This window comes from Pseudarthrobacter sp. CCNWLW207 (genome assembly GCF_037203945.1).
In the GTDB taxonomy this organism is placed as follows: domain Bacteria; phylum Actinomycetota; class Actinomycetes; order Actinomycetales; family Micrococcaceae; genus Arthrobacter.
In genome coordinates this window covers 1-55,714 of the sequence record NZ_JBBCBS010000016.1, presented here as the reverse complement: position 1 = coordinate 55,714, position 55,714 = coordinate 1, and the positions used below count along the sequence as shown (strand labels likewise).

The following is a 55,714-nucleotide window of genomic DNA, read 5'->3' as shown; positions in this document are numbered from 1 at the left end:
GCCCCTACCTGTTCTCCAACTCCCTGGCCCCCGCGATCGTGGCAGCGACCATCAAGGCCCTGGACCTGGTGGAGAATTCCGGCGAACTGCGGACCCGGCTGTTCGAGAACGCCCGGCTTTTCCGGTCCCGGATGACCGAGGAAGGCTTCGAACTCCTGGATGGCGAACACGCGATTGTCCCCGTCATGTTCGGGGACGCCGTGATGGCCGCCAAGGTGGCTGACCAGATGCTCAAGCACGGCGTCTTCGTCACTGCGTTCAGTTTCCCGGTGGTCCCGCGCGGTGCGGCCCGGATCCGGGTGCAGCTCTCAGCCTCACATTCGGCGGACGACGTCGAAGCGTGCGTGGGTGCCTTCGTCGCCAGCCGTGCCGCCGTAGCGGGCTAGGCCCCCGGGGCTGGACTGGCGCCAGGCTCGGCGCGGCCGCACGGCAACTCTGCAAGGATGGAGCCATGGCAGCACATTACGATGTCCTCATTGTCGGCGGCGGTATCGCGGGCCTGTCCCTGGCGTCGGCACTCGCCGCCAGCTGCAGCGTTGCGTTGGTGGAGGCGGAACAGGAGCTGGCGTACCACACGTCCTCCCGCTCAGCCCGGCAGCTGATCCCCAGCTACGGTCCGGCCGTAGTGCAGCAGTTGACGGCCCGCACGCTGGAGCTGATGGCGGCAAGGGATGCGGAACTGCCCCGGCCGGTCCTGTCGCCGCGCAGCTTTATGCTCATCGGCACTGAGGAGGCTGTCCGTGCCGAGGCCAGCGGCCACATGAGCCCCATTTCAGTGGCCGAAGCACTGGAGCTGTGTCCGGCGCTGGTGCCGGACACGTTTTCCGCCGCGGGCCTGGATACCGGATCCTTCGGCTGCGACGCCCCCCTGCTGCTGGCCGACCACCGGGAGCGGGCGGAAGCCGCCGGCGCGGACATTATTACCGGCGCCCGAGTGCATTCCGCCCAACGGTTGGGCTCAGGCTGGGAGATCGGTGCCGGGCAGGAGGCTTTCCAGTCCGGTGTGATGGTCAACGCCGCAGGCGCCTGGGCCGACGAACTCGCCGTCATCAGCGGAGTGGAGAAGCTCGGGTTGCAGCCGTACCGGCGCACCGCGGCGATCGTCGGCGTCGAACGTCCCCTGCCTGAGCACAGCCCCATGGTGGCGGCAGCGGACAACACGTTCTACTTCCGGCGAGAGGGGACTGACGTGCTGGTTTCGCCCTCGGAAACTGTCCCCAGCGGGCCGGAGGACGCCCGGCCCCGGCCCGGCGACGTGGAGCGGCTGATCGCCAAGCTCAACCAGGTCACCACCCTCGGGATCGGCCAAATCCGCAGTGCCTGGACCGGGCTCCGGACCGAAGCGGCCGACGGCGTGCCCGTGGCCGGCTTCGACGCGGAGGCACGCGGGTTCTACTGGCTCGCCGGCCAGGGCGGTTACGGGTTCCAGACCTCGGCGGCCATGGCCGAGCTCGCGGCCGCCCAGATCCTCGCCGGGCAGGGCTCCGGGACCGGCGTCGACTACAGTCCGGCATTCCGGACAGCGGAGGCGCTGGCCGCCACGCGCTGGTCCATTCGGCGTTGAAGAATAGACTCATGAGCACCCTGATCACCAATATCGCCGAGCTGATGACCCAGGACCTGGAACACCGGGTCCTGAAAAACGCCGCCATAGTGGTCGAAGGGGAACGGATTGCGTGGCTGGGTGCCGCCGCCTCAGCCCCGGCCGCCGATGACACCGTCGATGCCGGCGGCCGCGCGGTGCTGCCCGGCTGGGTTGACTCGCATACGCACCTGGTCTTCGCCGGCGACCGCACCGCGGAGTTCGAAGCCCGGATGGCGGGAGAGTCCTATTCGGCCGGTGGGATCGCTGTTACCGTCGACGCCACCCGGCAGACGTCCGATTTCGACCTCACGAGGCTGGCGATGGCACGGGTTTCCGAGGCCGTCTCCCTGGGCACCACGTATCTCGAAACGAAGACGGGGTACGGGCTGGACACCGAAAACGAGGCACGGAGCGCCCGCATCGCCTCCACCGTGGTCGACGAAGTCACCTACCTGGGAGCACACCTGGTACCCGCCGGCTCGGATGCCGATGCCTACACAGAGCTCGTCTGCGGGCCCATGCTTGACGCCGTCCGCCCCTATGTCCGCTGGGCGGACGTCTTCTGTGAGGAGGGGGCCTTCACTGCGGAGCAGTCCCGCCGCGTACTTGAGGCGTGCCGGGATGCCGGGCTGGGGATCCGGGTACACGGCAACCAGCTGGGCCAGGGCCCCGGGGTGCAGCTGGCGGTGGATCTGGGCGCGGCGAGCGTGGACCACGTCAACTACCTGTCGGCTGAAGACGTAGCCGCGCTGGCTGAGAGTTGGGCTGGCTGGGACCCCGCAACGGGCACCGGCGTGCGCGGGACCGTCGCCACGTGCCTTCCCGCCTGCGACCTTTCTACCCGGCAGGCGCTGCCCCCGGCACGGGCAATGCTGGACGCCGGGGTGCAGCTGGCGCTGGCGTCCAACTGCAACCCCGGCACCTCCTACACCAGTTCCATGGCCTTCTGTGTGGCAACGGCCGTGCTGCAGATGCGGCTCAGCGTCCATGAGGCGGTCCGGGCCGCGACGTACGGCGGCGCGCTGGCGTTGCACCGGGACTCCGGGCACGACGCCGACGGCGAACGGGCGGTGGGATCCCTCGCCGTCGGACACCGGGCGGATCTGCACATGCTCAACGCACCCTCCGCCACCCATCTCGCCTACCGCCCGGGCATGCCGCTCACGTACGCTGTGTGGCGGGCGGGTGTACGGGTGCGCTGAGCCTCAGGCAGTTTTTGACGCTTTATGATCGTTGCGGGTCTGATACAATCAGAAAATGTCATAATCGAGTGACTGTTTGACGCTGAGAGGCCCCCATGACCCGTACCGACCGCCTGACGGCCATCCTGGATATCCTCGCGAAGACCGGCCAGGTCGAGGTTGAGGAGATCGTCTCACAGCTTGCTGTTTCGCCCGCCACGGCCCGCCGCGACCTGGACAGCCTGGCCAAGAGGCGGCTGCTGACCCGCACCCGGGGCGGCGCCACCACCGGAGCGCTCGCCTACGACCTTCCCGGGCGATACAACCGAGACGACCACGCCGAAGCCAAGGAACAAATCGCCCAGGCGGCCTCGGCACTGATCAGGCCCGGAGCCGTGATCGGCCTGTGCGGCGGCACCACCAGCACCGCCCTGGCGCAGATCCTGGCAACCCGCGAGGACCTCAACGCCCCCGCCAACCAGCCAACGCTGACCGTCGTCACCAATGCGATCAACATCGCCTCGCAGCTGGCCGTCCGGCCCAACATCAAGGTCATGGTGACCGGCGGCATCCTGAATCCCCGCTCCTACGAGCTCGTGGGACCGTACACGGACATCATCATGCAGAAGGTGGTCCTGGATATCGCCTTCATCGGAGTCAACGGCATCGACCCGGTAGTTGGCCCCACGAACACCGGGGAAGGGGAGGCATCGGTGAACGCACTCCTCGCCAGCCGGGCGCGCGTGTCCTACGTGCTGGCCGATTCCTCCAAGGTGGGTGTACGTGCCTTCGCCACTATGGACGGCTATGACTTCACCCGCCTCATCACCGATGCCGGGATTTCTGCCGAGGACAAGGCCGCATTCGAGGCCAACGGAACCGAAGTGATCGTGGCGCCGCATTAGGACGCCACAGCGCTAGAACACCATGGGCGGGGCGTCCAGGACCGTCTCGTCCACCCGGCGTTCCACCCACTGGCTGAACGGAATGTCCAGTTCGTACTTGTCCGCGTCAGTCCGCACCAGGGTCCGCACGTCGGCGTTGTCCGGGTTGTTGAGGGACTCGAAGTACTCCACCGACCAGTGGAACCAACGCATGCAAAACAGCCGCATGGTCAGCCCGTGGGTCACCAGCAGGGTGTTGGGCGCGTAGTCCGGTTTGGACCAGTGGCGGTAGAGGGTTTCCATAAAGGAGGAGATCCGGTCGTAGACATCGGAGCCGGACTCGCCTTCGCGGAAGCGGTAGAAGAAGTGGCCGTAGGCGTTGCGCAGTTCCTTCTGGTCCTCGATGTCTCCGCTGATCTGGAAGTTGGCCCAGTCCTGTTCCCGGAGGCGCGGCTCTTCGATCACCCGTTCCGTGAGGTTGCCGAGGTTGAGTGCTTCCAGGGTTTGATGGGCACGCAGGTACGGCGACACATAGACGCAGACCTGGCGGCCATCAAGTTCCCGGCGGATCCGTTCGCCTGCCTCGGTGGCCTGCTCCAGGCCCAGGGGAGTCAGCGGGATACGGTAGTCCGGCACGCGGTTGTAAATGGACGTATCAGCGTTGGCCATGGACTGGCCATGCCGGATCATGATGATTTTCCCTGGCGCGCTCATAAGCCCCAAGCATAAGTCCTGTGCCCACGCCCTCCCGGGAAGCCCAAATCAGGAAAGAACCAGAAACTGCAGGCAAGATGGGAACATGCTGGTTCCCTCCCGCCGTCGGCTGCGGCTCGAAGTATGGATCGTCCTGGGCCTGTCGCTGGGGCAGTCCGCTGTCTACTCAGTGGTGCAGCTGCTGGATAAGATGACGCGCGCCCCGCTGGCTGAAGGTACCTCCACGCTTAACCGCTCACAGAGCACCCGCGAATACTTTGACCTCACCTACCAGCTGCTGGACATCATCTTCGCGTTGGTTCCGGTCTTGCTGGTCATCTACTTCCTCACTGACCACCGGCAGTCCACCTCCGGGGCCCCGCAGGGCGGCTCGGCGTTCCGGAAGCTCGGCTTCGACTTTGCCCGGCCCGGTCGCGACATGCTCCAGGGGCTGGGCCTCGCAGCGCTGATCGGCGTTCCGTCCCTCGGCCTATATGCTGCGGGCCGGGCCCTGGGCATCACCACCGCCATCATCCCCAGCGCACTGGATGCGTACTGGTGGACGGTGCCTGTGCTGATCCTGTCCGCCCTGCGGCATGCCGTCGTGGAGGAAGTCATTGTGGTGGGGTACCTCCTGAACCGCTTCGGCGCGTTCGGCTGGAGCGTTCCGCTGGCGATCTTCGCCAGTTCCATGCTGCGCGGCAGCTACCACCTCTACCAGGGCTTCGGGCCCTTCATTGGGAACGCTGTGATGGGGGTGGTCTTCGCCTGGCTGTACACCAGGACCCGGCGCGTTATGCCGCTGGTCATTGCCCACGCCCTGCTGGACATCGTGGCGTTTGTCGGCTTCAGCCTCTTTGGGAAGGCCGTCGGCCTCGGTTAGGCAGACTAAGGCCGGGGAAGTTAAACGGGGGAGTTAAAGGGATTCGGCCGCCATCGGTGGGTGGCATCGTTGGCACCCGCTGATGGCGGCCGAAGTATGTTGCCGGGCATGGTTGCCCGGCGGGCCGTGCTGGCCCGGCGGAAGAAAGCAATCAGATGGTGACTGCTCCGGAGGCGGTCTCGAACGTGACGGACAGGATGCCGGGGGTCCCGTGCGGAGCTACCCAGTCCACGGCGACGTCCTCAAGTGGCTTCTCCACCGGTTCGCCCAGCCATTCGGTCACCCGTGCAGCGGAACCGGCGATGGTCAGGCAGGACATCTTGACATTGCTGTCGTAGGCGTTGGACGGGTGGAGGGCGGGATCGCCTTCCCACTTGAGCATGTACGGGACCTGCGGGTCCGCGATCAGGCCCAGGATGCCGATCTGCTTCCAGACCAGTTCGCGGCCGTCGGGAAACTTGCGGTTTCCGTTGACCGCGGAGCGGCCGAGGCGTGCTTCGAAGGGGGCGAGGTCGTCAACTTCGACGCACCACCCCATCCAGCCGCCGCCGGCAGCGGAGCGTGCCCGGACTGCCTGTCCGAACGGTGCCTTGTCCGATGCCGGGTGGTCAAGCACCTCGACTACTTCCAGATATTTGTGCCCCGCGAGAGGGATGATCATGTTCCGGGTTCCGAAACGGGGGTGCACTCCGCCCTTTACGGCTTCAACGCCGAGGGCGGACGAAATACGTTCGGTGGTGGCAGCCAGGCCATCGTGTTCACAGGCGTAAGAGACGTGATCCATGCGCATGCCCTCATCTTGGCACTTTGTGATCGGGCTCTCAGCTAAGGGTATCCTTACCAACTTTGGGGTGCGTCACGAGTGGACATCGGGCTTTCCATCACCCCCGGGAAGAGCGCCGGGTGACCATGTTCGTCACAATGCTGTTGCGCGCCGTCGAACGGTTCCTACACTGAACGCAGGTCATGAGCGCCAGCGCCAAGCCCCGGCTCGCTGGCCGGCAACCCTCCATCCGCGGTGGGGTGCCCCGGGTGAGGACCTGGCTGCCCCGCAACGGCCGGGCGGCAAGCGCGGCCCGTGGTGCTCCCAGCATGCCGGGCCCATGTCAAAGGAGCCTTGAATGTCCGACGGATGGTCTTTTGAAACCCGCCAGATCCACGCCGGCCAGGAGCCGGACAGCGCCACAGGGGCGCGTGCCCTCCCGATCTACCAGACGACGTCGTTCGTCTTCCCGAGTGCCGAAAGCGCCGCCAACCGCTTCGCGCTCGCAGAATTGGCACCGATCTATACGCGGATCGGCAACCCCACCCAGGACGCCGTGGAGCAACGGATCGCCAGCCTGGAAGGCGGGTTGGCTGCCCTCCTGTTGAGCTCGGGGCAGGCGGCCGAAACCTTCGCCATCCTCAATATCGCCGAAGCCGGGGACCATGTGGTGGCAAGCCCCAGCCTTTATGGCGGCACGTACAACCTGCTGGGGTACACGCTGAAGAAGTTCGGCATCTCGGTGACGTTCGTGGAGGACCCGGACAACCTGGACCAGTGGCGCGAGGCCGTCCGCCCGAACACCAAACTGTTCTTTGCTGAGGTCGTGTCCAACCCGCGCCAGGATGTCCTCGATATCGAAGGGGTGTCCCGGACCGCCCACGAGGCCGGCGTTCCGTTGGTGGTGGACAATACGCTCTCCACGCCGTACCTCATACGCCCGCTGGAGTGGGGCGCCGATATTGTGGTCCACTCGGCCACCAAATACCTTGGCGGACACGGATCGGCGATCGCGGGGGTGATCGTGGACTCCGGCAACTTCGACTTCGGTCAAGACCCGGATAGGTTCCCTGGTTTCAACACCCCGGATCCCACCTACAACGGGCTGGTCTATGCCCGTGACCTTGGCGCCGGCGGCGCCTTGGGCGCCAACCTGTCCTACATCCTCAAAGCCCGCGTCCAGCTCCTCCGAGACCTCGGCTCCGCAGTATCGCCCTTCAACGCCTTCCTCATCGCCCAGGGCCTGGAGACGCTGAGCTTGCGGGTGGAGCGGCACGTTGAGAACGCCGTTGCGGTGGCGCAGTGGCTGGAAGCCCGTGACGACGTCGAGTCGGTAGCGTACGCGGGGCTGCCTTCGAGCCCCTGGTACGAGCGCGGACGCAAGTACGGCCCCAAGGGCACAGGAGCCGTGGTGGCCTTCAACCTGGCCGGCGGGGCCGAGGCGGGCAAGCGGTTTGTGGACGCCTTGGAGCTCCACAGCCATGTGGCGAACATCGGCGACGTCAGGTCCCTGGTCATCCACCCTGCGTCCACCACCCATAGCCAGCTCTCCCCGGAGCAGCAGGCAATTGCGGGCGTTACGCCGGGGCTGGTCCGCCTCTCCGTGGGCATCGAACACATCGATGACATCCTGGCGGACCTGGAGGCAGGTTTCCGGGCGGCCAAGGCGGCTCTCTAAGGCGGTTTCAGCGCCGGATTCCCGGCCCCGAGAGTCCGGCGCCCGGCAGGAGAGGCATTGTGGAGTCACAAACCAGTCACACTCTTAGCCAGATCCGGGGCTGGTTTCGTACACTCGGAGAAGGTCATGAGTGCCAGCGACAGCCCCGGCTTGCTGGCCGGCAACCCTCCTTTCGCGGCGGGGTGCCCCGGGTGAAGACCTGGCCTGCCGGTCATTCGACGGCGGGCAAGCGCGTAGAAAAGGTCTCCACATGACGATTACCGTCTCCCGTACCGCAGTACCCGAAAACGGCGTGGTCCGTTACGCCAGCATCGGCGGCCTTGAATTGGAAGCGGGCGGATACCTGCCCGAGGTCACGCTCGCCTATGAAACGTGGGGAACGCTCAATGAGGACGGCTCCAACGCCGTCCTCATTGAGCACGCCCTGACCGGCAGCACGCACGTGACACGCGGTGACAGCGACGAGCCGGGCTGGTGGGAGCAACTTGCCGGTCCAGGCGCGCCGGTGGACACGGACAGGTTCTTTGTGGTGTCCATCAACATTGTGGGCGGCTGCTACGGTTCCACCGGGCCGTCCTCGCCTGCTCCCGACGGCCGGCCCTGGGGTTCCCGCTTTCCGCTGGTGACCCTCCGTGACAGCACCGCCGCCGAGGCCCGGTTGGCGGACCAGCTGGGCATCCGGAGCTGGTACGCGGTGCTGGGCGGTTCCATGGGCGGTGCCCGTGCCTTGGAGTGGGCGCTCATTTGCCCCGAACGGGTGGAGCGTTGCGCCGTGATCTCGATCGGTGCCGCCAGCACCGCCGAGCAGATCGCCTTTGCGCAGGCCCAGACGCTCGCCATCCGCCAGGACGCCAACTTCAACGGTGGCGACTACTATGGAGGGCCTTTCCCGGAGGACGGGCTGGCCCTGGCGCGGCGGATCGCCCACATCACCTATCGATCAGCCCAGGAGTTCGATGGGCGGTTCGGGCGGACGGCCCAGACTCCCGAAACGCCGCTGCGGGCAGCCGCGCTGGGGGACCGTGGGCGCTACCAGGTGGAGAGTTACCTTGACCACCAGGGCAGCAAGCTTGTCCGCCGCTTTGATGCCAACAGCTACATCGCCATCACCGAGGCCCTCATGAGCCACGACGTCTGCCGGGGGAGGGGAACCCTCAGCGAAACCCTGGCGAGGGCGTCCGCAAAGTTCTTTGTTGCCGCGGTGGACTCGGACAGGCTCTACTTCCCGTCGCAGTCACAGGAGCTCGCTGCCGCGCTTCCGGGAGCCGTGGATGTCCACGTTATCGAAGCGCCCATTGGCCATGACGGCTTCCTGACCGAGATCGGCCAGCTGGGCAGCCAACTCCGGAAGAATTTCCTGGTCTGACCGGGCACCTCACGGCGCCACGAACGTTCCGGAAGCCTAGGAAGCCGGCTGGTCAGCCGTCCATGATTTCGGAGCGCCGCTTCATGTATTCGTCCACGGCCATCTCGCCGTTGCTGTACTGCTGGTCCAGTTCCGCGAGTTTGCGGGCCCGGTAGCCTTGGGGGGCCGACGGCGGCGGGGGAGTTGCAGGGGCGGCAGGCTTTTGGGGTGCCTCCGCTGCCTGTCCCGGCACAGGCTGGCCGTAGGGCGGGAACTGCTGGTCTGCGGGCGGCACTGGCATCATGGGCGGCAGCGGCTGGCTGGGCGGCAGGGGCTGCGGGCCGTTGATCTGGCGGAATCCGCCGCTCATGTAATCCTGCTGCGTGTAGCCGTCCCGCGGCTGGCGGCTCTGGGGCCCGGGGAACTGGCCCCCGCCCGGAAACTGGTCGGGGTAACGCCCGGAAAAGCTCTGGTCCTGGTTCCGCTTGTTGACGGATTTCCGGTACATCCGCATCGCCATCGGAATCAGGAACGACAAAATGATGATCCAGAAGAACAAGCTGTTCACGGTGTAACGCCTCTCATGTGTGTCCTTCCAGCTTAGCCCCGGACGGCACCCGGACCGCGGGGATGCCCAGGAAAGCCGCATACCTGTCCACGGCGTCGCCGATGGCAACGTCCAGCGCAGAGCCTGGTGCCGGATCGGTGGAGGCGAACAGCCGGATATCCAGTTCGCAGCGGCCCGAAAGCAGTGTGTGCCGCCAGGAGCCCGCCATCCGACCGTCCAGCAGCACCACGTGCATCAGGGCACCGTCGACAGGAAGCGCCGGGGCGGAGCCGCCCAGGTAGTGCCTTGTTGCGGAGTAGCCCATCACATATTCGTCGTAGCACTGGATGAGGTCGATCCGAGGTCCGCTGGGCTGGCTGCCGGTCTCGTCACCGGAGCCGCCAGGCCCGGCATTGTGATAGAACACCACGCCGTCAATCGCCGTTGTGCCGAGGGCCCCGGGATCCCGGTCCAGGGCAAGAAGCACGCCCTGCCGGACATCGGCCATCGTGAGCCCCGACCAGTCGGCGCAATCTTTGACCGTCGCGGGGCCGCGGCTCGTGAAATACCGCACGGCGAGTTCGGCCAGCGCGTTTTCCCGGGTGGGAACTTTCACAGGTCCCGCCGGGACCCGCTCGTCAAAGTGGGCGTAGGTCTGCTTCAGAGCACCGCCCCGGCTCCGCACCGGCGAACCACTCACCAGCACGCCGCTGATTTCGGCGTGCATGATCAGGTAGGCGAGTTCCAGTCCTTTTCCCGCGTAGCCGGCAGACTGAAGAGTGGCCGCGAGCTGTTCCCGGGTCTTGTGGTTTCCGCCGGCGACGGCCCTGGCCAGCACCTCCCCGCTCCGGGCGGCCACGGCGGCGTCGATGCCGGTGCGGCGGTACATGCCTGCATTGCCTTGGTGGAGCCGGGGCGCGGACAATGCCAGCAGCCACCGCAGATCGTCCCGGTGGACGAAATGCCAGGTGGGCCGGAGGATATGCGTGCGCAGGATCCGGCCGTCTGCTACGGCCTCCTCGACGTCCGCGGCCGTGGCGGCTGGTCCTCCATCGGTGGAACGGTCCAGGTCCCCGAAGGTGTGCTGCGAGGCGCGCTGCGCCAGGCTCCAGCGGGCGTAGGGAAATTCCTGTGCCTGCACGGCCAGCAGCTTGCGCAGGGCAGCCTCGGGAGATTCCGCGGCCGATCCCCGGAGCATCTGGGACCGGAGACGCAGCCGCACCACCGTATCCGGTTCCATGGCCATCCCCCGTTGCACCCTGCCGGCCCCGGGCCGTTCCGCCGCTAGTGCCGGCCCGCGTCGGTGGAACCGAGCGGACCTTCACCGGATCCCAAGGGGACGCCCGGACCGAACACGGGTCCCGGCGTCGGGCGCTTAGCGGTGATCCCATCGCCGGAGGAACGGTGACGGAGCCTCCGCACTACCCACGGCACAAAGTATTCGCGTGCCCACACAAGGTCCCCGGTGCGGGCCTCACGCCAGGTGCGGGGTGGCAGCGGCTTGGGCTGCAGCGGCTCCAGTGTATGGCTGACGTTGAGTGCGTCCAGGACCATGGCCGCGATGGTGTGGTGTCCCAGAGGAGAGAAGTGCAGCCGGTCCTCGTCCCACATCTGCGGGTCGCTGAGCTGCCGCAGGGACCACATGTCGGCGATGATGGCGTCATGCCGGGCCGCGACGGTCCGCAGGTTCTCGTTATAGATGGCCACCTTGCTGCGGACCCGGCCCAGGACTGACGACCCGGTGTCCGGGCCGTTGAAGAGCACCACCGTGGCTCCGCCCATGCCCAATATCTGCACCACAGAATCGAGCTTCTCCGCGAGGGCGTCGGGGTCGCCGCCGGGCCGGATGAGGTCGTTCCCGCCGGCCGACAGCGTCACCAAGTCAGGCTTCAGGGCAAGGCACGGTGCAAGCTGCTGGTCCACGATCTGCTGGAGGAGCCTGCCCCGCACGGCGAGGTTGGCGTAGGCGAAATCCTCCTGGCCCCGGCCCAGCTCCTCTGCTACCCGGTCAGCCCAGCCGCGGTAGCCACCGGGGCGGGACGGTTCGGGGTCGCCGATCCCCTCCGTGAAGGAGTCGCCCATGGCCACATAGCGGGTCCAGGGATGGGATTCCACAGCGGAAGGCGGGTTCTGCATGGCTTTGGCTTCACTCACGGTCCTATCCTGCCTGTTCGTTCTCAAGCTACGCCAACGTAGGTTGTTACCGTCGGGTAACTGTAAGAATGGAAACCATGACTGAAGCCGAAGTATTTCCTGCCCCTGTTGTTTTGTGGTCCCAGCCCGAGGACCAGCGTGACGGAAAGCCGTTGCTGGTGCTGCTGCACGGGTACGGCGCCAACGAGCAGGATCTCCTGAGCCTTGCAGACATGCTGCCGGCGGACTTTGCGGTGGCTTCGGTGCGTGCTCCGATGGCCATGGGGCCGGGCTTTACCTGGTTCCCGCTGACGGCGTCGATCGACTACTCCCTGGACGCCGTGAAGAGGGCCTCCGGCTACCTACTGGAATGGATTGACACCATTAAGGTTGGCCATCCCTCGGTGACGCTGCTCGGCTTCTCCATGGGCATGGCCATGGCTACCACGCTGCTGCGGCAGCGCCCCACTGACTTCGCTGCCGTCGTCGGCCTTTCCGGCTTTGCGATTGACGCGGGCGATGATCCCACGTTCCGCGACTCCGAACTGGATGGCAGCATCCCCATGTTCTGGGGCCGAGACCAGCAGGACCCTGTGATCACCCCGGACAAGATCGACTTCACCATGGGCTGGGTCCGCAAGCACGTGAAGCTCACGAAGGTGCTCTACACGGGCATGTGGCACGGCATCAACCAGCAGGAAATCGGGCACGTGTCCGAGTTCCTGACGCACGAGGTCCTGAAGAAGTAAAGATTACTGAGCCAGAAAAGCGGACGACGGCGGCGCGCGGCCGCAGTGTCCGGCCCGCCGCACGCCGTCGGGAATATCAGGCCTGCGGCGCGACGACCTTCACGGTCTGACCGTTGACGGTGACGGTGTCGCCGTTGCGGAGCTGGCGCCCGCGGCGGTCATCTATATCCCCGTTGACTTTGACGAGACCGTTCTTGATCAGCTCGGCTGCCTCCACGCCGTCCTCCACGAGGCTGGCAAGCTTCAGGAGCTGGCCGAGGCGGATCATGCTGTCGCGGATGGGGATCTCTTCAATATCCGGGTTGCTCATACAAGCAATGATGCCTGACGTAAGGTGAATTCAATGACCCACACCCCCCGGCTGCCGTTGCTGGCAGGCCTTCCGATGGCAGTCGGAGCAGGCCTGGCGATCCCGGTCCAGGGAAGGATCAACGGCGCCCTCGGTGCCAGGCTCAATGACGGGATAGCCGCGTCCGTGGTGAGTTTCAGCACAGGCCTGGTCCTGATGGTGCTGATTTCGCTGGTCCTGCCTAAGGGGCGCGCCGGCCTGGCAAGGATCGTTCCCGCCGTCCGCAGCCGCGCCTTTCCTCCCGTTTATGTCCTGGCCGGCGGAATTGGGGCGCTCTTCGTCTTTGCCCAGTCCTTCACGGTCGGGCTCCTGGGCGTTGCCCTGTTCACCGTGGCCACCGTGACCGGCCAGACCCTGAGCGGCCTGCTGGTGGACCGTCTGGGCATCGGCCCTGCCGGCAAGAAGCCGGTGACCGGCATCCGGATCATCGGTTGCGTCCTGACCATCGCCGCTGTGGCTTGGGCTGTGTCCCCGCGGTTCGCAGCGGGGTCCGGGTCCGGTACAGCGGCCGACGGCGGCCCCGCCGCCTTGCTGCTGCCGCTCCTGCTCCCCGTGGCGGCGGGTTTCCTGATGAGCTTCCAGCAGGCCATGAACGGAACCGCCACTGTCCACTACGGCACGCCCATCGCCGCGACGCTGGTCAACTTCGTGGCAGGCACTGTGGTGCTGTGGACCGCCTGGGGAATCAAGGTTGCGCTGGCAGGGCCGGGAAGCCCGCTGCCGGGGGAGTGGTGGTACTACGTCGGCGGACCCATGGGCTGCGTGTTCATCGGACTCGGTGCTCTTCTGGTCCGCAGCCTCGGGGTCCTGGTCACCGGGCTTGGCATGATCGCCGGGCAACTGCTGGGTTCCCTTGGCCTTGACCTCCTGGTCCCAGCTCCGGGTACCATCGTGGCGCCCGCCACCGTGCTGGGCACCATCCTCACGTTGGCCGCCATCGTCTTGGCCACACTGCCCTGGCCCCGGGGCGCCTTCCGGAGGTAGCGGCCGGTAGGCTAGGACACGCAGCTTTCTGCAATGTTTCCTTCGCCCGCCCCGCCCGGCCACCAGAGGTGTTTCGCCCACGGTGATTCCGGGGGCCAGATAACCCGCGGACCGCACCCAGCGGCCCTGTAGAAATTGGAGTTCCACCATGGCACCAAAATCCGTTCTCGATCAGGTCATTTCCCTCTCCAAACGGAGGGGCTTCGTGTTCCAGGCCGGTGAGATCTACGGTGGTTCACGTTCTGCCTGGGACTACGGGCCCCTTGGTGCCGAGTTGAAGGAAAACATCAAGCGCCAGTGGTGGCAGTCCATGGTCCGCGGCCGTGAGGACGTAGTTGGCCTGGACTCGTCCGTCATCCTTCCCCGCCAGGTCTGGGAGGCCTCCGGCCACGTTGACGTCTTCTCAGATCCGCTGGTGGAGTGCCTGTCCTGCCACAAGCGGTACCGCGCGGACCACCTCGAGGAAGAGTACGAGGAAAAGAAGGGCCGCCCGGCCGAAAACGGCCTGAAGGACATCGCCTGCGCCAACTGCGGCACCCGCGGCGAATGGACCGAACCGCAGGAATTCTCCGGCCTCCTCAAAACCTTCCTGGGCCCCGTCGCCAGCGACGAAGGCCTGCACTACCTGCGCCCGGAAACCGCGCAGGGCATCTTCGTGAATTTCAACAACGTCCTCACCACCTCGCGCAAGAAGCCACCGTTCGGCATCGGCCAGATCGGCAAGTCCTTCCGCAACGAGATCACACCCGGAAACTTCATTTTCCGCACCCGTGAATTCGAGCAGATGGAAATGGAATTCTTCGTAGAGCCCGGCACGGACGAGGAATGGCACCAGTACTGGATGAAGGAGCGTATGTCCTGGTATACCGGCCTGGGCATCCGTGAGGACAACCTGCGGTTCTTCGAGCACCCGCTGGAGAAGCTCAGCCACTATTCCAAGGGCACCACCGACATCGAATACCGCTTCGGCTTCCAGGGCTCGGAATGGGGCGAGCTCGAGGGCATCGCCAACCGTACGGACTTTGACCTCTCCACCCATGCCAAAGCCTCCGGCACGGACTTGAGCTACTTCAACCAGGCCACCAACGAGCGCTACACGCCTTACGTGATCGAGCCCGCCGCCGGCCTCACCCGGTCCTTCATGGCGTTCCTGATCGACGCCTATACCGAGGACGAGGCTCCCAACGCCAAGGGCGGCGTCGATGTCCGCACTGTCCTGAAGCTGGACCCGCGCCTCGCCCCGGTCAAGGCAGCCGTGCTGCCGCTGAGCCGCAACGAGGACCTGTCGCCGAAGGCGAAGGACCTGGGCACGCAGCTGCGCAAGAACTGGAACATCGACTTCGACGACGCCGGCGCGATCGGCCGCCGCTACCGCCGCCAGGATGAGATCGGCACCCCGTTCTGCATCACCGTGGACTTCGACACCCTGGACGACCACGCCGTGACCATCCGCGAGCGGGACACCATGACGCAGGAACGCGTGTCCCTGGACAAGGTGGAAGGCTACCTGGCCGCCCGCCTGATCGGCGCCTGAGCATGGCCATCGAATACCGCGAGTGGCGAGAGGGCGATGACCTCGCGCTCCTGGAAATCTGGGGCGATCCGGAAACCTTCCAGGCCGGCCAGTTCCGCGGGGCCCTGACGGTTTCCTCAGCAGGTACGGATGGGACTCCCTGGCGCCGGACCATCGTGGCCGAGGACGTCATTGACGGCGTCGGCATTCCGGTGGCGGCAGGCGTGGTCTACGAGGCTTCGCTGCACCCTGAACGCCTGTGGGCTTACATCGAAGTGGCGCGGGACCACCGCCGGTCAGGCATCGGTGCCACGCTCCTGACCATGCTCCGCCGCGAAGCCGAACACGCGCCGTCGGGCGTTACCAAGCTCCGCGCGAAGGTCCAGCCCGGCAGCCCCGGGGCCGCGTTCGCCGAAGCCTTCGGGCTGTCGCCCATCCAGCGTTCCCGGCTGGTGGTAGTGGAACCCGGCGCCCTGAAGCTGCCGGTTTTCCCGGCCAAGGACGACGGCGGCCGGCCCGCCAACGACGAAAACGCCGGCTCCGACGTTGTCATGGATCTCGCTACCGGGTCCGTCGAGCTGACCGATGTGGTGGGGCGGTACTACACGTCCATCCACGACTGGGATTCACCGGGCGTGCTGTCCATGGGGCAGGTGCAGAAGCTTTTCCTTGACGACCTCACCGGCGCCCACGGTGCGATCGTGCTGCGGGCCGAGCCGGAGTCCGCCTTTGGCTCGGGGGTCGCGCCCAGTAAGAAAGGCAGGATCCGTGCGTTCGCGGTCAGCTACGCGGAGGCTGCACAGGACCCGCTGGCCCAGGAAGGTTCCGCACCTGGTTCGGCGGCCACGGACGTCTTTGTTGGGCATGATCCGGCCCTTGACGCCGCCGACGCCGCCGAAGCGGTCCGCGACCTGCTCTCGCTCATCGCGTACCAGCACCCGGTCATGCTGGAACTGGACGACTCCATGACGGCCCTGCGTGCCGCCGTCGAGCCTTTGCTGGACAGCGGCAAGGCGCGGCAGGCCGGTGCGGAAACGCTGATCGTCTCGGACTGACCCGCCCTTCCCAACTAGGTAGCAGCAGATGTCGTTATGAGCCCTCAAAACGACACCTGCTGCTACCTACTTGGGGGCGTCACCGTCGCTTTGGTGGCCAGGGGATGAACCCGCTGGTGGACTCGACGTACTCGCGGTAGCCCGGACGGCCGGACATCGCCTTCTCAGTCAGGGGCTTGCCCGTCTTGCCCGCCAGCGTCCACACCATCAGGGCTGGTGAGAGCAGCGTCAGGGCGCCCGGCCAGGACTCGGCAACAATGAGGAACAGGCCAGTCCACACCGCGGCATCACCGAAGTAGTTGGGGTGCCGCGTGTAGCGCCAGAGGCCCGAGTCCAGCACGGTGCCCCGGCGGGACGGATCGTTCTTGAACTGCGCCAACTGCCAGTCGCCCACCGTCTCGAAAACGAAGCCGGTCAGCCAGAACATGACTCCCAGCGCTGCCAGCCACCCCGCAGGGCCTGTGGAGAACATTCCCACCTGGAGGGTGAGGGAGACAAAGAACATGACCACGCCCTGGGGCAGGTAGACACGTCGGAGCGCATAGACGTTGCGCGAATGCGGCGCCGCATCCAGCATCGCCTTGTACCTGGGGTCTTCGTGGCCGTCGCGTGCGCGCCAGCCGATGTGCGTGCCCAGGCGGAGTCCCCAGATGGCCGTCAGGACCAGCAGGAGCAGCCGCCTCAGGTCATCGCCGGAGCTGGCGGAGAGAAACCAGGACACTGCGGCAACCGCAACAAAACCCGGCCCCCAGGCGACGTCCATGACGGAATGCCTGTCCTGCCGGACGGCCACGGCGAACGTAACGGCCAGGACCAGGACAACGGCCAAGGCCGTCCAGGGGAGCGAAGCCACGAATTCCGGCCACGGAAAAGGGCTCACAAGGCGACCTGTACCGATGATGCGGGCAACAGTTCATCCAGTGTCCTCGACGAAATGGGGCCCGCCCCGGTTGCCTCGGCAAAGGCCTTCATGATGAAGCCTGTCGCCAAGGCATGCCATAAGCGGACCCGCCGGAACATAAAGTGCCCCGCGCCCCTGAGGGTCACGTACTGCATGGACGCGGCCTCACCGGTTGCGCGGCGGGCAAACTTAAGCGACTCCGAGGGGCTGGTCCAGCGGTCGGTGGTCCCGTGGACGATCAATACCTTTTTCCCTGCAACCCGGGAGGAGGGCGTCGCGCCGCTGAGCCAGGGTGCGAGGGCAACTACGGCTGCCACCTGGGGATCGTCGGCCGCTGATACGGCGGTCAGCCCTCCCATGGAGTGGCCCAGCAGGAACACCGGGACGCCCGGGTGTTGCTGCCTGATCTGCTCCAACGCCCACCGGGCATCCTGCAGGGGCGTCATGTCCTGGCCGTTCCAGCCCCTTGTGCTGTTTCGCAACGACCACACGGCCAGGCCATGGTCCTTGCCGGCACGGTGCAGGTGCCTGGCAAAGGGAACCATCCGCGCCGGACTCAGGTGACGGGCCTCCACAGGTTCGAAACTGTGCGACTTGCCGCCGTGCAGTACCAGTGCCACGCCCAGGGTGGGCCCGGCAGGCTCCAGGACGCTCAGGACCGCCTGGCGGGAGGGCCTTCCTGTGGCCCCGGTGGAGTGAAGCAAGCCATTTCCCTCAGCCTTGCGCTTGGTCACGCGCTGTCCTCCCGGTTCCTGGTGGTCCATTTATCAACCCTATGGCGCCGGACGTAGAGTTCAAGGTATGAGGTTCAACTGCTGATGGGTTCCGGTCACACCCACGTTTCACAAGGTCATTCGGAGCCGACGGCTCAAGCGATTGCTGCCCGGAGGAAAGCGAACTACATCCTCGCTGCCATCCTGGTGCCGCTCACCCTGCTGACCCTCGCCGCGATGGCCATGCTGTGGCCGTCCGGCAGCAAGGAAGGCATTTCGCTGGCAAACCCGTATTCGGCCGCGCCGGGTGTGACGTTCGACACCGGCAAAATCCAGAGCGTGGTGGTGGAGCCCTGCATGCAGGGCTCCGCGGCGCAAAACCCGGCGGACGCCAGCGGACAGGATGCCGGCCAGCCGAATTCGGGCCAGGCCGGTTCGGGCAGCCAAGGCTCAGACTGTACGTTCGCCTTCACTGAACCGGACCAGGGAGGCAGCCCCGTCAAGGTGGTCATCAACCCCGACGTCGCCGAATCCCACGGCGTGAAGCCGGGGGACCAGATCCGCTACCTCAACCTGTCCAACGCCCAAGGGGCATCCGCGGGGCAGGGTTCGCCCGCCTACATCTTCGTTGACTTCGTTCGGACCCTCCCCATTGTGCTCCTCGCCCTGCTCTATGCGGTGGTGGTGATCGCGGTAGCCAGGTGGCGAGGGCTCCGCGCCTTGATCGGACTGGTGGGTGCCTACTTTGTGCTGGTCAGCTTTATGCTTCCGGGCCTCGTGGAGGGCAAACCGCCGCTGTTGCTGGCATTGGTCGGTTCCACGGTGATCATGATCGGGGTCCTCTATTTCGCCCACGGCTTTTCGGCACGGACGTCGACGGCGTTGCTGGGCACGATCTTCGGCCTCGCCATCACGGCGCTGCTGGCAGCTTGGGCCACCGACGCCGCAAACCTCGCCGGCGTGGGAAACCACGACGCCGCCACGCTGGTCAACACGTCGGCCAACATTTCCATCTCCGGGGTGATTCTGTGCGGCCTCATCATCTCGGGCCTGGGTGTCCTGAACGATGTCACCATCACACAGTCCTCGGCAGTCTGGGAATTGTACGAACTTGCGCCCGCCACCAGCGCACGGAAGCTCTTTACCTCCGCCATGAGGATCGGACGCGACCACATCGCCTCCACCGTCTACACCATTGCCTTCGCCTACGCCGGGGCAGCCCTGCCCATCCTGATCATCGTGATGCTTTACGACCGCCCGCTGGGAGACACCCTCACCAGTGCCGAGCTCTCCGAAGAAGTTATCCGGACCCTGGTCGGCTCCATCGGCCTCGTGCTCGCGATTCCCGTGACCACCCTGATCGCCGTGCTGGTGGTCAAGGCAACGGGCATCCGCAACACCGGTCTTCCGTCCGGCCACGGTGCCGGGGACCACGGTAATGGCCATGACCACGACGGCGGCCCGGTCCACAGTGTCAGCCCGGACGATGTGGACGATACCGGGGCGCTCGCGGCCGCGGCGGCCATAGCTGGAGAAACGCGGATTGCTGAGGCGGGGCCGGCAAGAACGCGCGTGGCAGAGACGGGGACCGCAGAAACTCGGCGGGGCCGCCGGGCAGACCGCCGCTGACTGGAAGGCGCTACGCCCGCGGTGACAGCGGCTGCGCGGAGGTGCCGCCCCGATTTGCCCGGCTTTGCGACAATGGACAGGTGACTGTTACTGCAACGCCTCCCGCCCCCAAGCTGGAACTCCCGCCCCTGAAGCTGGGTCCCATCACAGTGGACACCCCCGTGATCCTGGCTCCCATGGCTGGCATCACCAACTCCGCTTTCCGACGCTTGTGCCGTGAATACGGTGGCGGCATGTACGTGGCGGAGATGGTCACCTCCCGCGCCCTCGTGGAGCGCACCCCCGAGTCACTGCGGATCATCTCCCACGACGACGACGAAAAAGTCCGCTCAGTGCAGTTGTACGGCGTTGACCCGGTGACCGTGGGCGCCGCAGTGCGAATGCTGGTGGAGGAGGACCGGGCGGACCACATCGACCTGAACTTCGGCTGCCCCGTTCCGAAGGTGACCCGGCGCGGCGGCGGCTCGGCCCTGCCCTGGAAGATCGACCTCTTCACCTCGATCGTGCAGACCGCAGTGAAGGAAGCTTCCAAAGGCAACGTCCCGCTGACCATCAAGATGCGCAAGGGCATCGACGAGGACCACCTGACGTACCTCGACGCCGGCCGGATTGCGCGCGATGCCGGCGTCGCCGCCGTCGCACTCCACGGCCGCACCGCGGCTCAGTTCTATTCCGGCCAGGCAGACTGGACCGCCATCGCGCGGCTCCGCGAGGCATTGCCGGACATCCCCGTGCTGGGCAACGGCGATATCTGGTCCGCCGAGGACGCCGTGCGCATGGTCCGGGAGACCGGGGTTGACGGCGTGGTGGTGGGCCGCGGCTGCCAGGGGCGGCCCTGGCTTTTCGGGGACCTCCAGGCGGCGTTCGAAGGCAGTGATACCAGGCACAAGCCGAACCTCCGCCAGGTAGCTGAAGGAGTGTACCGCCATGCGGAACTGATGGTGGAGACCTTCGGCGACGAGGGCAAGGCCCTCCGCGAGATCCGCAAGCACATGGCCTGGTACTTCAAGGGCTATGTGGTGGGCGGGGAGCTGCGCACGCGGCTGGCACTGGTGACCAGCCTGCAGGTGCTGCGCGAGACGCTGGCTGAACTGGACCATGATTCGCCGTACCCCGGAGTGGACGCCGAAGGCCCGCGCGGCCGTGCCGGATCACCCAAAAAGCCGGCGCTGCCCAAGGACTGGCTTGAATCCCGCGCGCTCAACGACGCCCAGTCCCAGGACATCGCCGCTGCGGAACTGGATGTTTCCGGTGGCTGAAACCCGCACCACGGCACCGGTTCTCCCCGGCTACGAACCCCACGATTCCGCCCGCTGGGTGGAGGAACCGCCCAAAACCACTTACCGCTCCGACTTCGAACGGGACCGCGCCCGGGTGCTGCACTCATCGGCGCTGCGGCGCCTGGGCGCTAAAACCCAGGTGGTGGCACCTGACACGGACGACTTCGTCAGGACCCGCCTGACCCACAGCCTCGAAGTCGCCCAGGTTGGCCGTGAACTCGGCCGCGCCCTGGGCTGCGACCCCGACGTGGTGGACACCGCCTGCCTCAGCCACGACCTCGGCCACCCGCCCTTCGGTCACAACGGCGAGTCCGCGCTGAATGAGGTGGCGCACGCCATTGGCGGCTTCGAAGGCAATGCCCAGACACTCCGCCTGCTCACCCGGCTCGAGCCCAAGGTCCTGGCCACGGACGGCCGCCCGGCCGGCCTGAACCTCACCAGGGCCAGCCTGGACGCCGCCGCGAAGTATCCGTGGTCTGCCTTGGACGCACCGGTGATCCATGGGCAGCGCACCAGCAAGTTTGGCGCCTACGAGGACGACCTCCCCATTTTCAATTGGCTCCGGGAGGGTGCGCCGGTGCGCCGGTCCTGCCTGGAAGCGCAGGTCATGGACCTGGCCGACGACATTTCGTACTCCGTGCACGATGTTGAGGACGCGATTGTGGCCGGGCACTTCCAGCTGCGCTGGATGGACAACCCGGACCACCGCGCCCGGGTAGTGGGCTACGCCAAGCAGTGGTACCTCCCGCACAATGACCCCGCCGCCATAGATGCCGCGCTCGCCCGGCTGGAAGCCACCGATGTCTGGGTGCGCGAGGCCGACGGCAGCCGCAAATCCATGGCCGCCCTGAAGAACATGACCAGTCAGCTGATCGGCCGGTTCTGCCAGAGCGCCCTGGAGACCACCCGCGCCCTGTACGGACCGGAAAACCTGACGCGGTACAACGCCGAGCTGATGGTCCCGGACGAGACGGTGATGGAAATCGCCGTGATGAAGGGCCTGGCCACCACTTTCGTGATGACCACCGAACACCGCCAGCCGATCTACGAGCGACAGCGCGAGGTGCTGCATTCCCTCGTTACGGCGCTGAGCGCCACCGGTGACCGCCACCTCGAACCCATGTTCGCCGCGGACTGGCGGGACGCGGCCGACGACGGCGCACGGCTGAGGGTGGTCATCGACCAGGTGGCGTCGCTGACCGACGGCTCGGCGCTGGCTATGTACGAACGGCTAGTGGGGAGCCTGCCGTCTCTGTGGTGACCGAGGCAACACCGCGAATCTGCTTGTCGGCCGGGACTAGGATGGCTTTGTGGCTGGCCTGATCAAACGCGAAGACATTGACGAAGTACGCCAGCGCACGGACATCAAGGAAGTGATTGACGGCTACGTCACGCTTAAGGGTGCCGGGCTGGGAACCTACAAAGGCCTGTGCCCCTTCCATGACGAGCGCTCGCCGTCGTTTACGGTGCGCCCCCAGGTGGGCAGGTACCACTGCTTCGGCTGCGGTGAAGACGGCGACGTCATCGCCTTTGTCCAGAAACAGGACCACACCTCCTTCCAGGAAGCCGTGGAGAAGCTGGCCGCCCGCATCGGCTATGAACTGCGCTACGAGGATGGCGGCACGGGGCCCAACCGCGAAGAGGTGGGCAAGCGCCAGCGGCTCCTCGATGCGCACAAGATCGCCGACGAATTCTTCCGTGCCCAGCTGCTGACTCCCGGTGCGGCTGAGGGCCGAAGCTTCCTGCATGGCCGGGGTTTTGACCGCGCCGCCGCGGAACAGTTCGGCGTCGGTTATGCGCCGCAGGGCTGGGACGCGCTGCTCAAGCACCTCCGCGGGCGCGGGTTTACGGACCAGGAACTCAAGCTGACGGGCATGTTCTCGGAAGGCAACCGCGGTATTTATGACCGCTTCCGCGGCCGCCTGATCTGGCCCATCCGGGACATAGCCGGGGACACCATCGGCTTCGGCGCCCGCAAGCTCTACGAGGACGACCAAGGCCCCAAGTACCTCAACACCCCGGAAACCACGCTCTATAAGAAGTCCCAGGTGCTCTACGGGATCGACCTCGCCAAGCGGAACATCGCCAAGGACCGCCAACTGGTGGTGGTGGAAGGCTACACGGACGTGATGGCCTGCCACCTCGCAGGAATCCCGACGGCGGTGGCCACCTGTGGCACGGCGTTCGGCACCGAGCACATCAAGATCGCCCGCCGCCTGCTGTCCGACGACGGCACCGGGGGAGAGGTCATCTTCACTTTCGACGGTGACGCTGCCGGCCAGAAGGCTGCGCTGCGGGCTTTCGAGGAGGACCAGCGCTTCACGGCCCAGACCTACGTGGCGGTAGAGCCCACGGGGGCCGACCCCTGTGACCTGCGCCAGACCAAGGGTGACGCCGCTGTGCGGGACCTTATCAACACCCGCCGGCCGCTGTTTGAATTTGCCATCCGGGCCACGCTGAAGCGGCATAACCTGGACACCGTGGAAGGCCGCGTGGCCGCGCTGCGGGAGTCCGCGCCGGTGGTGGCCCAGATCCGCGATGCCGGCATTCGGCCCGCGTACGCGCGTGAACTGGCCGGCTGGCTAGGCATGTCCGTGGAGGACGTCAGCCGCGCCGTGGGGGTAGCAATGAAGCGTTCTGCCGCTGGTCCCTCGGCCGCTCCGGGAGGCGGTCCTGCCCCGGCTGCCCCCACGTCGGCTCCCACGCCCCAGGCGGGCGGACCCGGCGTAGCTGCCGGACCGGCGTCGGGCGCTGTTCCGTCCTATCACCGTCCGGACCCGCGGGATCCCGTTGCTTCCATGGAGCGGCAGGCACTCGAGGTTGCGCTGCAGGAGCCCTCGCTGCTCGGCGGAGGCATCTGGGAGCGTTTCTCGGCTGCGAGATTCGTCACACCGGCCTTCCAAGTGGTTCATGATGCCATGCGGGCATCCGGGTCCGGGCTCATCGGGGACCCTGTCCGCTGGGTGGAGCAGGTCATGCACGAGGTCCCGGAGCCCCTGCGGCCCCTCGTGTCCGAACTCGCAGTAGTTCCGTTGCCCGCGAGCACCGAGGAAGCCGTGCAAAAGTACTGTAAGGACATCCTTTCGAGGCTGTTCGAGCTGCAGATCACGCGGGTGAAGGCGGACAAAATGGGCCAGCTGCAGCGGCTGGATCCGGCCGCGGACCGGGAGGATTTCCAGCGGCTGAACAGGGAACTGATGATGCTGGAAATGGAGCGCCGGGCGCTGCGTTCGGACGCGTAGGCAACGCCGTCGCCATCGTGGCAGGCCCGGCTCCGGGGTTCAATTTCGTTTCCGCGCGGGGTGTTTGCTAGGCTAGTACCCGCTTCATTCCTCCTTAGCTCAATTGGCAGAGCATTCGACTGTTAATCGAAGGGTTGCTGGTTCAAGTCCAGCAGGAGGAGCAAACACAAAATCCCCGCCCTCTTCGTGAGGGCGGGGATTTTTTTGCTTGCACAGAAACCTGGCATTGCATCCTGTGGAAGGTACTCAAACGAAGTCCATTTCCACCTGCAGGAAGCGCTCTGCCTCGGCGATGGCAGCCTGGAAGGCCTCCTGCTCGGTGGGGGACTTGCGGGGCTCGCGCGGGTGCCATTCATGGGGTGCGGAGTGGACGCGGGCGAAGCCGGAGTCCGGTGGAGCGTAGAAGATGCCGAAGCGCTGCACGGGCCATTCGGGGGAGGTTTCGGGGGCTACCAGCAGCGCCGCGTTGAAAGCCGGGTTAAACCACTGGGCGATGGGCCGGCGCCGGTCTTCGGTAAAAAGCCCTGCGGCGTAGAGAGCCGCGGACTGCTCACCGGTCTGGGCGCACAACCGGTCCCACCACAGGGGCAATATGCCGGTGTCGCATCGTTGCCACGTGGCCGGAAGTGGCGGATGGGCCTGCCAGCTGTGCACGGACTTATTTTATCCCGCCAAGGCTCCGGCGCGGCAGGGGGTGTCCCGGGGCAGTGAACGGCCCAGTGGGGCTTTGCAGGGCCGCCCCAGGAACGTCAGGAGCGGTTCCAGGGGCCCGGGTTAACGCGGTACAACAGGGCCGATCCGGCCAGCATGCCCAGGATGATGCCTATGGCCGGACTACCCAGCGCCCGGCCGGCAAAGTAGCCCACGACGGCGCCCAGCACCGCGCCGAGGAAAAGTCCCCTTCGGTTACGGTGTGGCTTGCGAGTCATCGTCCCACCCTACTGCCGTCGGTCGCCAGTGGTCCCGGCCATCAGTGGATGGAAGGGACGGTACGGGGCCTGACGACCAGCCAGAGAGCGGCAATGGCCAGGAGGATGCACGCCGCCTGCACGGCGCCCATGGGCGTGGCCGTCTCAATCCCCAGCCAGCCCACTACGGGCGAGATGAGTCCGGCCATCATGAACGTGGCGGCCCCCAGGAGGGAAGCGGCCGTCCCGGCCTTGTCCCCATGGCTGGCCAGTGCCAGGACCTGCACGCACGGGAAAGTAAAACCTGTGCCGAGGATGTAGAACCAGAGGGGCACCATGACCCCCCACAAGCCCATTCCCAACTGGTCGAACAGCACGATCAGCAGGGACATCAGGAACATCCAGGCCGTGGAGCACGCCAGGATCCACTGCGGCGGCACGCGCTTGATCAGCCGGGAACTCGTCTGGACGCCAGCGACGATACCCAGCGAATTGATGCCGAAAAGCAGGCCATACTGCTGGGGGGAGAAGCCAAACACGTCCTGGAAGAGGAACGGCGAAGCGGACAAGTAGGTAAATAGGCCGGCAAAGTTCATGCCGCCCACCAGAAGGAGCCCCACGAAGATCCGGTCCGTGAAGAGGACCTTGTAGCGCTGGCCGGCCGTCAATCCGGATTGGCCACGCTTTTCCGGCGGGAGCGTCTCGCGCACGAGGAACAGCGCAGCAATTATCACCAAAGTGCCGTAGCCGGCCAGGAACACAAAAATCCCGGGCCACGGCATGACCAGCAGCAGTTGGGAGCCGATGACGGGCGCCAGGATGGGCGCGAGTCCGTTCACCAGTGCCATCCGGGAGAACATCCGCACCATCGCGTAGCCCGAGAACAGGTCCCGGACCATAGCCATGGCTACCACCCCGCCACCCGCAGCGCCGACCCCCATCAGTACCCGGAAAATTCCCAGTGTGGTGATGTCTGTGGAGAGTGCTGCCCCCACCGAGGCGGCGATGTGCAGGGCAGTGGCGAGAATCAGTGGAAGACGCCGTCCAAACCTGTCGCTGAAGGGACCCACCACCAACTGGCCCAAGGCAAAGCCCACGGTGGTTCCGGCAAGCGTCAGCTGGACCTGCGCCTCAGTGACACCCAGGCTGGCCTCGAGCGCGGGGAAAGCCGGCAAGTACAGGTCTATGGTGAAGGGTCCCAGGGCGGTCAGGGCACCGAGCAGGAGGATGTACAGGAGTTTCCGGCGGCGGGTCAGCAGATCGCCCGGATTGGCGGTTATGGTCACGGAGACCAATCCTAGGCCCGAAGCGTCGTACATTTACAGCGTTGCAGGGCACGCCGCTCCGCATGCCCCGAAGTTCGTCCTGAACCTGAATGATAGTTTTGTGGGCGGGACTGTGCACTTGCACTCTCCGGCAGTACACGGAAGCCGAATCGACCATGCAACCAGTTAGGCGGAACCGATGAGCGGACGTCACAGCGGGCGGACCAGCCAGGGCCTGCGCATCACCGCGCTGCCCAGGACGCTAAAACTCCTTTTCCGTTTGGCCCCCCGCCAGCTTAATGACGAGATCGCCCTCGCCAAGATTGAGATCAAGCGCAAGGGCATCCAGCTGGGAGTCGCCGCAGCGTTCTTCGCCATTGCGTTGATTTTTGTGGCATTCCTCGTGGTGGGACTGATCGTTGCAGCCATCATGGGGCTGGCCACCATCATGCCTGCGTGGCTTGCGGCACTTCTCGTCAGCGCCGCGTTCCTGCTGATCGCCCTGGTGGGCGGCCTGGTGGGGCTCCAGAAGTTCAAGAAGGCCATGCCACTGGTACCGGAGGAAACCATCCGGGGGATCAAGCATGACCTTGGCGTTGCCAAGGAGGGCTCGGACTTCAACGCCGCGCTGCTCGATCCGGCGAGCCCGGAGGCAAAAGCCGCCAAGGCTGCCAAGGCCGAAGCTGCTGCGAAGGCCAAGGCCGAGAAGGAAGCCAAGGCCGAGACGCACGAGAAGGAATTCCCGCACGCGTCCGAACCCGAGCTGCACCGCCGGCTGGACCAGCGCCGTCGCCACCTCACCGAGGTCCGCGACGAGTTGGACACCGAACTGGACATCAAGCCCCAGGTACGCTTCCTCGTGGGCGCCGCCCAACAGAAGCTGCGGGAGGGCCAGGCGCTGATGAACCACGGCCGGGACGTCGCCGCGCAGAAGATTTCCGGTTTGTCAGAAGGCACCGGCGGAACGGCCCTTCGGTGGAAGCCGCTGGCCGCCTTTGCCGGCGCGGCGGCCGTGTTTGTGGTGCTGCTGCGCAAACTGCTGAAAGAACCGTAACCGACACGCTCTGCTGCACATCATGCTTTAGGAAAGGGGGACGGGATGAGGTTCATCGGTGCTGGCTCCCGTCCGGGCCGCCCCCAGGTTGACCACGACCTTGTTTTTACCGTGCCCAACGCCCTCACGGTCCTGCGGTTCATGGGCGTCCCGCTCTTCATTTGGCTGGTCCTCGCGCAGAAAGAGTATGGGTGGGCTGTCCTGGTCCTTGTGGTCATGGCGGGCACCGACTGGGTGGATGGCTATGTGGCACGCCGCTTCGACCAGGCATCCAGGCTGGGCCGGGTCATGGACCCGATCGCAGACAGGCTGGCGCTGATCGCCGTCGCAGTCACACTGGTGATCGCCGACGTCGTGCACTGGCTCTACCTCGCCGCGCTGGTCATTCCCGACGCCGTCCTGCTCGTCCTGACGCTTTCCTTTTTCGGCGGCCATCCGGACCTTCCGGTGAGCCGGATCGGCAAGATCCGCACCGGGCTGCTGCTCCTCGGCACCCCGATGCTGGTCATGTCGCGGCTGGACGTCCCGCTGGCCGGTGCCCTGCATATTGCTGCCTGGGTGGTGCTGGGACTCGGCCTGGCCGGGCACTGGATTGCCGCCTATAACTACTTCTGGGCCATCCTGCGGAAGGGCAGAATGCAGTCACATCACGACGGCGGCACCACCTGATGGTGTGGGTGGCCGTTCTGCTCGCGGTACTTGGAGCATTCTTCCTGGCCATCGGTGCCCAGAAGCAGGGAAGCGCCGTCAAGGCCGATACCGGCGGGCTGGCACTGAGTTCCAACGGCTTCCTCCGGCTCCTTCGCAACCCGCGCTGGGTGCTCGGGCTGCTTCTGCTCTGCGCCGGGATGGGCATGAACGCTGTTGCCCTGGTTTCCGCACCGCTGACCGTGGTGCAGCCGATCGGGGCTATTGCGCTGGTGATTACTACAGTGGTCAACGCCCGGGACCAGGACCTGACCATCAACAGGGCAACCTGGGTGGCCATCGCTGCCTGTGTCACCGGGTCGGCGCTGTTTGTCCTCCTTGCCGTCAACGTCACGCAGGAGAACCATCACGTCAGTTACGACGACGAGCTCACCATCGTGCTGTTGCTGACCCTCGCGGTGGGCGTTTTCGGTACGCTGGCCGCCATGTTCCGGCACCGGATGAGCGCGTTCGTGTACATCCTGGGTGCCGGTGTCCTGTTCGGCTTCGTGGCCGTCCTGACGCGGATCATCGGCAAGCACCTGCTGGATCCCAACGGGCTGGTCCTGCTCAATGTGCAGTGGTATTCCGTCGTGGCGATCGCGGCTGCCGGTGGATTGGGTTCCTACTTTGTCCAGAACGCCTATTCCGGCGGACCACCTGACCTGGTCATCGCTGGACTGACTGTCATCGACCCGATTGTGGGGATCGCGATCGGCATCGTCATCCTTGGTGAACTCCGCCCGGACGTCCACGCCGTGATGGCGATTGCCATGGGTACGGCTGCTTCCCTTGCTATCGTTGGGGTGATCGCCCTTTCCAGGCACCACCCCGAGGTCACCAAGCGCAAGAAGGATGCGCGGAAGGCCGCGGGTCGGGCGTCCCACTAGATCATTTTCACTAAGAGGCCCGGCACCACCGTGCCAGCGGCCAACCGGTGCTGTCAGCCTCAGCTGCCGGCACCGAGACCATCAGGAGCTCTCCACGTGACAACGCCCGCTGACCAGCCTCCCCTGACCATCCTGATCGCCGCGGACACCTATCCGCCCCACATCAACGGTGCCGCCACTTTCGGCTACCGCCTGGCCAAGGGAATGACCGGACGGGGCCATGACGTGCATGTCCTGGCGTGCCGGGCGGACAACGGGAAGAGCTTCACGGAATTCCGCTCTGAAGCTACGGTGCACCGGCTCCGCTCGCATGGTGTGTGGACCCACGAGTACTTCCGCATCTGCTTTCCGTGGGAAATCAAAAAGGAAATCAGTCTCTTGTTCGATCGGGTGAAGCCCGACGTAGTGCACATCCAGAGCCACTACATGATCGGCGAGCACGTCCTGTACGAAGCCGTGAAGCGCGGCGTGAGGGTTGTGGCAACCAACCACTTCATGCCGGAAAACCTCAATCCCTTCCTACCGTTCCCGCAGTGGTTCAAGGACATCATTGGCAAGATCTCCTGGAAGGACATGGGCAAGGTCATGGGCCAGGCCGACGTCATCACCACGCCCACGCCGCTGGCCGCCAAGGCGATGCACCAGCATGCCTTCCTCCGCAAGGTGCTGCCGCTCTCCAATGGCATCGATTCGTCGGCTTATGAGCTGCAGCCGGGGGAAGTCATCGAACGCCACGAGCACCCCACGTTGCTGTTCGTGGGGCGGCTGGCCGAGGAAAAACACGTGGACGTGCTGATTGATGCCGTGTCCAAGACACCGGCGGAAATGAACGTCCATCTGGAGGTCATTGGCGGCGGTGAAGTACGTCCCGCGTTGGAGGCACAGGTGGAACGGCTGGGACTGGGGGACCGGGTGAAGTTCCTGGGCCTGGCCAGCGACGAAGATCTCCGTGAGGCGTACATCAAGGCTGACCTGTTCTGCATGCCCGGCACCGCTGAACTGCAGTCGCTCGTCACCCTGGAAGCCATGTCGGCATCCACGCCGGTCTTGCTTGCCGATGCCATGGCTTTGCCGCACCTGGTGCGGGATGGCGAGAACGGGTATCTCTTCACGCCCAACGACAGCGACGACCTCGCTGCGAAGATCAAGCGGGTCCTTCAGCTGCCGGCAGACCAGTTGGCTGAAATGGGCCGGGCCAGCCGTCGAATGGTGGAGCCGCACAGCATGCAGGGAACGCTGCAGACCTTTGAAGATCTCTACCGGGGAGCCGGCTTCGAAGACAAGGTGGTCTAAAGGCATTCCGTGGATTTGCTAGAGTGTTTTTGCCCCGCGGGATCCGAAGTCCGCACGGACGCGGATCCGCGGGGCGCACGGGGCTATAGCTCAGCTGGTTAGAGCGCGGGACTCATAATCCTAAGGTCCTCGGTTCAAGTCCGAGTAGCCCTACCAACCTTAAAGGCCTCCTTCCCTTGCAACAAAGGGAAGGAGGCCTGTTCTGCGCAGGTGGTCAAAAGGGGCTTGACGGCGCACGGCCGCAACTGCCTATCTAAGGCCCTCAGTGGGCGGCCGTACATCCGCCGCCGGCAGGCTATCAGCAGGCCGCGTGTGGCTCTTGTGGGGGTAGCCCCTCGATCTTTGCGCGAGGGCTCTCCCCGGGCGTCACAGCGGCTTTTGTGCGCGGCCCATGGGGGCCGCGCTGGGGCTGGTTCGAGTGGGAGCTAGGGGCTATCCCTCTTCGCTATGGTTGTCGAGTGACCGCGACTGATCGAATCCGGGCAGCGCTCGCCATTGCCGTCCTCGGCGTCCTCGCCTGGGTGTTTGTATCCGACAAGCCCAAGGAGGCCTCGGTGGCCGGGCCGGCTCCTACAGCCGTCGCGACCGAGGGGCCTGCTGGTCCTGCTGGTTCGGCGCCGAGCGGCCCGGTTGCCGTGCCGATAACGACTGGCCTTCCCGCAAACGCCGATGGCGAACGGACCATCATGGCGAGGTTGAACGGCCAGACCGTCCGCATTGACCTGCCGACGGGCGGCATCCCCGCTGGGACTGCACTGTGGTTCCACGGCCAGGGTGGCGACGCCAACGGCCGTATGAACTCCTCATGGCTGAACTCGATCCGGGCGAAGGGATGGGCCATCGCATCGTCGGACTACCACCGCAACGCATGGGGCAACGCCGCCGCCGTGCAGGACACGAAGGAGCTGATGGTGTGGGCCCAAGAGAAGTCCGGGCAGCCTGTCAGATTGTTCATCGCTGCGTCCATGGGTTCAACGACGTCACTCAATACCCTGATCGATGGTGCCTCGCCGTCGTGCTGGTACGGCGTTGACCCTGTCGTTGATCTCAGTGCCGTTGGATCCGTGCAGAATTCGGCTAAGCAGATCGCGGAAGCCTACGCGGGGGCGCTGCTATCGTCTGGCAACCCGGCCGCCCACTTAGCGGCCCTACCTAAGAACACTCAGTACCGGATCGTCGCATCGCCCGGTGACACCATGGTCCCCGCCGCCTCGAACGCCAACTATCTGAAGGCATACCTCTCGACAGCCGGCTTCAGCGTTTCATCGATGACTGTCAGCGGAGAACACGGCGACGCCTCCCACTTCAACGGACGCGACCTGGCAGCCTTCGCCGTCGGCTGCACGGCCTAACCAAACAACCAAAGGCGCCCGTCCCATAGAAGTGAAACGGGCGCGCGCGCGTTCTACCTGTTTTGTTACGTGACGGTCAAGTCAATAGTGTCCATCGCATGGATATACTTCGCTCGTGAGCGTCATGAAACCTGGCCGCCACGTCCCTGGGACGCCTTGGCGGACGGGCTTGGTCGGCGATACAGCCACCAGCCCAACCGAACTGCCTGTGGTCCATCGCATTGCGCGCTGGTTCGAGCAGCGCGGTTCGCTTTGCCTCTACTGCCGACACATGCCACGACTCGACGGCGGCTTCTGCTCCGAGACTTGCGAGGAGAAGGCCACCGAACGGCAGGCCTTCGGGTAGATCGTTGACCAGCGGACGCCGTCCAGGGACCGCAGCGTGATGCCACCTTCGGAGACGGCGGTCACTGCACGCCAGCGACGCCGCCGTCCGCCATGGCCGAGGCGCCGTTTTGTGACTAACCGAGTGCAACCAATCCTTGAGTGGAAGCTCTCATAGTGATTCGGGGCAACAACATGGACTCTAACTCGAGGAGTAGAGGTGGGGTGGGGTAAGGCTAAAGCAGGCGCGTGCGCACCCAGGGCGAAGCCTACTGTTCCGTCTGCGCCGTTTTCGTCTTCTGGCGCCACATGTAAATTGTTCCGGCTAGGGCCGCAAGGCCAAGAAGCGCAAAAGCGCCCCGGCCAAAAGCATCGGTATCCTCGTATTTCAGCCAGTCTGAGAACACTATCGCCCCGGCGAACCACAGGCCCACAGCTCCCGCGACCCACAGAACTGGATACATGACGGAGTCACCCTCGCTCTTTTCTTCGCCTACCATCAGCTTGGCGATCATAAGGAGAATGGCAGCGACGATTATCGCCATAAAGGCGCCGAAGTAAATGATCACCGCAGTGGCTCCCACGTAGAAGCCGGCCTTCTGCAGGCTGAAATCGTCACCGGTCGAGATGGACAGGAGCGTCTTGATCGTCCCCAAGACTGCGATGGCTGCACCTATAAGGCCCCAGATGAGACCGGCATGCTCCTTCATTTTCATGACGTCGCACCGAGCCATATTGAGCTTGGGATGACAAAAGTGTCCCGGACTATCATGGCGGCTCCCGCTCGGTGGTGTCTTCGTACTATTGCACTCCTCCCGGGTGGTCAGGGCAATACCTGAACCAGGGCCAGAGTGAACAGCTTTCCCCGGGTTGACTGGACGGCCACCCCGCGCCGCTCTAAAGGGCTTGCCTACCCTGACGCCGCATGACCTCCTGCCCACTGCTGTTAGCCTGCATGTCCGCGTAGGCTCAAATGTGGACGTTGTGCAGCGGATAGCGGGCCATGCCACAGCAGTTCTTACGCTGGATACTTACGCGGGGCTCTTTGATGATGATCTACATGAGAGCGCGGCATGGCTGGATGCAGCCGAAGGACCGTGGCCACATCAGGCCGCGGTTTCTTTTGTTTAAGGCCGACAATGCGGTATGTTACTGACCAGTAACTTACTCCGGGGACATCCATCCCTAAGAGCCCTTCCGCCAGCACTGATCCCCAGCGAGGAAAACATGTCCAGGAAATCCATTGACATCAACGACCTTCCCTACGCCGACGGTGACTTTTTCGCTTTTGAACAGCTCCTCACCGGCAAGGAGCAGGACCGGCTCGCGGAAGTGCGGGACTTCCTGGCCCGCGAAGTCCGCCCGATCGCCGTGGACTGCTGGAACAGGGGCGAATTCCCGATGGAACTCATTCCCAGGCTGGCCGAGATCGACCTGGTCAGCCCGGTCAGGCGCCAAGGGCACTCCAATCTCTTCGCTGGCCTGATGCACGCGGAAGTCACCCGGGCCGACACCTCCATCTCGACGTTTATGGGAGTCCACGATGGCCTCTTCACCGGTTCCATTGAGGCGCTGGCCTCTCAGGAACAGCAGGATGCCTGGCTTCCCGACATCTATTCGCTGAAGAAGATCGGGGCCTTCGGCCTGACTGAGCCGCTGGGTGGTTCGGACGTGGCCGGAGGGACCCGCACCACAGCCCGGCGCGAAGGCGACTCGTGGATCCTCAATGGCGCCAAGCGGTGGATCGGCAACGCTACTTTTTCGGACTGGGTTGTCATCTACGCACGGGACCTCGCCGACAACCAGGTCAAGGGCTTCCTGGTGGATACAAAGCTCCCCGGCTTCACTGCCACCAAGATCGAAAACAAGATCTCGCTGCGTACCGTCCAGAACGCCGACATCAGCCTGGACAGCGTGGTGGTGCCGGACTTCTTCAAGCTCGCCAACGCCAACAGCTTCCGTGACACCAACAAGGTCCTCAAGGTCACCCGCCTCGGTGTTGCCTGGCAGGCCGTTGGCCAGCAGTTGGCCGCTTTTGACGTAGCCCGCCGCTACGCCGTGGAGCGCCACCAGTTCGGCCGCCCCCTGGCATCGTTCCAGCTGGTCCAGAGCCAGCTGGTGCAGATCCTGGGGAACGCCATCAGCTCCCTGGGCATGATGGTCCGGCTCTCCCAGCTCGAGGACGCCGGCCAGGCCAAGGACGAGCAGTCGGCGCTGGCCAAGGCCTTCACGACGGCCAGGATGCGCGAAAGCGTAGCGATCGGGCGGAGCCTCCTGGGCGGAAACGGGATCGTCACTGACTTCGAGATGGCCAAGATCTTCGCAGACGCGGAGGCCATCTACTCGTACGAGGGCACGCATGAGGTCAATACCCTGGTAACCGGACGCGCCATCACGGGCATTTCCGCAATCGTCTAGGCTCAGGCCAGGCAAAGCCTGAAGCAGGGTGGCTGCCGGTCAAAGCCTGGTGGGCCCGCTGAGCGAACGAAGGAACGTCCTTACCGCGAGGTTGAAGGCGTCGGCGGCCTCTATGTTGCTCAGGTGCCCGACGCCGGGGAGTACGTCGAACTGCGATGCGGGGATCTTCGTGTGCAGTTCCTTCCCGACAGCCAGCGGCGATCGCTCGTCGAGTTCGCCATGAAGCACCAGCGTCGGGACATCAATGACAGGGAGTATGCCTCGAAGATCGGCATCCGCCATGGCTCGAAGCATCGTCAGACTGGCACGCGGATGGATATCGGACATCAGCGCGAGTGTCTGTTCGGCCATTTCTCGAGGGGCAGACGCGGTGAGCATGCCCGGCAGGTACTTGGGCAGCCATTCCTCGGGCGGCTGGGCAACTTCCTCGCTGATCCGCTGGACTCGCCGCTGCACCTCGTCAGGCGGCAGGGAGCCGGCCCACCCGGCATACGCCCCGGCCAGGATCAGGCTCCTGGGCAGGGCGGGATGTCGCGCATAGAGGGCCAGGGCGAGCGCGCCACCGAACGAAAGGCCAAGGACATTCGGGCGTGTCAGGCCGATCGCCCTCACGAACTCGGCAAGGCTGTCCGCGTAGTGATCCATGGAGAAGGACTCAGGCGGATCCGCGGATCCTCCACAGCCCGGAGCGTCCCAAGCGATGACGTCAAACTCGTCATCGAGGCCGTCGAGCTGCGGGCCCCAGGATCGGCTGTCGAATCCAAAGCCGCCATGGAGAAGGATGAGTGGTTCCCCTGATCCTGCTCGCCGGTAGGTAATCTCGAGGCCCGTCACCGTAACTGCGCCCACCTACGCATTGTGGCATCCGCTCAACAAGCCGGCAACGCTCGGCGGCAGTCAAGGGTGCCAGAAACTGGGCCAGGTTGCCTCGGTACTAGGATCGGGAGTTATGGCACTGCGACTTGTTCAGGTGAATTTCAAGGCTCGGGATGATTCGTCCCTCGGCCGGTTTTGGGCGGAGGCGCTTGGCTGGGGTGTTTCCAGCGAGGGGCCCGGCGTGACCAATGTGGAGCCTGTGGGCTTCGCCTGGCCGGACCCCGCCGCGGTCTGTGTCGATGTGGTCACAGTCCCGGACCCTGAGACGGTGAGGTACCGCACTCACATCGATCTCGCCACCACCTCGGTGGCGCATCAGAAGGAGCTTGTCTCGCGCCTGCTTGAACTCGGCGCAACGCCTGCGGATATTGGTCAGGGTGATGTGCCGTGGAAGGTCCTGGCCGACCCGGAGGGCAATGTGTTCTGCGTGCTGGAGCCTCGGGAGCTCTACCGGGACACCGGGCCGATCGCCACGGTGGTGGTCAACTGCGCGGATCCGCGGGCCATGGCCCGGTTTTGGAGCGAAGCTACGGACTGGACCCTTCACGAAGTAAACGACGACCACGCGAGGCTGCGTTCGGCCGAGGGTGTGGGGCCGTACTTGGAGTTGCTTCGTACGACCGGCGAGGAGACGGTGTGGAACCGTGTCCATCTCGACCTGATGCCGTACTCCGGTGACGATCAAGCGGCGGAGGTGGCCCGGCTGAGGGCCCTGGGTGCCACCGAGGCCGACCTCGGCCAGGGCGATGTGCCCTGGGTCTGCCTCGCCGACCCGGAGGGCAACGAGTTCTGCGTCCTCACCCCGGGCTGAGGCAAAGCCCCCGAACTCCTGACCACGCGGCCCAGGCTCCTCAAGGCGTTCCTTGGCCAGAGGCCAGGGGAAGCAGGACGGATGGCCTGAGGTCCACAACGAAACGAAGCGGATTGAGGTATTCCTCTCCGCGCCGGACGCCCCAATGGACACACGGCCGGGGGCCGCAGTGTCCCGGCAGCAGGGTGCCGATCGTGTCCCCTTTGGCCACCGCGTCTCCGGCCCGCAGCGAGCTGTCCACGGGTTCGAAACTGCTGCGGAGTCCGTTCCCGTGATCTATGGTGACCACCGGCCGGTCCACCACCACGCCCACAAAACTGACGGTGCCAGACTCGGGCGTGGTGACCGGAACGGCGTCGTGCGCGGCTCCGAGGTCCACCCCGCGATGCCCGCTCATCCATGGCTTGTCCGGAGGATCAAACGCGCGCAGCACCCGGGGCCTTGGCGCGAGGGGCCACTCCCAGGCCGGCTCGGCCGGCATTCGTCCGGCAGATGCCGGAAGAACCGGAAACCGGCCTCCCGGAATGGAGGCCGGGCCTGCGGTGAGAACCTCTCCGGATGGCGCGATGGATGCCGGAAGCAGCAGGACCGCGGCGAGCAACGCTGGAGCTTTCATCCGCCCAGCATGCCGCTGCATTTCAACCTGCGGCAGGGACCGCTTTGGCTATGTGGAAAACGCTCTGCGGTGGCCTCCACGATGTCCGGAGGATCGGGGTGCCTGTAGTACACTTGGTGGAGCAGTTTGCTGTGCCCTCAACGTTTGTCGTGTCAGCGGGAAATCCGTGTGTCCGCTATGCGTCAGCACGTCTCATTCAGAGGTGCGGGGGAGCAGCAGCTGACTACGCGCATCCAGCCCTCCTCATCTGTCGCCCCCGGCTTCGTGTGAGGAGGCTTGTGCCTCCCGCGGTCAGGGCCCCATGGTCCTGATGGGAAGTGCAAGGGATGCCAGGAGCACGGTCCGTCCCGGACTACGCTAACAACCGTCAACTATTGGCAGGGTAAGAGGGCTTCAGGGCCTTCTCATGAATGACCTGCCGGAAGGAGCGCCGGCATGCCCGTCGTAACTATGCGCCAGCTGCTTGACAGCGGCGTCCACTTTGGACACCAGACCCGCCGTTGGAACCCGAAGATGAAGCGATTCATCTTCACGGAACGCAATGGCATCTACATCATTGACCTCCAGCAGTCGCTGTCCTACATCGACCGCGCCTACGAGTTCGTCAAGGCCACCGTTGCACACGGCGGCACCGTACTCTTCGTCGGCACCAAGAAGCAGGCCCAGGAAGCAATTGCTGAGCAGGCTACCCGCGTTGGCCAGCCCTACGTGAACCAGCGCTGGCTCGGCGGTATGCTGACCAACTTCCAGACCGTCTCCAAGCGCATCCAGCGCATGAAGGAACTGGAAGAGATCGACTTCGACGACGTCGCCGGCTCTGCATACACCAAGAAGGAACTGCTGCTCCTTCGCCGCGAACTCACCAAGCTTGAGACCAACCTCGGCGGTATCCGCAACCTGACCAAGGCACCCTCCGTGCTCTGGATCGTGGACACCAAGAAGGAACACCTTGCTGTTGACGAAGCCAAGAAGCTGAACATCCCGGTTGTGGCCATCCTGGACACCAACTGCGACCCGGACGAAGTCGACTTCCCGATCCCGGGCAACGACGACGCCATCCGCTCCGTGAACCTGCTGACCCGCGTTGTCGCCGACGCCGTTGCTGAGGGCCTCATCGCCCGCAACCAGCGCGCCACCGGCACCACGGAGGCTCCGGAAGAGCCGCTGGCTGAGTGGGAGCGCGAACTCCTCGAAGGCAGCAAGGCTGAAGAGGCTGCCGCTCCGGCCGCCCCGGAAGCACCGGCAACTGCCGAGGCTCCCGCAGCTGAGGAAGCACCGGCCGCTGCCGAGGCTCCCGCCGCCGACGCCGACAAGTAACACAAGTAAATCCGGATTACCGGCGCTGCCAGCAGCACCGGAACTGCTGACAGGACGGCGGCCCACTCTCGTGGGCTGCTGTCCTGTCGGTCCGTACACCACATACATTTTCTAGACAGAGGGGTTCACATGGCGAACTACACTGCCGCTGATATCAAGGCTCTGCGCGAGCGCACCGGCGCCGGCATGATGGATGTCAAGAAGGCTCTTGACGAAGCCAACGGTGACGCCGAGAAGGCCATCGAGATCATCCGCATCAAGGGCCTCAAGGGCGCGACCAAGCGTGAAGGCCGCTCCACCGCCGAAGGCCTGGTTGCCGCCAAGGTCACCAACGGCGTCGGCGTAATGATCGAGGTTAACTGCGAGACCGACTTCGTTGCCAAGGCTGACAAGTTCATCCAGCTTGCCGACAAGGTCCTGGCCGTGGCTGTGGAGTCCGGCGCAGCCGACCTCGACACCCTGCTGGCCACCGACGTCGATGGCAAGCCGCTGTCCGAGGTCGTCGTCGAAGAAGGCGCTGTCCTGGGCGAAAAGGTTGTTGTCCGCCGCATCTCCCGCATCGAGGGCGCAACGGTCGACGCCTACCTGCACAAGACCTCCAAGGACCTCCCGGCCCAGGTCGGCGTCCTGTTCGCTGTCGACGGTGAAGGCGAAGCCGCTACCACCGCCGCCCACGACGTCGCTGTCCACGTTGCCGCCATGGCCCCGAACTACCTGACCCGCGAGGACGTTCCGTCCGAGCTGGTTGAGTCCGAGCGCCGCATCGCCGAAGAGACTGCCAAGGCTGAAGGCAAGCCTGAAGCTGCCCTCACCAAGATTGTCGAAGGCCGCGTAACGGGCTTCTACAAGGGCGAGGTCCTGGTTGACCAGGCATTCGCCAAGGATGCCAAGAAGTCCGTGGCGCAGGTCCTCGAAGAGGCCGGCGTCAAGGCTACTGCCTTCACGCGTTTCCGCGTCGGCTCCTAGTCGAACCTGCAAGGGGGTGGCCACTTCGGTGGCCGCCCCTTTTGCATGCGCCGGGCCAAACGCCGGATGAGACCTTTGGCCGCCCGGCAGGATAACCTTTTTTCAGAGTTCACGAACGGGAAGGCACCCATGGAAGCCGTCAAAACGTCCAACGAGTCGGAGAAGAGCAGGCGCCGCGTCCTCCTGAAGCTCTCAGGTGAGGTCTTCGGCGGCGGAAAGCTGGGCGTTGATCCCGAAACCGTCCGCGACGTCGCCAAGCAGATCGCAGCGGCGGTCCCTGACGTGGAAGTAGCCATCGTCGTCGGCGGCGGTAACTTCTTCCGCGGCGCGGAACTGTCCCAAAGCGGCATGGATCGATCGCGGGCCGACTACATGGGCATGCTCGGCACGGTCATGAACTGCCTGGCCCTGCAGGACTTCCTGGAGCAGGCCGGCGTTGAGACGCGCGTCCAAAGCGCCATCACCATGGGCCAGGTGGCTGAGGCCTATATTCCCCGCCGCGCCATCCGGCACATGGAAAAGGGCCGCGTGGTCATTTTCGGTGCGGGCGCCGGCCTCCCTTACTTCTCCACCGATACGGTGGCGGCCCAGAGGGCACTCGAAGTCCATGCGGATGTGGTGCTGATGGCCAAGAGCGGGGTGGATGCCGTCTACACCGCCGACCCCAAGAAGGACCCCGCGGCCGAGCGCCTGGAGACCTTGAGCTACGACGACGCCCTGCGCCGCGACATCAGGGTCATGGACCAGACGGCCATGACCATGTGCAAGGACAATAACCTCTCCATGGTGGTCTTTGGTATGGAAGGCGAAGGCAACGTCACGCGCGCCATCCTCGGCGAAAAGCTGGGCACCCTGGTGACCGCCTAGCAACGGCTAGGATGTTTTCAGGACAGATCCATCCCCGCTGGCGGGACCCACGATGGAACCAGCAGCACTGAACCAAGCTTGTGCAGGAAACCGGCACCCGGACTGCACTGATTTCTGAGGAGAGACCGTGATCGAAGAAACCTTGCTCGAAGCCGAAGAGAAAATGGACAAGGCCGTTGAGGTAGCCAAGGAAGACTTCGCCTCGATCCGCACCGGCAGGGCAAACCCCGGCCTCTACAACAAGGTCCTGGTGGACTACTACGGCTCACCCACGCCGCTGCAGCAGCTCGCCTCCTTCGCGATCCCGGACGCGCGCACCATCCTCATCACCCCGTTCGACAAAACCGCACTCCGGGACATCGAACGCGCACTGAGCGACTCCGAGGTGGGCGCCAACCCGTCCAACGACGGCAACGTCATCCGCATCACCATTCCGGACCTGACACAGGAGCGCCGCAAGGAATACGTCAAGATCGTCAAAACCAAGGGCGAGGACGCCAAGGTTTCCATTCGCAACATCCGCCGCAAGGCCAAGGAAACCCTGGACAAGCTGGTCAAGGACGGCGAGGCCGGCGAAGACGAAGGCACCCGCGCCGAGAAGGAACTCGACGCCCTGACCAAGGCCCACGTTGACGGCATCGACGAGCTGCTCAAGCGCAAGGAAGCAGAGCTGCTCGAAGTCTGATGGGCCAGGCAGAGCAGGCTCCCGCACAACGGGCGCACATGAAAGGCAGGCTGGCCCGGGCCAACCCCACCCCCAAAGCCGGGCGGAACCTCCCGGCAGCCACGGCTGTGGGGCTGGCCATGCTGATTGCCGTCCTGGGCGGGCTGCTCTTTCTTCCCTTAGGGTTCGTGGCGGTAACCACTACGTTCGCGATCTTCGGAGTGTGGGAGATCTTCCGCGCCCTCGAGGCCAACGGCACCAGGATGCCCATTGTTCCGGTCATGACAGGGACGGTGGCCATGCCTTTTGTCGCCTACTTCGGTGGACTCGAGAGCCTGCTCTTTGCCATGCTCCTGAGCTGTATCGCCGTGCTGCTGTGGCGTTCGATCGAAAGTGCTGCCGGCTCGGCCAACAGCATCTTCGCCGGAGTCTTCACCCTTGGCTGGGTGCCGTTCTTCATCAGCTTTGCTGCGCTACCGCTGCACGCTGCTGGCGGTGTGACGCCCCTGGGGCTGTGGCCCGGTGGCACGGTTCCCCAAGGCGCCTGGCAGGTGGCCGTCATGCTGCTGCTGGTGGTCTCCAACGACACGTTCGGCTACCTGGTGGGGGCATCACTGGGCAAACATCCCATGGCCCCGAAAATCAGTCCCAAGAAGTCGTGGGAGGGTTTTGCCGGCTCCATTGCGGGCGCCATGCTGATCGGTGTGCTGGCCAGCATCTTCCTGCTGGACAAACCGTGGTGGGTGGGCCTTGTCCTGGCAGTCGGCGTGGTGGCTGCCTCGACGGCAGGGGACCTCGCCGAATCCATGGTCAAACGCGAGCTGGGCATCAAGGACATGAGCAGCATCCTTCCTGGCCACGGCGGTGTTATGGATCGCCTTGATTCCATAGTCTTTGCATGTCCCCTGGCTTTCGTCCTGTACGTCCTGGTGGCAGGCGCCTGATCGGGAATCCCCAATTGGAAAAACCATGCCGGCCCGGAGGCGCCCTTAGACTGGTACCCAACCGATCCGGCTGAACAGCATTGAAGGAAACATAGTGGCATTGGACTTTCACCGGCACATCCCCGCGTCCTTTGAACGCGTGCCGCGCAGCGAATACGGGTACAACGCCAAGCAGGTGGACCAGTTCCTCCAGCGGGCGCGCGTGTCACTGGAAACGCCGAAGGCCGCCACCCAAGTCGTCAAAAGCGGAGACGTCCGCGCCGTGTCCTTCGACCCCGTCAAGGGCGGTTACTCTGCCGCCGTGGTGGATGCCGCATTGGACAGGCTCGAAGATGCGTTTGCCCGTCGTGAACGGGATGAACTGATTGCCGCCAGCGGCGAAGAAGCCTGGCTGCGCGAGATCGGGAACCTGTCCGGAATCCTCCGCGGCCGCCTGCACAGGCCCGACGGCGAGCGGTTCCGCCGGCCGTCCAAAAACAAGGCCCGCAGCTACAGCACGGTGGATGTGGATCGGCTCTGCCGTGAGCTGATCGGTTACCTGGAAGAGGACAAGCCGCTCAGCGTGGACAACGTCCGCCGCGCAGTCTTCCGTCCCGCCGTCGGCAAGGACGGCTACGAAGAAAGCCAGGTGGACGCCTTCCTGGACCGGGTGGTTGAACTGATGGCCGCCATCGACTGAATCCGTCCGGGCTGACTGCCTGGCTTCAGTCGCCGCCCGGTGGAGTGGGGGACAGCGGCGTGAACGCCGGCCACACGTCGCGGTACTGCCGGTAGCCGTACACCATTGAAGCTCCGGCAAAGACGAGTCCGCTGGCCGACCCCAGCAGGACCGCCGTCGGTGTTGGCCAGCCCAGAAGGGTGACGGACGTGCCCAGCAGGATGGCCGTCAGGGCGGCGTTGGCCATGATGATGAAGACCATGCTGCTCCCGGCAACGTGGCTCCACGTACTCCGGCCGCTGAGGAAGTAATAGGTCCGGTCCATGCCCGGTTGGTCGTCGTGCGTACCCGCCAGCATATATTTCGCAATGCCGGGATCCAGGTCCACGTAGGCCGCCCTCAGCCGGTTCATGGCCAGGACATACATCAGGTCCTCCATGGCAACGTTCAGGACACGGACCTGCGTGAGGAGGCCGATCAGCAGATCGGTGGACAGGACGATCATGGCCAGCATGACAAACGTGTCCGAGAACCTGGTTGCCTGGCCCACGAGCGCGAGGCTGACCAGGCTCGCGGAGGTGAACATCAGGAACATGCTGATCCGGGTCAGCACTTCACCCTGGGTGGTGCTCCGGGAAGCCAGCAGGCTCCAGTGTTCGGTGGCGAGCAGCTGCGCCCGGACCGACGGCGGGACACCTTCGGACTCGGCGGGTGTTCGTTCGTCCTGCGTGGACATGCCGTAATTGTCCACCCTGGGCAGTTCCCGCGCGAGGGGCAGCCGGTTTTCAGCGTTCGGTGACCAGTGGCCTTTCCGGGGTGTGCAGCCGGGTCATGAGCCGTGACATGGTCCGTGGCACGCGCCCTTTGGTGGCGCGCGAGACGAGCACCATCACGGCGAACGCGGCCGGAACCGTCCAGGCCGCCGGCTGGGCCAGCCAGAAAGGGGTGCCCGCTGCGCCCAGGACGGAACCGGACACCATGGCGCCGCCGCAGAGAAGGCCGCCGGTCACCATCCCGGCAATGGCGCCGGTGTCGGTAAGGCCTCGCCACCAGATGCCCAGGAGGAGGACCGGACAGACGGTGGACGCGGTAAAGGCGAACACCAGGCCCACGCTGCCTGCCAGGGCCAGGGAGTCGGTGGCCAAGGCAAAGCCCAAGGGGACCAGCGACGAGATGACGGCGGCAAGCCTGAAACCGCGGACACTGCCGCCCAGGACGTCCTGGCTGATTACACCGGCGAGCGAGACCACCAGTCCCGATGTAGTGGAGAGGAAAGCCGCAAACGCTCCGGCCACCACCAGGGCCGAGAGCAGGTCTCCCGCTGTTCCGCCGATCAGCTGCCCTGGCAGGAGCAGTACCACCGCATCTGCCTGTCCTGAGCGCGCGAGCTCGGGCCTGAACATCCGTCCCAGCAGCCCGTACGCGGTGGGAAACAGGTAAAACACCGAAAGCAACCCGAGCACGATCAGCGTGGTCCGGCGCGCTGAGTGCCCATCGGGGTTGGTGTAGAAGCGGACCAGGACGTGGGGCAGGCCCAGGGTGCCGAACAGCAGTGCCACCAGCAATGAAATGTTCTGGTACGGGCCCGCGGGAGCAAGCCCGGTGGGGTTCACGACGGCGGGAGCGACGGCGGTGCTTCCGCTGCCCAAGAGGGTGAACACGATGAAGAGGACAGGGACGGCAAGTGCCGTGAGCTTTAGCCAGTACTGGAAGGCCTGGACAAAGGTAATGGAGCGCATCCCGCCGGCCACCACCGTCAGGCACACCACGATCACCACGCACACGGATCCCATCCAGCCCGGAAGCCCGGTGGTGATCCTGATGGTCAGTGCCGCACCATGGAGTTGCGGCACGATATACAGCCACCCCACCACAACCACCACAACGCTGGTCACGCGCCGGACTGCCCGTGAATCCAGCCGGGCTTCCGTGAAGTCCGGGATGGTGTACGCGCCCGAGCGGCGCAGCGGGGCGGCCACGAAGAGCAGCAGCATCAGGTACCCGGCCGTGTAGCCCACCGGAAACCACAGGGCGTCCGTCCCCGAGAGGAGGATCAGGCCGGCCACGCCCAGGAAGCTCGCCGCAGACAGGTACTCGCCCCCGATCGCCGAGGCGTTCCACCACGGACGGACCGTCCGGGAGGCAACATAGAAATCGCCGGTCGTGCGGGAGATCCGGAGACCATAGAACCCGATGACCGCAGTGGCCACGGAAACCACCACAAGGGCCACCAGTCCGACGGCGGGACTCACGGGAAGATCACTTGTCCTCGGCCAGGTCGCGGTACCGGGACTCGTTCCGGGCCGCGCTGCGGATGTACAGCCAGGCGCTGAGCCCGGTCACCGGGTAGATGCCGGCGCCCAACAGCAGCCAGTCGAAAGGGATTCCGGCCACCCGGATCTCGGCCAGGCCGGGTGCTGCCGCCAGCAGCAACGGAAACGAGCACAGGACCAGCAGGAATCCGCCGGCCACTACCAGCGCCAGCCGGAGCTGGGTGCGGATCAGCGACCTGACAAAAAGCTGCCCCACCTCCGATTCCTCGGCGGCCTCCCGCGACTGCATCGCCGGCCGGGCTGCGGAGTGCGGGGCCGTGACCCGGACCCGCGTCATGATTGCGGCCGTATGCGGGTGGCTTCCAGCTTCTCCCGGACAGTGGGCAGGTGCCGGCGGCTGATGGGGAGGTTGGCCCCGGCGACTGTGACGCTTGGTCCGTCCGCGGCCAGCTTCATCGAGGCCACGTGCTTCAGGGCCACCAGGTAGGACCGGTGCGTACGGATGAAGCCCGCAGCCGCCCACTGCTGCTCCAAGTCGGCCAGGGGAACCCTGATCAGGTAGCTCGCATCAACTGTGTGAAGCCGTGCGTAGTCTCCCTGGGCCTGGACGTACGTGACGTCGTCGCGCCTGATCATCCGGGTGGTGCCGCCCTGGTCCACGGTGATCATCTCCGGAGCCGGGCCGCCGCCCTCGCGCAGCAGTTCGCTGATCCGTCCCACTGACCGGGACAGCCGTTCGGCGCGGACCGGCTTCAGCAGGTAGTCCACGGCGGCCAGCTCGAATGCCTCCAGGGCGCAGTCCTCGTCCGCAGTGACAAAGACCACCGCCGGCGGATGGCTGCTGCGCGCGATGGCCCTGGCAATGTCCAGCCCGGATACTGCCGGCATGTGGATGTCCAGGAAGACAGCGTCCACGGATTGAGTGGTGAGGGCCCTCAGCGCTTCTGAGCCGGAGGTGGCGCGGTGGATGGTGCCGATCCGGTCGTCACGGCCCAGGAGGTAGGCCAGTTCTTCCACTGCGGGCAGCTCGTCATCGGCGACGAGGACATTAATCATGGTCCTACATTATCCGCCGGGGGCGGCTGGAATCAGATTGGGTGGCTCAGGCGTCGTGGTCGGGCTGGGACTTGGGCACGCGCATGGTGATCAGGGTCCCCTCCCCGGGCGCCGTCTCGATCACGAGGCCGTGGTCATCGCCATAGACCTGCCGGAGGCGGGCATCGACGTTGCGCAGCCCCACGTGTTCGCCGTCGGTGTGGCCGGCAAGCATCGACTGGAGCTGGGCAGGGTCCATGCCCACGCCGTCGTCCTCGATGGTGACCTCCGCGAAAGCGCCGGAATCATTGGCGGTGATGCTGATGTGCCCCGGCCCCTCCTTGGCCTCAAGCCCGTGCCGCACCGCGTTCTCCACGAGCGGCTGCAAGCTCAGGAACGGGATCACGGTGCCCAGCACTTCCGGGGCTATTCGGAGGCTGACCTGAACCCGTTCGCCGAAGCGGGCACGTTCAAGGAGCAGGTACCTGTCGATGCAGCGGAGTTCCTCGGCGAGGGTTGTGAAATCGCCGTGGCGGCGAAAGGAGTACCGGGTGAAGTCCGCGAACTCCACCACCAGTTCGCGGGCCCGCGCCGGGTCGGTATTGATGAACGACGCGATCGCGTTGAGCGAGTTGTAGATAAAGTGCGGGCTGATCTGCGCCCGCAGTGCACGAACCTCCGCTTCCATCAGCAGCGTCCGGGAAGCATCCAGCTCGGCCAGTTCCACCTGGACCGCCACCCAGTCCGCCACTTCACTGGTGGCGCGGACCAGCCCGGCCCCTGCAAGGGGGGCAAAGGCGGCCACCACCCCCACCACCCGTGATCCGGCACGCACCGGCGCGATGACGGCGGCGAGGTTGCCAGCGGCAGGATTCGCAGCCAGGTCACGCGCCTGGAGCACAGTAGTCCGGCCTCCGATCAGGACGTCTGCGGCCAGGTCCATCAAGCGGGGTTTCAGTTCCTCGGCGACACCGTCCCAGGCGAGCACGCCGGCAGTATCGGTGATCGCCAGCGCACTGCAGCCCAGGAGGGTCCGCAACTGCCGGCACGCCTTCGCGGCGCCCGCCGGATTGAGCCCGGTGCGCAGGTGCTGCCCGGCACGGGACGCGGCGTGGAGGGTGTTGTAGGTGGCACGCTCGGCATCGGTGCCGAGTTCACGGAAGGACCGCAGCACTTTAGCTCCCACGCCGACGACGACGGCGATCGCCAAAACAATCACCGCAACTGCTGCGGCGGTCAGGAGAGGGGAGTCCGGCATGGTGCCCAGCGTAGCGGCGGGTGCCGTTTGTCGCAGCATCGCGACCGTTGAGCGAGCGTTCCGCCGCTGCCCCTGTTGTGCCGTGCCGCCACGGCGCAGAGTGATTGCAGTCACATCAGCGGAATGGTGCTGGGGCGCCCGCCGGTGTGAACCAGGCAAGACTCAACGAGGAGGAACGATGGGTAACGATGCCCACACTCCGGACGCAGCGGCGTCCGTGGACTTCGAACAGGTCCAGTCGACGGAGCGGTTCCAGGAACTGCGCAAACGTCACCGCAGCTTTGTATTCCCGATGGCCGTCGCTTTTCTGCTGTGGTACTTCGCGTATGTCCTGCTGGCTGACTACGCCGTCGAGTTTATGTCCACCAAGGTGTGGGGCAACATCAACGTCGGCCTGATCCTAGGCCTGTTGCAGTTTGTCTCCACGTTCGCCATCACTGGCTGGTATGTCAGCTACTCCAACCGGAGGCTGGATCCCATCGCTGCGGAGATCCGCCACGAAATCGAAGGCCATGAGTTTGATAAAGACGGCAACGTCGTGAGCGGAGTAGCCAAATGATCGGGATTGCCACGGCGGTCGACGTCGCCGACCTCAAGGAAACCACGCTGCTCAACATGGGCATCTTCGGCCTGTTTGTGGCCGTGACCATGGTGATCGTGCTGCGGGCCAGCCGGAACAACAAGACCGCGGCCGACTACTACGCTGCGGGCCGGTCGTTCACCGGGTCCCAGAACGGAACGGCCATCGCCGGCGACTACCTGTCGGCCGCCTCGTTCCTGGGGATCACCGGCGCAATTGCCATCAACGGCTACGACGGCTTTATGTACTCGATCGGCTTCCTCGTGGCCTGGCTGGTTGCCCTGCTGCTGGTGGCGGAGCTGCTCCGGAATACCGGGAAGTTCACCATGGCGGACGTCCTTTCCTTCAGGCTCAAGCAGCGTCCGGTCCGGATCGCGGCTGCCATTTCCACCCTGGCCGTCTGCTTCTTCTACCTGCTGGCGCAGATGGCAGGCGCCGGCAGCCTGATCTCCCTGCTGCTCGGTATCAGCGACTGGGGCGGACAGGCCCTGGTGATCATCGTCGTCGGCGCCTTGATGATCATGTATGTACTGATCGGCGGGATGAAGGGCACCACCTGGGTCCAGATCATCAAGGCCATCCTGCTGATCGCCGGCGCGGCCGTGATGACCTTCTGGGTCCTGGCCATCTACGGCTTCAACCTCTCCAGCCTGCTCGGCGCGGCCGTGGAGACCTCCAACAACCCGGCGGTACTGAACCCGGGCCTGCAGTACGGCAAGACCGAGACCTCGAAGCTGGACTTCATGTCCTTGGGCCTGGCCCTGGTCCTGGGCACCGCAGCCCTGCCGCACGTCCTGATGCGCTTCTACACCGTGCCCACGGCCAAGGAAGCCCGCAAGTCCGTGGTTTGGTCCATCTGGCTGATCGGCCTGTTCTATCTGTTCACCCTCGTGCTGGGTTACGGCGCAGCAGCCCTCGTGGGTGCCGAAACCATTAAAACCGCACCGGGTGGCGTGAACTCAGCTGCACCCCTGCTGGCCTTCCACCTGGGCGGACCATTGCTGCTGGGCTTCATCTCGGCGGTGGCGTTCGCCACCATCCTGGCGGTAGTGGCAGGCCTGACCATTACAGCCGCGGCGTCCTTCGCCCACGACATCTACGCGAGCGTCATCTCCAAGGGCAAGGCCGACGCCGACACCGAGGTCAAGGTTGCGCGGCGGACCGTAGTGGTCATCGGTGTTATGGCTATCCTGGGTGGCATCTTCGCCAACGGCCAGAATGTGGCCTTCCTGGTGGCGCTCGCCTTCGCCGTCGCGGCGTCGGCGAACCTCCCGACGATCGTCTACTCGCTGTTCTGGCGCAGGTTCACCACACAGGGCGCAGTGTGGAGCATGTACGGCGGCCTGGGCTCGGCCATCATCCTGATCATCTTCTCCCCGGTGGTTTCCGGGGCCAAGACGTCCATGATTCCCGGCGCCAACTTTGCCTTCTTCCCGCTGAGCAATCCGGGCATTGTGTCCATTCCACTGGCCTTCCTGCTGGGCTGGCTGGGCACGGTCCTGGACAAGAAGCGTGAAGACAGCGCCAAGCAGGCCGAAATGGAAGTTCGCTCGCTCACCGGCGTCGGCGCCGAGAAGGCCGTGGACCACTGACGGCAGCCAACACACAACACCCTTAACGTGAAGAGCCCCGTGCCAGCAGCACGGGGCTCTTCGCGTGGGCAGTCCGGTTATGCCTTCGGCCGGAGTTTAATGTTGGTCATTTTCAGCTCGTCAGTGCCTTCGAAACGGTAGGCCAGGTCAACCTGCCGTCCGTCGCAGGTGATCACGCCTGCGATGTCGGCGGCGTTGTTGCCGTTTTCCGAACTGACCTTCAGATCGTTGTATGCCGGCTCGCAGGTCTCGTCCATTTCCAGGCTTTCGACGCCGGCGATGAAGTCTTCCTTCGACAGCTGTTCCTGGAGTGCGGGGTCAAGGTAGTCGTCGTAGGCCTGGGAGGAGTCACCGGCAATGACCAGCTTGGTGAAGCCGTCCGCGAGTCCACGGGCCTGATTGGTGGCACCGCCGAGGACATTGAACAGGACGATGATGCCGACGATGGCCAGTAGCACCACGCCACCGACGATGCCGAGGATGATCCACAGCTTCTTCCGGTCCTTGGCAGGCGGCTGGCCCGGAAGGCCGAAGGGCGTTGGATCCGGGTACTGCCCGGGGGCGTTAAACTGCCCGGGCTGCTGCCCGGGCGCACCAAACTGCCCGGCGTACTGCCCGGGCTGCTGCGCAGGTGCCTGCCGCGGCGGGGCAGCCGGCCGCGCGCCGGCGTCGGCGTGACCCGGCTGGTACGGTTCCTGAGGATTGCTCAAGATGGAGCCTTTCCGGCAGTGTGCAGCCTGCACTGGGACTGCCTCGTTGCGGGAACCGGTGACCGGCACCCCATTCGATTCAACTTCAACCAGCCTATAACCCGGCCTGTCCCGCCCCGGCATCCGCAGGACCGAAAGACGCAGCGAACGCTCGGATCCTAGGCCTCCGCCGGGCCGCGTTCGAGCAGCGGCTGGATGCGGAAGGGAATCAGCTCACCCATAGCCAACGCGGTATCCGTGCGCTCCACTCCGTCGCAGGCCAGGATCTTGCCGTTGATCCTGAACAGGTCCTCGGCGTCCAGGGCCACCACGCGCAGGAGGAGGTCAGCGGATCCGGTGAGGCCGTAGCCCTCCAGGATCTCCGGGATGCTGGCCAGGTCATGGGCCAACTGCCCCAGCTTTTGCTGCTGCACGTGGACGGAAATGAAGGCCATTAGCGGATAGCCCAAAGACGCCGGATTGATCCGCCGTTCAAAGGACAGGAAGACGTGCTTCTTCTCCAGTTGGGCCATCCGGGCCTGAACCGTGTTGCGCGACAGGCCCAGCTTCTGGGCAAGGGCCACCACCGTCCGGCGGGGGTCCTTGGCCATGGCCGAAAGCAGCCGGGTGTCGGTGCCATCCAAAGCTTGCATAATGCGCAACGCTAGCACGGTCTGGTGCTCCCAGACAGGGCATTTTGCTCAGTTATTTGCGCGGTGGTTGTACCCATTGAGCATTGTGAGTAGGGTCACAATTATCCGGGGCAACGGCGCCCGGGAGGCCGGACGGCGGCAGGACCACGAGTCCCTAAGCCCCGGTCAAACGACGTGAGAAGGTTGCGGGGCGATCGTGTCTACAGACGAAGCGGGCCATGGCGGAACAACCCCGGAAGGCCCGGGCAACAGTGCAGGAATCCCTGGATCCGGGCGGTACCTGATCCAGCTGATCAATCCCGCGGGGGAGCGGATCAGTCATCCGGAATTCGATCCATGGGTGCAGGACATCACCGATGAGCGGTTGTGTTCCCTCTACGAGGACATGGCCGTGGTGCGGCGGATCGACGTCGAAGCCACAGCGCTCCAGCGCCAGGGCGAACTGGCCCTGTGGCCGCCGCTGCTGGGGCAGGAAGCCTCGCAGGTCGGCGCGGGCAGGGCACTGCGGGACGACGATTTTGTGTTCTCCAGTTACCGCGAAAACGGTGTCGCCTATTGCCGTGGCGTGGACCTGACGGACATCATCCGGGTATGGCGGGGAAATGCGTCAGCGGGCTGGGATCCGTACACGATCAACATGGCCACACCGCAAATCATCATCGGCGCACAGACGCTTCACGCCACCGGGTACGCCATGGGCATCCAGAACGACGGCGCCGACTCCGTAGCGGTGACATTCTTCGGCGACGGTGCCACGAGTGAAGGCGACGTCAACGAAGCCATGGTGTTCGCCGCCAGCTTCCAGGCGCCCGTGGTCTTCTTCTGCCAGAACAACCACTGGGCCATCTCGGAACCGGTCAGGCTGCAGTCCCACATCCACCTGGCGGACAGGGCCACCGGTTTTGGCATCCCCAGCCTCCGGGTTGACGGCAATGACGTCCTCGCCGTGATGGCAGCCACCCGGGTCGCCCTGGACAGGGCGCGGAATGGTGGCGGACCCACCTTCATCGAAGCCGTCACATACCGCATGGGCCCGCACACGACAGCGGATGACCCCACACGGTATCGGGACCCCAACGAACTGGAGGACTGGGCCGCGAAGGATCCCCTCGACAGGGTCAAGTCGCTTTTGGACCGCAAGGGACTCCTGACCAGTGACCTGCAGCAGCATGTCAAGGACAAGGCCGACGCCGTGGCACGCGAGATGCGTGCCGGCTGCACCAACATGCCCGACCCCGAGCCCCTGGACATCTTCAAGCACGTCTACAGCTCGCCCAACTCCTGGCTTGACCGTCAGCAGGACCACTACTCCCGCTACCTGGCTTCCTTCGGTGATCCCGCCGGAGCCACTTCCCAAGAAGGTGCACGCTGATGACCCAGATGACCTTTGCCCGCGCCATCAACGCAGGCTTGCGCAAATCCCTCGAGAACGACCCCAAAGTCATCCTCATGGGGGAGGACATTGGAACCCTCGGCGGCGTCTTCCGGGTGACGGACGGCCTGCAGAAGGACTTCGGCAAACACCGGGTCGTGGACACGCCGCTCGCCGAATCCGGCATCATGGGCACCGCCGTCGGCCTGGCCTACCGCGGTTACCGGCCAGTGGTGGAGATACAGTTCGACGGCTTCATCTACCCCGCGTTCGACCAGATCGTGAGCCAGGTGGCCAAGCTGCACTACCGCACGCAGGGTGCCGTCAAGATGCCCATCACCGTCCGTGTGCCTTTCGGCGGCGGCATCGGCTCACCCGAGCACCATTCGGAATCACCCGAGGCCTATTTCACCCACACCTCCGGGCTCCGCGTGGTAACGGTGTCCAACCCGCAGGATGCCCACACCGTCATCCAGCAGGCTATTGCCAGCGATGACCCCGTCCTGTATTTCGAACCCAAACGCCGCTACCACGACAAAGGCGAAGTGGACGAGGCCGTCGACCTCTCCACAGCCCTGCCCATGGACCGCGCCCGTGTAGTCACAGAGGGGACCGACGTAACGCTCGTGGCCTACGGGCCGCTGGTTAAGACGGCACGCGATGCCGCCACTGCGGCGTCAGATGAAGGCGTGTCCATCGAAGTCATCGACCTGCGCTCGCTGGCGCCGGTGGACTACGCGACGGTGGAGGCGTCCGTCCGCAAGACCGGGCGGCTGGTGATCACCCATGAGGCGGGCCAGTCCGGCGGACTGGGCGCAGAGGTCGCGGCGAGCATCACCGAGCGGTGCTTCTACCACCTTGAAGCCGCCCCGGTCCGGATCACTGGCTTCGATATTCCGTACCCGTATTCCAAGCTGGAGATGCACCATTTGCCTGGCCTGGACAGGATCCTCGACGGCGTTGACCGGGCCCTGGGCCGGCCGAACTCCCTGAGCGGGCTGGAAGGATGAGCGCCACCATGATCAAGGAATTCAGGCTCCCGGACCTCGGCGAAGGACTGACCGAGTCCGAAATCCTCAGCTGGAAGGTCGGGGTGGGGGACACCGTAGCCCTCAACCAGGTCATTGCCGAGGTGGAAACCGCCAAGGCCGTGGTGGAACTGCCTTCACCTTTCGCCGGCGTCATCAAGGAGCTTCACGAACAGCCAGGCACGATTGTCGAGGTGGGCAAGCCGATCGTCTCCTTCGAAGTACCGGACGACGGCGGCGCGGCGCCATCGGTGGACACATCCACCGGCGCTGCCCCGGAGGCAATTGATGTCGGCAGCGCGGCGGCCGCGGGCAAAAGGGAACCGAACCTTGTGGGGTACGGCGCCGTCGTCGAAAGTTCCGGCCGCCCAGCCCGCCGTCAACGCAACCTGGCGTTGGTCGAGAATCCCGCGGAGCCGCCGGCTGAGCCGGCGGCCGCGGCCGCAGGGTTCCCTGGCCGGCCCCGCGAGGCCAGGGAGCGGGTGGTGACTTCCGAACGCCCCCGCTCCACGCCGCCCGTGCGGAAACTCGCCAAGGACCTTGGCGTCGACCTGGCGGAGGTTGCCGGCACGGGCCCCGGGGGGCTGATTAGCCGCGACGACGTCCGCAACTTCGTGGGAGGCGGGGACCTCCCGGCGGCCGCCCAGCATCTGCAGGCAGTGCCTGATGACCGGCATGGCGAGCCCTCCGGGGCCAGCCAGCCCGAGCGCGAGACACGCACGCCGATCAAGGGGGTCCGGAAGTTCACGGCTGCCGCGATGGTGGCCAGCGCTTTTACCGCCCCGCACGTGACCGAATTCCTGACGGTTGATGTCACCCCCACCATGGACCTGCTCGCAAGGCTGAAGGCCAACCGGGCTTTTGCCGGGTACAAACTCACGCCGCTGACGATCGTGGCCAAGGCTGTCCTCATTGCGCTGCGGCGGAACCCGTCGCTGAACTCCCGCTGGGACGAAGCGGGCCAGGAGATTGTCCAGTTCAATTACGTCAACCTTGGCATCGCGGCAGCTACACCGCGCGGCCTCACGGTGCCGAACATCAAGGATGCGGACACGTTGTCCCTCACCGGGCTGTCCGAAGCGCTGACGGCTCTGACTGAGTCGGCCCGGGCCGGAAAGACCACGCCGGCCGAGTTGAGCGGCGGCACTATCTCCATCACCAATATCGGGGTCTTCGGCATTGACGCCGGCACACCGATCCTCAATCCCGGCGAGGCTGCGATCCTGGCCGTGGGGGCTGTCCGGAACATGCCGTGGGAGTACCAAGGGGAGGTGGCCCTGCGCCAGGTCATGACCTTGAGCCTGTCCTTCGACCATCGCGTGGTGGACGGGGAACAGGGCTCCCGGTTCCTTGCCGACGTCGGCGCGATCCTGGCCGAGCCCGGCATGGTGCTGGCCATGGTCTAAAGCGGGAGCCGTGCGACTCCCCGCACAAGCGGCCCTGACCCGTTTAACCGTTGCTGGCCCGCACCGGTCAAGCGGGCTGGGGCCGCTCTTGGGGTGGTGTCTGGGAAGTGTCTACGGTCAGGGCGGCCAGGGCCATGCCCTCCAGCAGGGGGCGGGCGGACTTCACGGCGATCTTCCGGCCATGGCTGCGTACCGAGTGCGGGGTGGAGTTGATCAGGCCAAAAGTTGCGTGGGCCCGCATCCGCAGTTCGGCGGCATCGGTGTCAGGATGCAGCCGGGTGAGGACGTCCACCCAAAGCTCAACGTAGTTCCGCTGCAGCGTACGCACCTCGGACTGGTCTTTCTCCGTGAGGTTGCTGAAGTCGCGGTCCTGCACCCGGATCACGTCAGGCTTGCCCAGGGCAAAATCAACCTGGAACGCCACGAGCCGGCGCAGCGCCGCGAATGGATCAGTGGTTTCAGCCACCACCCTGAGTCCGCCGTCCAGGAGTTCCCGGCTGACGGTGAGCAACAAATCGCCCAGGACGGCCTGTTTACCGCGGAAATGGCGGTAGACGGCAGGGCCGCTCACTCCTGCGGCGGCGCCCAGGTCCTCCAGGGACACCCGGTTGAACCCGTTCTTGGCGAACAGCGAGGCAGCAGCGGTCAGCAAGGCCTGGCGTCGCAACTCTTTGGCTTGGCTGCGCTGGGTCACGGGAGCTGCCTGGCTTCCTGTAGCAGTCTGGGCTGCTGGAACTGGCTTAGCTGCAGTACTCCCGTTGATGGCAGAGCCGCTGGTTGCTGGAACGGATGGGGTGGACAGGGCCTGCTGGGTTGGCTGCACCGGCCGGGTAGTGGGCACATTTCCTCCTCGGACCAGCAAATTCTAGCAACGCCTCCATATGTTGGACATCACAGTTAATAAAGACTAACCTAATCTCAGTTACACAGCACTAACCGAGTTGGCCTTTGCGGTCTATGAAGTTGGCTCCTAACAGAACAGGAACGGACCAGTCGATGGAGACTCTCGCCACCCGGCTTGATACCGGAAGCGATGCCTTTGCCGCCAATAACTCGGCGCAGCTTGCGCTCGCCGCCGAACTCCGGTCCAGGCTCGCTGAGGCCGCCCTGGGTGGTCCGGAAAAATCCCGCGAACGCCATGTGGCCAGGGGGAAGCTCCTCCCGCGCGAACGCATCGACCAGCTGCTGGATGACGGCAGCCCGTTCCTGGAGATCGCTCCGCTCGCCGCCAACGGCATGTACAACGATGAGTCGCCCGGCGCCGGGGTCATCGCCGGCATCGGCCTGGTCCATGGCCGGCAGGTCCTGGTGATCTCCAACGACGCCACCGTCAAGGGCGGCACCTACTATCCCATGACGGTCAAGAAGCACCTCCGGGCCCAGGAAATCGCCCTCGAAAACCGGCTGCCCTGCATCTATCTGGTGGACTCCGGCGGGGCCTTCCTGCCGAAACAGGACGAGGTGTTCCCGGACAAGGAGCACTTCGGCCGGATTTTCTACAACCAGGCCCGGCTGTCCGCCGCCAAGATCCCGCAGATAGCGTCCGTCATGGGCTCATGCACCGCCGGCGGCGCCTACGTCCCAGCCATGAGCGACGAAACGGTGATCGTCAGGAACCAGGGCACCATCTTCCTGGGCGGCCCGCCCCTTGTGAAAGCGGCCATCGGCGAGATCGTCACCGCCGAGGAGCTCGGCGGTGGCGATGTCCACTCGAGGATTTCCGGCGTCACCGATCACCTGGCCGAAAATGACGAGCATGCCCTGCAGATCATCCGCGACATCGTGGCCACCCTTCCCAGGCCGGCGGCCCC

General features: G+C 65.2%; 57 protein-coding genes, 2 tRNA genes and 2 riboswitches (1 of these 61 cut by a window edge). Of the genes, 37 read left to right on the top strand and 22 right to left on the bottom strand.

The window, feature by feature from the left end:
* From V9L17_RS19790 to V9L17_RS19775, 4 genes are all read left to right on the top strand, one after another.
* Positions 1-386, top strand: partial view of a glycine C-acetyltransferase gene (locus V9L17_RS19790; RefSeq protein ID WP_337352610.1) — the final stretch only. The gene continues 811 nt to the left of window position 1, outside the view; only the last 386 of its 1,197 coding nucleotides appear in the window; its start codon lies off the left edge, out of view; its stop codon occupies positions 384-386.
* A gap of 65 nt (positions 387-451) precedes the next feature.
* Positions 452-1,564, top strand: a complete 1,113-nt coding sequence (locus tag V9L17_RS19785; protein ID WP_337352609.1) for an NAD(P)/FAD-dependent oxidoreductase — start codon at positions 452-454, stop codon at positions 1,562-1,564.
* Positions 1,565-1,575: 11 nt separating this feature from the next.
* Positions 1,576-2,787, top strand: a complete 1,212-nt coding sequence (hutI, locus tag V9L17_RS19780; RefSeq protein WP_337347522.1) for an imidazolonepropionase — start codon at positions 1,576-1,578, stop codon at positions 2,785-2,787.
* A 95-nt stretch (positions 2,788-2,882) separates the two neighbouring features.
* Positions 2,883-3,671, top strand: coding sequence for a DeoR/GlpR family DNA-binding transcription regulator (locus V9L17_RS19775; RefSeq protein WP_337352608.1), 789 nt, complete (start codon positions 2,883-2,885; stop codon positions 3,669-3,671).
* Positions 3,672-3,683: 12 nt separating this feature from the next.
* Here the strand turns inward: V9L17_RS19775 and V9L17_RS19770 are convergent, their stop codons facing one another.
* Positions 3,684-4,364, bottom strand: a complete 681-nt coding sequence (locus V9L17_RS19770) for a histidine phosphatase family protein (protein WP_337352607.1) — start codon at positions 4,362-4,364, stop codon at positions 3,684-3,686.
* 85 nt (positions 4,365-4,449) lie between these two features.
* On the opposite strand from V9L17_RS19770, the gene V9L17_RS19765 reads away from it, so the two are divergent.
* The gene (locus V9L17_RS19765; RefSeq protein WP_337352606.1) at positions 4,450-5,226 is read left to right on the top strand and encodes a CPBP family intramembrane glutamic endopeptidase; all 777 of its coding nucleotides are present in this window, start codon (positions 4,450-4,452) and stop codon (positions 5,224-5,226) included.
* 151 nt (positions 5,227-5,377) lie between these two features.
* On the opposite strand, the gene V9L17_RS19760 is transcribed toward V9L17_RS19765, so the two are convergent.
* Entirely contained in the window at positions 5,378-6,016 is a 639-nt protein-coding gene (locus tag V9L17_RS19760) for a VOC family protein (RefSeq protein ID WP_337347526.1), read from the bottom strand.
* A gap of 172 nt (positions 6,017-6,188) precedes the next feature.
* A riboswitch (SAM riboswitch) is annotated at positions 6,189-6,304 on the top strand.
* A gap of 43 nt (positions 6,305-6,347) precedes the next feature.
* On the opposite strand from V9L17_RS19760, the gene V9L17_RS19755 reads away from it, so the two are divergent.
* Together V9L17_RS19755 and metX are read left to right on the top strand one after the other, a co-directional pair.
* A complete protein-coding gene (locus tag V9L17_RS19755) occupies positions 6,348-7,667 on the top strand; it encodes a bifunctional o-acetylhomoserine/o-acetylserine sulfhydrylase (RefSeq protein ID WP_337347527.1) in 1,320 nt (439 codons plus the stop codon).
* Between the two features lie 122 nt (positions 7,668-7,789).
* A riboswitch (SAM riboswitch) is annotated at positions 7,790-7,905 on the top strand.
* A 12-nt stretch (positions 7,906-7,917) separates the two neighbouring features.
* Positions 7,918-9,033: a homoserine O-acetyltransferase MetX gene (metX, locus tag V9L17_RS19750; protein ID WP_337352605.1), complete on the top strand. Its 1,116-nt coding sequence runs from the start codon at positions 7,918-7,920 to the stop codon at positions 9,031-9,033.
* A gap of 52 nt (positions 9,034-9,085) precedes the next feature.
* On the opposite strand, the gene V9L17_RS19745 is transcribed toward metX, so the two are convergent.
* Genes V9L17_RS19745 through V9L17_RS19735 form a run of 3 tightly spaced genes read right to left on the bottom strand, consistent with a single transcriptional unit; the run spans position 9,086 to position 11,695 of the window.
* Positions 9,086-9,580, bottom strand: coding sequence for a hypothetical protein (locus V9L17_RS19745; RefSeq protein ID WP_337347529.1), 495 nt, complete (start codon positions 9,578-9,580; stop codon positions 9,086-9,088).
* Positions 9,581-9,593: 13 nt separating this feature from the next.
* Positions 9,594-10,799 carry a winged helix DNA-binding domain-containing protein gene (locus tag V9L17_RS19740; RefSeq protein ID WP_337352604.1) on the bottom strand — a complete coding sequence of 402 codons (1,206 nt, stop codon included), beginning with the start codon at positions 10,797-10,799 and terminating at the stop codon, positions 9,594-9,596.
* 44 nt (positions 10,800-10,843) lie between these two features.
* Entirely contained in the window at positions 10,844-11,695 is an 852-nt protein-coding gene (locus tag V9L17_RS19735) for an SGNH/GDSL hydrolase family protein (RefSeq protein ID WP_337347686.1), read from the bottom strand.
* Between the two features lie 95 nt (positions 11,696-11,790).
* On the opposite strand from V9L17_RS19735, the gene V9L17_RS19730 reads away from it, so the two are divergent.
* Positions 11,791-12,441, top strand: coding sequence for an alpha/beta hydrolase (locus tag V9L17_RS19730; protein ID WP_337352603.1), 651 nt, complete (start codon positions 11,791-11,793; stop codon positions 12,439-12,441).
* Between the two features lie 76 nt (positions 12,442-12,517).
* Here V9L17_RS19730 and V9L17_RS19725 read toward each other — a convergent pair whose 3' ends face one another.
* Positions 12,518-12,751, bottom strand: coding sequence for an RNA-binding S4 domain-containing protein (locus tag V9L17_RS19725; RefSeq protein WP_337352602.1), 234 nt, complete (start codon positions 12,749-12,751; stop codon positions 12,518-12,520).
* Between the two features lie 33 nt (positions 12,752-12,784).
* Between V9L17_RS19725 and V9L17_RS19720 the strand changes: the two genes are divergently transcribed.
* From V9L17_RS19720 to V9L17_RS19710, 3 genes are all read left to right on the top strand, one after another.
* Positions 12,785-13,774: a DMT family transporter gene (locus V9L17_RS19720; protein ID WP_337352601.1), complete on the top strand. Its 990-nt coding sequence runs from the start codon at positions 12,785-12,787 to the stop codon at positions 13,772-13,774.
* 148 nt (positions 13,775-13,922) lie between these two features.
* Positions 13,923-15,308, top strand: coding sequence for a glycine--tRNA ligase (locus V9L17_RS19715; RefSeq protein ID WP_337347534.1), 1,386 nt, complete (start codon positions 13,923-13,925; stop codon positions 15,306-15,308).
* A 2-nt stretch (positions 15,309-15,310) separates the two neighbouring features.
* Positions 15,311-16,342, top strand: a complete 1,032-nt coding sequence (locus V9L17_RS19710; protein WP_337352600.1) for a GNAT family N-acetyltransferase — start codon at positions 15,311-15,313, stop codon at positions 16,340-16,342.
* 79 nt (positions 16,343-16,421) lie between these two features.
* Here the strand turns inward: V9L17_RS19710 and V9L17_RS19705 are convergent, their stop codons facing one another.
* On the bottom strand, positions 16,422-17,222 hold the full coding sequence (locus V9L17_RS19705) for a DUF1295 domain-containing protein (RefSeq protein WP_337352599.1): 801 nt from the start codon (positions 17,220-17,222) through the stop codon (positions 16,422-16,424).
* Positions 17,219-18,007 (bottom strand): alpha/beta hydrolase, encoded by a 789-nt coding sequence (locus tag V9L17_RS19700; RefSeq protein ID WP_337352598.1) that lies wholly within the window; start codon positions 18,005-18,007, stop codon positions 17,219-17,221. The genes V9L17_RS19705 and V9L17_RS19700 overlap by 4 nt, the downstream gene beginning before the upstream one ends.
* Before the next feature lie 54 nt (positions 18,008-18,061).
* Here V9L17_RS19700 and V9L17_RS19695 point away from each other — a divergent pair, with 54 nt between their 5' ends.
* The 5 genes from V9L17_RS19695 (at position 18,062) to V9L17_RS19675 (ending at position 24,268) form a co-directional block, all read left to right on the top strand.
* Positions 18,062-19,585: a YibE/F family protein gene (locus V9L17_RS19695; RefSeq protein ID WP_337352597.1), complete on the top strand. Its 1,524-nt coding sequence runs from the start codon at positions 18,062-18,064 to the stop codon at positions 19,583-19,585.
* A gap of 80 nt (positions 19,586-19,665) precedes the next feature.
* Positions 19,666-20,844 carry a tRNA dihydrouridine synthase DusB gene (gene dusB / locus V9L17_RS19690; RefSeq protein WP_337347538.1) on the top strand — a complete coding sequence of 393 codons (1,179 nt, stop codon included), beginning with the start codon at positions 19,666-19,668 and terminating at the stop codon, positions 20,842-20,844.
* Positions 20,828-22,126, top strand: a complete 1,299-nt coding sequence (locus V9L17_RS19685) for a deoxyguanosinetriphosphate triphosphohydrolase (protein WP_337347688.1) — start codon at positions 20,828-20,830, stop codon at positions 22,124-22,126. Before dusB ends, V9L17_RS19685 begins: the two co-directional genes overlap by 17 nt.
* A gap of 49 nt (positions 22,127-22,175) precedes the next feature.
* Positions 22,176-24,107, top strand: coding sequence for a DNA primase (gene dnaG / locus V9L17_RS19680; RefSeq protein ID WP_337347539.1), 1,932 nt, complete (start codon positions 22,176-22,178; stop codon positions 24,105-24,107).
* 88 nt (positions 24,108-24,195) lie between these two features.
* Positions 24,196-24,268, top strand: a tRNA-Asn gene (locus V9L17_RS19675).
* Between the two features lie 85 nt (positions 24,269-24,353).
* Here V9L17_RS19675 and V9L17_RS19670 read toward each other — a convergent pair.
* From V9L17_RS19670 to V9L17_RS19660, 3 genes are all read right to left on the bottom strand, one after another.
* A complete protein-coding gene (locus V9L17_RS19670) occupies positions 24,354-24,761 on the bottom strand; it encodes a hypothetical protein (protein WP_337347540.1) in 408 nt (135 codons plus the stop codon).
* A gap of 95 nt (positions 24,762-24,856) precedes the next feature.
* Positions 24,857-25,036: a hypothetical protein gene (locus V9L17_RS19665; protein ID WP_337347541.1), complete on the bottom strand. Its 180-nt coding sequence runs from the start codon at positions 25,034-25,036 to the stop codon at positions 24,857-24,859.
* A 41-nt stretch (positions 25,037-25,077) separates the two neighbouring features.
* Positions 25,078-26,334, bottom strand: coding sequence for a multidrug effflux MFS transporter (locus V9L17_RS19660; RefSeq protein WP_376046329.1), 1,257 nt, complete (start codon positions 26,332-26,334; stop codon positions 25,078-25,080).
* 145 nt (positions 26,335-26,479) lie between these two features.
* On the opposite strand from V9L17_RS19660, the gene V9L17_RS19655 reads away from it, so the two are divergent.
* The 7 genes from V9L17_RS19655 to V9L17_RS19625 all read left to right on the top strand — a co-directional run bounded on the left by V9L17_RS19655 (position 26,480) and on the right by V9L17_RS19625 (position 31,902).
* Positions 26,480-27,334, top strand: a complete 855-nt coding sequence (locus tag V9L17_RS19655) for a phage holin family protein (protein ID WP_337352596.1) — start codon at positions 26,480-26,482, stop codon at positions 27,332-27,334.
* A gap of 45 nt (positions 27,335-27,379) precedes the next feature.
* Positions 27,380-28,003, top strand: a complete 624-nt coding sequence (locus V9L17_RS19650) for a CDP-alcohol phosphatidyltransferase family protein (RefSeq protein ID WP_337352595.1) — start codon at positions 27,380-27,382, stop codon at positions 28,001-28,003.
* Positions 28,003-28,911 carry a DMT family transporter gene (locus V9L17_RS19645; protein ID WP_337347545.1) on the top strand — a complete coding sequence of 303 codons (909 nt, stop codon included), beginning with the start codon at positions 28,003-28,005 and terminating at the stop codon, positions 28,909-28,911. Before V9L17_RS19650 ends, V9L17_RS19645 begins: the two co-directional genes overlap by 1 nt.
* A gap of 96 nt (positions 28,912-29,007) precedes the next feature.
* Complete coding sequence (locus V9L17_RS19640; RefSeq protein ID WP_337347546.1) at positions 29,008-30,204, top strand: glycosyltransferase; 1,197 nt, start codon at positions 29,008-29,010, stop codon at positions 30,202-30,204.
* 79 nt (positions 30,205-30,283) lie between these two features.
* Positions 30,284-30,360: transfer RNA gene (locus tag V9L17_RS19635), tRNA-Ile, on the top strand.
* A 302-nt stretch (positions 30,361-30,662) separates the two neighbouring features.
* Positions 30,663-31,556 (top strand): hypothetical protein, encoded by an 894-nt coding sequence (locus V9L17_RS19630; RefSeq protein ID WP_337352594.1) that lies wholly within the window; start codon positions 30,663-30,665, stop codon positions 31,554-31,556.
* Positions 31,557-31,671: 115 nt separating this feature from the next.
* The gene (locus V9L17_RS19625) at positions 31,672-31,902 is read left to right on the top strand and encodes a hypothetical protein (RefSeq protein WP_337347554.1); all 231 of its coding nucleotides are present in this window, start codon (positions 31,672-31,674) and stop codon (positions 31,900-31,902) included.
* A 247-nt stretch (positions 31,903-32,149) separates the two neighbouring features.
* Here the strand turns inward: V9L17_RS19625 and V9L17_RS19620 are convergent, their stop codons facing one another.
* Positions 32,150-32,596 carry a hypothetical protein gene (locus V9L17_RS19620; protein WP_337352593.1) on the bottom strand — a complete coding sequence of 149 codons (447 nt, stop codon included), beginning with the start codon at positions 32,594-32,596 and terminating at the stop codon, positions 32,150-32,152.
* Between the two features lie 511 nt (positions 32,597-33,107).
* Between V9L17_RS19620 and V9L17_RS19615 the strand changes: the two genes are divergently transcribed.
* Positions 33,108-34,298: an acyl-CoA dehydrogenase family protein gene (locus V9L17_RS19615; protein ID WP_337352592.1), complete on the top strand. Its 1,191-nt coding sequence runs from the start codon at positions 33,108-33,110 to the stop codon at positions 34,296-34,298.
* A 39-nt stretch (positions 34,299-34,337) separates the two neighbouring features.
* On the opposite strand, the gene V9L17_RS19610 is transcribed toward V9L17_RS19615, so the two are convergent.
* Complete coding sequence (locus V9L17_RS19610) at positions 34,338-35,147, bottom strand: alpha/beta fold hydrolase (RefSeq protein ID WP_337352591.1); 810 nt, start codon at positions 35,145-35,147, stop codon at positions 34,338-34,340.
* Between the two features lie 100 nt (positions 35,148-35,247).
* On the opposite strand from V9L17_RS19610, the gene V9L17_RS19605 reads away from it, so the two are divergent.
* Positions 35,248-35,985, top strand: coding sequence for a VOC family protein (locus V9L17_RS19605; protein WP_337352590.1), 738 nt, complete (start codon positions 35,248-35,250; stop codon positions 35,983-35,985).
* 40 nt (positions 35,986-36,025) lie between these two features.
* Here the strand turns inward: V9L17_RS19605 and V9L17_RS19600 are convergent, their stop codons facing one another.
* Positions 36,026-36,601, bottom strand: a complete 576-nt coding sequence (locus tag V9L17_RS19600; RefSeq protein WP_337352589.1) for a M23 family metallopeptidase — start codon at positions 36,599-36,601, stop codon at positions 36,026-36,028.
* Between the two features lie 435 nt (positions 36,602-37,036).
* On the opposite strand from V9L17_RS19600, the gene rpsB reads away from it, so the two are divergent.
* From rpsB to V9L17_RS19570, 6 genes are all read left to right on the top strand, one after another.
* Entirely contained in the window at positions 37,037-37,918 is an 882-nt protein-coding gene (gene rpsB / locus V9L17_RS19595; protein WP_337347560.1) for a 30S ribosomal protein S2, read from the top strand.
* Between the two features lie 129 nt (positions 37,919-38,047).
* On the top strand, positions 38,048-38,884 hold the full coding sequence (gene tsf / locus V9L17_RS19590; protein ID WP_337347561.1) for a translation elongation factor Ts: 837 nt from the start codon (positions 38,048-38,050) through the stop codon (positions 38,882-38,884).
* 129 nt (positions 38,885-39,013) lie between these two features.
* Positions 39,014-39,751 (top strand): UMP kinase, encoded by a 738-nt coding sequence (gene pyrH, locus V9L17_RS19585; RefSeq protein ID WP_337347562.1) that lies wholly within the window; start codon positions 39,014-39,016, stop codon positions 39,749-39,751.
* Positions 39,752-39,878: 127 nt separating this feature from the next.
* Positions 39,879-40,436 carry a ribosome recycling factor gene (frr, locus tag V9L17_RS19580; RefSeq protein ID WP_337347563.1) on the top strand — a complete coding sequence of 186 codons (558 nt, stop codon included), beginning with the start codon at positions 39,879-39,881 and terminating at the stop codon, positions 40,434-40,436.
* On the top strand, positions 40,436-41,359 hold the full coding sequence (locus V9L17_RS19575) for a phosphatidate cytidylyltransferase (RefSeq protein WP_337347564.1): 924 nt from the start codon (positions 40,436-40,438) through the stop codon (positions 41,357-41,359). Before frr ends, V9L17_RS19575 begins: the two co-directional genes overlap by 1 nt.
* Positions 41,360-41,453: 94 nt before the next feature.
* A complete protein-coding gene (locus V9L17_RS19570) occupies positions 41,454-42,038 on the top strand; it encodes a DivIVA domain-containing protein (protein WP_337352588.1) in 585 nt (194 codons plus the stop codon).
* 25 nt (positions 42,039-42,063) lie between these two features.
* Here the strand turns inward: V9L17_RS19570 and V9L17_RS19565 are convergent, their stop codons facing one another.
* The 5 genes from V9L17_RS19565 to V9L17_RS19545 are packed head-to-tail and all read right to left on the bottom strand — an operon-like array spanning position 42,064 to position 46,583.
* Positions 42,064-42,753 carry a hypothetical protein gene (locus tag V9L17_RS19565; RefSeq protein WP_337352587.1) on the bottom strand — a complete coding sequence of 230 codons (690 nt, stop codon included), beginning with the start codon at positions 42,751-42,753 and terminating at the stop codon, positions 42,064-42,066.
* A gap of 49 nt (positions 42,754-42,802) precedes the next feature.
* A complete protein-coding gene (locus tag V9L17_RS19560; RefSeq protein ID WP_337352586.1) occupies positions 42,803-44,269 on the bottom strand; it encodes a sodium/solute symporter in 1,467 nt (488 codons plus the stop codon).
* 7 nt (positions 44,270-44,276) lie between these two features.
* A complete protein-coding gene (locus V9L17_RS19555; RefSeq protein ID WP_337347568.1) occupies positions 44,277-44,627 on the bottom strand; it encodes a DUF485 domain-containing protein in 351 nt (116 codons plus the stop codon).
* Entirely contained in the window at positions 44,624-45,346 is a 723-nt protein-coding gene (locus V9L17_RS19550; RefSeq protein ID WP_337347569.1) for a LytR/AlgR family response regulator transcription factor, read from the bottom strand. The genes V9L17_RS19555 and V9L17_RS19550 overlap by 4 nt, the downstream gene beginning before the upstream one ends.
* Before the next feature lie 46 nt (positions 45,347-45,392).
* The gene (locus V9L17_RS19545) at positions 45,393-46,583 is read right to left on the bottom strand and encodes a sensor histidine kinase (protein WP_337347570.1); all 1,191 of its coding nucleotides are present in this window, start codon (positions 46,581-46,583) and stop codon (positions 45,393-45,395) included.
* A 178-nt stretch (positions 46,584-46,761) separates the two neighbouring features.
* Between V9L17_RS19545 and V9L17_RS19540 the strand changes: the two genes are divergently transcribed.
* Positions 46,762-47,142, top strand: coding sequence for a DUF485 domain-containing protein (locus V9L17_RS19540; RefSeq protein ID WP_337347571.1), 381 nt, complete (start codon positions 46,762-46,764; stop codon positions 47,140-47,142).
* Entirely contained in the window at positions 47,139-48,755 is a 1,617-nt protein-coding gene (locus tag V9L17_RS19535) for a solute symporter family protein (RefSeq protein WP_337347572.1), read from the top strand. The genes V9L17_RS19540 and V9L17_RS19535 overlap by 4 nt, the downstream gene beginning before the upstream one ends.
* 77 nt (positions 48,756-48,832) lie before the next feature.
* Here the strand turns inward: V9L17_RS19535 and V9L17_RS19530 are convergent, their stop codons facing one another.
* Both V9L17_RS19530 and V9L17_RS19525 read right to left on the bottom strand, forming a co-directional pair.
* Entirely contained in the window at positions 48,833-49,465 is a 633-nt protein-coding gene (locus V9L17_RS19530) for a hypothetical protein (RefSeq protein ID WP_337352585.1), read from the bottom strand.
* Between the two features lie 158 nt (positions 49,466-49,623).
* Positions 49,624-50,097 carry an Lrp/AsnC family transcriptional regulator gene (locus V9L17_RS19525; RefSeq protein WP_337347574.1) on the bottom strand — a complete coding sequence of 158 codons (474 nt, stop codon included), beginning with the start codon at positions 50,095-50,097 and terminating at the stop codon, positions 49,624-49,626.
* Positions 50,098-50,293: 196 nt separating this feature from the next.
* On the opposite strand from V9L17_RS19525, the gene pdhA reads away from it, so the two are divergent.
* The 3 genes from pdhA to V9L17_RS19510 are packed head-to-tail and all read left to right on the top strand — an operon-like array spanning position 50,294 to position 53,903.
* Positions 50,294-51,469: a pyruvate dehydrogenase (acetyl-transferring) E1 component subunit alpha gene (pdhA, locus tag V9L17_RS19520; RefSeq protein WP_337352584.1), complete on the top strand. Its 1,176-nt coding sequence runs from the start codon at positions 50,294-50,296 to the stop codon at positions 51,467-51,469.
* Complete coding sequence (locus V9L17_RS19515) at positions 51,469-52,479, top strand: alpha-ketoacid dehydrogenase subunit beta (protein WP_337347576.1); 1,011 nt, start codon at positions 51,469-51,471, stop codon at positions 52,477-52,479. Before pdhA ends, V9L17_RS19515 begins: the two co-directional genes overlap by 1 nt.
* An 8-nt stretch (positions 52,480-52,487) precedes the next feature.
* Positions 52,488-53,903 (top strand): dihydrolipoamide acetyltransferase family protein, encoded by a 1,416-nt coding sequence (locus tag V9L17_RS19510; protein WP_337352583.1) that lies wholly within the window; start codon positions 52,488-52,490, stop codon positions 53,901-53,903.
* A 67-nt stretch (positions 53,904-53,970) separates the two neighbouring features.
* On the opposite strand, the gene V9L17_RS19505 is transcribed toward V9L17_RS19510, so the two are convergent.
* On the bottom strand, positions 53,971-54,597 hold the full coding sequence (locus V9L17_RS19505; protein ID WP_337352582.1) for an SACE_7040 family transcriptional regulator: 627 nt from the start codon (positions 54,595-54,597) through the stop codon (positions 53,971-53,973).
* Positions 54,598-54,899: 302 nt separating this feature from the next.
* Between V9L17_RS19505 and V9L17_RS19500 the strand changes: the two genes are divergently transcribed.
* On the top strand, positions 54,900-55,714 hold an 815-nt coding region (locus V9L17_RS19500; RefSeq protein WP_337352581.1), incomplete at its 3' end, for a carboxyl transferase domain-containing protein.

Coding starts and splice junctions, on each gene's coding strand:
- V9L17_RS19785 (WP_337352609.1), top strand. CDS start 452: ATGGCAGCACATTACGATGTCCTCATTGTCGGCGGCGGTATCGCGGGC.
- hutI (WP_337347522.1), top strand. CDS start 1,576: ATGAGCACCCTGATCACCAATATCGCCGAGCTGATGACCCAGGACCTG.
- V9L17_RS19775 (WP_337352608.1), top strand. CDS start 2,883: ATGACCCGTACCGACCGCCTGACGGCCATCCTGGATATCCTCGCGAAG.
- V9L17_RS19770 (WP_337352607.1), bottom strand. CDS start 4,364: ATGAGCGCGCCAGGGAAAATCATCATGATCCGGCATGGCCAGTCCATG.
- V9L17_RS19765 (WP_337352606.1), top strand. CDS start 4,450: ATGCTGGTTCCCTCCCGCCGTCGGCTGCGGCTCGAAGTATGGATCGTC.
- V9L17_RS19760 (WP_337347526.1), bottom strand. CDS start 6,016: ATGCGCATGGATCACGTCTCTTACGCCTGTGAACACGATGGCCTGGCT.
- V9L17_RS19755 (WP_337347527.1), top strand. CDS start 6,348: ATGTCCGACGGATGGTCTTTTGAAACCCGCCAGATCCACGCCGGCCAG.
- metX (WP_337352605.1), top strand. CDS start 7,918: ATGACGATTACCGTCTCCCGTACCGCAGTACCCGAAAACGGCGTGGTC.
- V9L17_RS19740 (WP_337352604.1), bottom strand. CDS start 10,799: ATGGAACCGGATACGGTGGTGCGGCTGCGTCTCCGGTCCCAGATGCTC.
- V9L17_RS19735 (WP_337347686.1), bottom strand. CDS start 11,695: ATGCAGAACCCGCCTTCCGCTGTGGAATCCCATCCCTGGACCCGCTAT.
- V9L17_RS19730 (WP_337352603.1), top strand. CDS start 11,791: ATGACTGAAGCCGAAGTATTTCCTGCCCCTGTTGTTTTGTGGTCCCAG.
- V9L17_RS19725 (WP_337352602.1), bottom strand. CDS start 12,751: ATGAGCAACCCGGATATTGAAGAGATCCCCATCCGCGACAGCATGATC.
- V9L17_RS19720 (WP_337352601.1), top strand. CDS start 12,785: ATGACCCACACCCCCCGGCTGCCGTTGCTGGCAGGCCTTCCGATGGCA.
- V9L17_RS19715 (WP_337347534.1), top strand. CDS start 13,923: ATGGCACCAAAATCCGTTCTCGATCAGGTCATTTCCCTCTCCAAACGG.
- V9L17_RS19710 (WP_337352600.1), top strand. CDS start 15,311: ATGGCCATCGAATACCGCGAGTGGCGAGAGGGCGATGACCTCGCGCTC.
- V9L17_RS19700 (WP_337352598.1), bottom strand. CDS start 18,007: ATGGACCACCAGGAACCGGGAGGACAGCGCGTGACCAAGCGCAAGGCT.
- V9L17_RS19695 (WP_337352597.1), top strand. CDS start 18,062: ATGGGTTCCGGTCACACCCACGTTTCACAAGGTCATTCGGAGCCGACG.
- V9L17_RS19685 (WP_337347688.1), top strand. CDS start 20,828: ATGTTTCCGGTGGCTGAAACCCGCACCACGGCACCGGTTCTCCCCGGC.
- V9L17_RS19665 (WP_337347541.1), bottom strand. CDS start 25,036: ATGACTCGCAAGCCACACCGTAACCGAAGGGGACTTTTCCTCGGCGCG.
- V9L17_RS19660 (WP_376046329.1), bottom strand. CDS start 26,334: ATGTACGACGCTTCGGGCCTAGGATTGGTCTCCGTGACCATAACCGCC.
- V9L17_RS19655 (WP_337352596.1), top strand. CDS start 26,480: ATGAGCGGACGTCACAGCGGGCGGACCAGCCAGGGCCTGCGCATCACC.
- V9L17_RS19650 (WP_337352595.1), top strand. CDS start 27,380: ATGAGGTTCATCGGTGCTGGCTCCCGTCCGGGCCGCCCCCAGGTTGAC.
- V9L17_RS19645 (WP_337347545.1), top strand. CDS start 28,003: ATGGTGTGGGTGGCCGTTCTGCTCGCGGTACTTGGAGCATTCTTCCTG.
- V9L17_RS19620 (WP_337352593.1), bottom strand. CDS start 32,596: ATGAAAATGAAGGAGCATGCCGGTCTCATCTGGGGCCTTATAGGTGCA.
- V9L17_RS19615 (WP_337352592.1), top strand. CDS start 33,108: ATGTCCAGGAAATCCATTGACATCAACGACCTTCCCTACGCCGACGGT.
- V9L17_RS19605 (WP_337352590.1), top strand. CDS start 35,248: ATGGCACTGCGACTTGTTCAGGTGAATTTCAAGGCTCGGGATGATTCG.
- V9L17_RS19600 (WP_337352589.1), bottom strand. CDS start 36,601: ATGAAAGCTCCAGCGTTGCTCGCCGCGGTCCTGCTGCTTCCGGCATCC.
- rpsB (WP_337347560.1), top strand. CDS start 37,037: ATGCCCGTCGTAACTATGCGCCAGCTGCTTGACAGCGGCGTCCACTTT.
- tsf (WP_337347561.1), top strand. CDS start 38,048: ATGGCGAACTACACTGCCGCTGATATCAAGGCTCTGCGCGAGCGCACC.
- pyrH (WP_337347562.1), top strand. CDS start 39,014: ATGGAAGCCGTCAAAACGTCCAACGAGTCGGAGAAGAGCAGGCGCCGC.
- V9L17_RS19575 (WP_337347564.1), top strand. CDS start 40,436: ATGGGCCAGGCAGAGCAGGCTCCCGCACAACGGGCGCACATGAAAGGC.
- V9L17_RS19565 (WP_337352587.1), bottom strand. CDS start 42,753: ATGTCCACGCAGGACGAACGAACACCCGCCGAGTCCGAAGGTGTCCCG.
- V9L17_RS19555 (WP_337347568.1), bottom strand. CDS start 44,627: ATGACGCGGGTCCGGGTCACGGCCCCGCACTCCGCAGCCCGGCCGGCG.
- V9L17_RS19550 (WP_337347569.1), bottom strand. CDS start 45,346: ATGATTAATGTCCTCGTCGCCGATGACGAGCTGCCCGCAGTGGAAGAA.
- V9L17_RS19545 (WP_337347570.1), bottom strand. CDS start 46,583: ATGCCGGACTCCCCTCTCCTGACCGCCGCAGCAGTTGCGGTGATTGTT.
- V9L17_RS19540 (WP_337347571.1), top strand. CDS start 46,762: ATGGGTAACGATGCCCACACTCCGGACGCAGCGGCGTCCGTGGACTTC.
- V9L17_RS19535 (WP_337347572.1), top strand. CDS start 47,139: ATGATCGGGATTGCCACGGCGGTCGACGTCGCCGACCTCAAGGAAACC.
- V9L17_RS19525 (WP_337347574.1), bottom strand. CDS start 50,097: ATGCAAGCTTTGGATGGCACCGACACCCGGCTGCTTTCGGCCATGGCC.
- V9L17_RS19515 (WP_337347576.1), top strand. CDS start 51,469: ATGACCCAGATGACCTTTGCCCGCGCCATCAACGCAGGCTTGCGCAAA.
- V9L17_RS19510 (WP_337352583.1), top strand. CDS start 52,488: ATGATCAAGGAATTCAGGCTCCCGGACCTCGGCGAAGGACTGACCGAG.